We start from the raw sequence: 57671 nt of genomic DNA, 5'->3' as shown, positions 1-57671 counted from the left end.
AGCCGCACCCAGGAGTTCCTCGCCGCGCACCCGCCCGCGAGCACGGACCGCGCCGACTTCCTCAAGGCCCGCTTCGACGCCGGACTCGCCTGGGTGCACTACCCCGAGGGCCTCGGCGGGCTCGGCGCGCCGCGCTCCCTGCAGGCCGTCGTGGACGCCGAGCTGGAGGCCGCGGGCGCGCCCGACAACGACCCGCGCCGCATCGGCATCGGCCTCGGCATGGCCGCGCCGACCGTCCTCGGCTTCGGCACCGAGGAGCAGAAGCGCCGCTTCCTGCGCCCGCTGTGGACCGGCGAGGAGGTGTGGTGCCAGCTCTTCAGCGAGCCGGGGGCGGGCTCCGACCTCGCGGCGCTCGGCACGCGTGCCGAGCGGGACGGCGACGGCTGGATCGTGAACGGGCAGAAGGTCTGGACCTCCAGCGCCCACAACGCCCGCTGGGCCATCCTCATCGCCCGCACCGACCCGGAGCAGCCCAAGCACCGCGGCATCACGTACTTCGTGTGCGACATGACCGACCCGGGCGTCGAGGTGCGGCCGCTGCGCCAGATCACCGGCGAGGCCGAGTTCAACGAGGTCTTCCTCACCGACGTACGCATCCCCGACGCGCACCGCCTCGGCGGGATCGGCGACGGCTGGAAGGTCGCGCAGACCACGCTCATGAACGAGCGCGTCTCCATCGGCGGCATGCGCATCCCGCGCGAGGGCGGCATGATCGGCCCGGTCGCCGCGACCTGGCGCGAGCGCCCCGAGCTGCGCACCCACGACCTCCACCAGCGCCTGGTGAAGCTGTGGGTGGAGGCAGAGGTCGCCCGGCTCACCGGGGAGCGGCTGCGCCAGCAGCTCGTCGCGGGCCAGCCGGGCCCCGAGGGCTCCGGCATGAAGCTCGGCTTCGCCCGCCTCAACCAGGAGATCAGCGGCCTGGAGGTGGAACTCCTCGGTGAGGAGGGCCTGTTGTACGAGGACTGGACGATGCGGCGGCCCGAACTGGTCGACTTCGTGGGCCGCGACGCCGGCTACCGCTATCTGCGGTCCAAGGGCAACAGCATCGAGGGCGGGACCAGCGAGGTCCTGCTGAACATCGTCGCCGAGCGTGTCCTCGGCCTGCCCGCCGAGCCGCGCACCGACAAGGACGTCGCCTGGAAGGACCTCGCGCGATGAGTGACCTGCTCTACTCCGAAGAGGAAGAGGCGCTGCGCTCGGCCGTGCGCGGCCTGCTCGCCGACCGCTGCGGCGCGACCGCCGTCCTCGCGCGCGTCGAGACCGACCAGCCGCACGACCGCGAGCTGTGGAAGGCCCTCGGCGACGGCATGGGACTCGCGGGCCTCCTGGTGCCCGAGGAGCTCGGCGGCCAGGGCGCCACGCACCGCGAAGCGGCCGTCGTCCTGGAGGAGTTGGGCCGGGCCGTGGCGCCCGTGCCCTATCTGACCAGTGCCGTCGTCGCCACGGAGGCGCTGCTCGCCTGCGACCCGGGCAACGGGAGCGAGGCCGCCGAGCTGCTCGGCGCCCTGGCCTCCGGGCGCACGGTCGGCGTGCTCGCGGTCGCCTTCGCGGCCGCCCCCGGCGCCCCGTTCGCATCCGTACGCCATGAAGGCGGCGCCCTGCGCGGGGAGTTGACCGGCATCGCGGACGCGTCCTGCGCCGATGTGCTGCTCGTCCCCGCCGACGGCGCGCTCTACGCGGTCGACACCGCCCAGGACGGCGTCACCGTCACGCCGCGGACCTCCCTCGACCTCACGCGGCCGCTCGCCACGGTCACCTTCGACGCGGCACGCGCGCGTGCGCTCACCCAGGACGCCGACGCGGCCGTGCGGCGCGGGCTGCGCGCCGGTGCCGCACTGCTCGCCTCCGAACAACTCGGCCTCGCCGACTGGTGCCTGACGGAGACCGTCCGCCACACGAAGGAGCGGCACCAGTTCAACCGGCCCGTCGGCTCCTTCCAGGCGCTCAAGCACCGGCTCGCCCAGCTCTGGCTCGAGGTCGTCAACACCCGCGCCGCCGCCAGGAACGCGGCCGACGCCCTCGCCTGCGGGAGCCGGGACGCCGACGTCGCGACCGCCCTCGCGCAGGCCTACGCCTCGTCCGTCGCGGTGCACGCCGCCGAGGAGGCGCTGCAGCTGCACGGCGGCATCGGCATGACCTGGGAGCACCCCGTCCACCTGTATCTGAAGCGCGCCAAGGCCGACTCGATCGGCTGCGGCACGGCAGGCCGGCACCGCGAGGCACTGGCCGGTCTCGTCGACCTCGCGGCCCCCTGAGCCACCGGTTCCCCTTTTCCATGCAGCCCGCACGTACCACGTGCGGGCTGCGCGTTTTACCGCTTCCTTACGTGAGGCATAATTGCGAACCGTTCGCAACAACAGATGATCTCCGGTAGGGATGTGGAGCATGAGGGCCCGATCGATACGGGGCACAGGCGCGCTGGCGGCGGCGGCCGCGATAGCGGTCGCGGCCTCCGCCTGCTCGGCGCCGGGCGACGGCGGCGGCGCGGGCGGCGCGAAGGACTCGGCGGTCGTCGGCATCGCGTACGAGCCCGAGACCCTCAGCCCGCTCCTCGGCTACGGCAAGGACGGCAACTCGAAGATCTTCGACGGGCTGCTCACGCACGACGCCGACATGAAGCTCCGGCCCGCGCTCGCGGCCGAGCTGCCCAAGGTCGCCGACGACGGCAGGACCTACACGTACAAGCTGCGCAAGGGCGTCAAGTTCAGCGACGGCAAGCCCTTCTCGGCCAAGGACGTCGTCTTCACCTACGAGACGATCCTCGACAAGAAGACCAACAACGCCTCGAAGACCGAGCTCGACGCCCTCAAGAGCGTCGAGGCCAAGGGCGAGGACACCGTCGTCTTCCACCTGAAGTACCCGTACGCGCCGTTCGCCGAGCGCACGGTGCTGCCGATCGCCCCCGAGCACGTCGCGGGCAAGCAGGACGTGAACACCGGGGACTTCACCACCAAGCCGATCGGCACGGGCCCCTACGAGCTCGTGAAGTGGTCCAAGGGCGAGAAGCTCACCTTCAAGGCCAACCCCGACTACTGGGGCGGCGCGCCGAAGATCAAGAACTTCACGATGGCGATCATCAAGGACGACGACATCCGCGCCACCCGGCTCGACGCCGGAGAGCTCGACGGCGCGATCCTGCCGCCCAACCTCGCCAAGAAGTACAAGAACGACGGCGACAAGAAGACGTACGCCGCCAAGACCTTCGACTACCGCGTCGTGACGCTGCCGACCGGCAACAAGGTCGCGGGCGACACCGACGTCCGGCGCGCCCTCGACGTCGGCGTGAACCGCAAGGCGATGGTCGACTCGATCCTGTACGGCGAGGGCAAGGAGGCCTACGGGCCCGTCCCGACCGACAGCCCTTGGTTCACCAAGGGCACCGAGCGGGGGTTCGACGCCGGTAAGGCCAAGAAGATCCTCGACGACGCCGGGTGGAAGCCGGGCAAGGACGGCATCCGCGAGAAGGACGGCGTCCGGGCGACGTTCCCGCTCTGGTACCTCTCCGGCGACAAGCTCCGCCAGGACCACGCCCTCGCCTACGCGTCCGACGCCAAGAAGCTCGGCATCAAGGTCGAGGTGCAGTCCGGTACGTGGGAGGTCATCGAGCCCCGCATGCCCAAGGACGCGGTCCTCGCGGGCGGCGGCTCCCCGGCCGACCCGGACTTCGACCAGTACACGCTCCTGAAGTCCTCGCTCGCCGGCGACGGCTTCAACAACATGGCGCACTACGACAACCCCAAGGTCGACAAGGCCCTGGAGGACGCCCGCAAGAGCGGTGACCACGCCAAGCGCCAGGCCGCGTACGACACCATCCAGCGCGAGCTCGTGAAGGACCCCGGCTACACCTTCCTCACGCACATCGACCACCTCTACGTCGTCGACAAGCGCTTCGGCGACCTGTCCACGCAGGTCGAGCCGCACGACCACGGCCTCGCGTCCGGTCCCTGGTGGAACGTCGAGGACTGGCAGCCGAAGAAGTGACACCGGCGATATCGAAGGACCCGGGGAAGGCGACGCGCCGTCGCCTTCCCTGGGGGCCGATGGCACGGCTCGTGGGGCGGCGGGCCCTGTTCGCCGTCCCCGTCATGCTGGTCGTCACCTTCGGCGTCTTCGCCGTCGCCGCGGCCTCGCCCTTCGACCCCGTCAAGGCCTACGCGGGCACGGCGGGGCTCACCGCGTCGCAGGAGAACCTCGACCAGCTGCGCGCCAACCTCGGCGTCGACAAGCCGCTGGCCGGGCAGTGGTGGGACTGGCTGACCTCGGCCCTCACCGGTGACCTCGGGAACTCCAGCACCCTGCGCCAGCCCGTCGCCGACGCCATCGGCGAGCGCATCGGCTGGTCGGTGCTGCTCGCCGCGACCGCGTTCGTCGTCGCGATCCTGCTCGGTACCGCGCTCGGCGTGCTCGCCGCGCGCCGCCCGGGCGGCTGGCTCGACCGCGTCGTGACGTCCCTCGCGTACACGCTCGAGGCGGCGCCGCCCTTCTGGCTCGGCCTGCTCGCCGTGTGGCTGTTCGCGCTGAAGCTCGGCGTGCTGCCCTCGGGCGGCCTCACCGACACCGCGAGCTCGACCGTGACGGCCGGACAGGTCGCGAGCCATCTCGTGCTGCCCGCGGGCGTCCTCGCGATCTCGCAGCTTCCCTGGTTCGTGCTGTACGTGCGCCAGGGCGTCGGGGACGCGCTCGGCGACGACCCCGTGCGCGGGGCACGCGCGCGTGGCCTCGCCGAACGGACCGTCCTGCTCGGGCACGCCCTGCGCTCCGGAATGCTGCCCGTGCTCACGCTCATCGGCTCGCGCGTGCCCGAACTGATCACCGGGGCGCTGCTCGTGGAGACCGTCTTCAGCTGGCCCGGCATCGCGGCGGCCACCGTGCAGGCGGCGACGTCCGTGGACTTCCCGCTGCTCGCCGCGCTGACCGCGCTCGCCACGGTCGCGGTCCTCCTGGGCAACCTCGTGGCCGACCTGTTGTACGGCCTCGCCGATCCGAGGGTGGGATTCGATGGCTGAGACGGTCAAGGCGGTCGCCGGAGCCGGTACGGCTGACCGCGCATGGCGCGCCCAGGGTGGCGTACGCCGCTCCACGCGCGCGTGGCGGGTGCGTTCCTCCGCGGTGATCGTCGCCGCGGTCGTCCTCGCCGTCCTCGTCGTGCCGCCGCTGGCGCACCTCGACGAACAGGCCGTCGACCTGGCGGCCAAACTCCGGCCGCCGTCCTGGGAGCACCCCTTCGGCACCGACGACGTCGGGCGTGACCTGCTGCTGCGCTGTGTCTACGGGCTGCGGGTCTCGCTGCTCGTGGGTGTCGTCGCGGCCGTCGTCGCCACGGTGATCGGCACGGCCGTGGGCGCCCTCGCCGCCGCCTCAGGGGGCTGGGTGGACCGGATCGTGATGCGGCTCGTGGACGTCTTCTCGTCCGTGCCGCACCTGCTGCTCGGCATCTTCATCGTCGCGATGTTCCGCCCCGGGGTGTGGCCGGTCGTCGTCTCCGTCGCGCTCACGCACTGGCTGTCCACCGCCCGCATCGTGCGCGCCGAGGTCCTCTCCCTGCGCTCGCGCCCCTACGTCGACGCGGCCATCTCCGGCGGCGCCTCACGGCTGCGCGTGGCGGTGCGGCATCTGCTGCCCGGCGTCCTGCCGCAGGCCGGACTCGCGGCCGTCCTGATGGTGCCGCACGCCATCTGGCACGAGTCGGCGCTGTCCTTCCTCGGCCTCGGTCTGCCCACCCACCAGGCCAGCCTCGGCACGCTCGTGCAGAGCGCGCGCGGCTCGCTGCTCGCGGGCGACTGGTGGCCGACGCTGTTCCCCGGCCTGTTCATCATCGTGCCCACCCTGGCGATCGCCGGCCTCGCGGGCGCCTGGCGGGAACGGATCAATCCGCGGCGCCGATCGGAGCTCATGCTGTGACGGTCACCGACTCCGCGCCCGTGCTGTCCGTGCAGGGCCTCTCCGTACGTTTCCGCATGCGCGGCGGCAGCCATGTCTCGGCCGTCACCGACGCCACCTTCGACCTCGCGGCGGGGGAGTGCCTCGCCCTGGTCGGCGAGAGCGGCTGCGGCAAGTCCGTGCTCGCCTCCGCGCTGCTCGGCCTGCTCCCGCAGAACGCGGAGACCGCCGGGTCCGCGCTCCTGGGCGGCGCCGGCGGCACGGACCGCCTCGACCTGTTGACGGCCGACGAGGGCACTCTCGCCCGCGCCGTGCGGGGGCGGCGCGTGGGCCTCGTACCGCAGAGTCCCGCCGCGCACCTGACGCCGGTACGGACCGTGCGCTCGCAGCTGGAGGAGACGCTGCGCGAGCTCGTGGGCGTCCGGCGGCCTCAGCTGCGGGCCGCGGCCGTCGAGGCCGCCGAGCGCGCCGCGTTCCCCGTCGGGCACCTCGACCGCTACCCCCACGAGCTGTCCGGCGGCCTCGCCCAGCGCGCCGCCACCGCCCTCGCCCTCGTCGGCGACGCGCCGCTGCTGCTCGCCGACGAGCCGACCACGGGACTCGACCGTGACCTCGTGGACCGCACCGTCGACGAGCTGCGCCGGCACGTCGGCGAGGACCGCGCGCTGCTGATGATCACCCACGACCTGGCCGCCGCGGAGCGGATCGCCGACCGCGTCGCCGTGATGTACGCGAGCCGCGTCGTCGAACTCGCCGACGCCGCCGACTTCTTCGGCGCCCCCGGCCCCCGGCACCCCTACGCCCGAGGGCTCCTGAACGCCCTGCCCGAGCGCGCCTTCACGCCCGTCCCCGGCATGCCGCCCGAACTGTCCGCGCTGCCCGATGGATGTGCGTTCGCGGCGCGCTGCGAGCGGGCCGACGAGGCGTGCGCGGCCGTGCCCGCGCTCACCGGCGGGGCCGCCTGCCACCATCCCCACGCGGACGTGCTGGAGGCGCCCCGTGCTTGAACTGCGCGCCATCACCGCCGGATACGACCGCCGCGCCCCCGTCGTGCGGGACATCGATCTGTCCGTCGCCCCGGGCGAGTCGGTCGGACTTCTCGGCCCCAGCGGCTGCGGCAAGTCGACCCTGGCGCGGGTCGCGGCGCTGCTGCACCGGCCCGACGCCGGGCAGGTCGTCATCGACGGGGCGGCCGCGAAGGGCTGGCGCCACCGCGCGCCCCGCGAGCAGCGGACCGCCTTCGGCGTCGTCTTCCAGCAGCCGCGGCTGTCCGCCGACCCGCGCCTCACCCTCACGGACCTGATCGCGGAGCCGCTGCGGGCCGTGGGGCGGGCCTGCGAAGTCGCCGCCCGCGTCGCGGAGTTGGCGCCGGTCGTCGGGCTCGGCGTCGACCTGATGGGCCGGCGCCCGCACGAGGTCAGCGACGGTCAGCTGCAACGGGCCTGCCTGGCACGGGCGTTGGTGCTGCGGCCGCGGTGGCTCATCTGCGACGAGATGACGGCGATGCTGGATGCGTCGACGACTGCCGCGTTGGTTCATGCCGTGGAGGAGTACCGGGCCCGGTCCGGTGCGGGGTTGCTGGCCGTGGGGCATGACCGCGTTCTTCTTGAGCGGTGGTGTGATCGGACTGTTCGGTGGGAGGAGCTGTCCGAGTAGGGGGCGCCGTGGTCTGTTGGCTTCGGGGTGCGGGTCGTTCGTGGCTGGTCGCGCAGTTCCCCGCGCCCCTTTCAGGGGCGCTGCCCCTCAGGGACGGGGCACGACCCGCACTTCCGTACCGCCCTTGCGGATCGCCCTGATGTCCTCCTGTCCGAGCCCGTCGTCCACCACCAGCAGGTCGAAGTCCGACAGCGGTGCCAGCGCGTAGAGGCCGTCGCGGGTGAACTTCGTGTGGTCGGCCAGCAGGACGCGGCGCGTTGCCGCCGCCATCATCGCCCGCTTGACCTGCACCGTCTCCGGTGACGTGTGATAGCAGCGGCCGCGCGTCACCGCGGTCGTCGACATGAACAGGACGTCCGCGCGGAACGCCTCGACGCTGTCGGCCGTGTGCAGGCCCATGAAGGCGTCGTACGCCGGGAAGTAGCTGCCGCCGAGCGCGATCAGCGAGACGCCGGGCTCCTTGGCGAGCGCCGTGATCGCGGGCAGCGAGTTGGTGATCACCGTCAGCGGCGTGCGCTCGGTCAGGAGCCGCGTCAGGTGCAGACACGTCGTGCTGTCGTCGAGCAGCACCGTCTGCCCCGGCACCAGCTCATGTGCCGCGGCCCGGGCGAGCTGCTGCTTCGTCTGCGCCATCGTCGACATGCGCTCGGCCACGCTGCCGTGGAACTGCGCGGACGGCAGTCCCGTCGCGCCGCCGCGGACCTTGCGCAGCCAGCCCTGCGTCTGCAGGAAGTCCAGGTCGCGGTGGATCGTCATCAGGCTGACGCCGAACGCGTCGGCGAGGTCCGCGGCGCGCACGAAGCCCCCTGCGACCACCGCCTCGCGGATGCGTACGCGCCGCGCCTCGCGCACGTCCGCCCGGTCCGCCGTCGCCATGCCGCTCTCCCCGCTCTCCGGCCTGCCGCACCGTGCTCCGCCTGCCGCACCGTCTGCCGCGCCGTGTGAAGTCTCCGAGTGATGATCTCATGGATTTCACAGGGCGCCCGGGTGGCCACCGGGCCGCCGTGCTGCTGGGAGCCGGGGGACCCAAGTCCTTCTCACACGGCGGAAGTCCTTTGTCACGGGAGATGTCGGCCAGCGATTGACGTGGATTTTCAGCCAGCTGTTAGCTCGTTCCTGCCAGCGCTGATCGCCCACTCGTCGCGCACTCGTCGCCGCCTTTGCCGCAGGGGAGCTTCAATGACGAACACCCCGAGTTCCGTCTTCACACGACTCGGCATTCCGCCCGCCCTCTCCTGGGGATACCTGGGCCTCCTGATCTTCATGACCGGCGTCGGCGTCGAGGCCGGCTACCTCGCGCCGTATCTGGAGGGCCTCGGCATCCCGGCCTCCGACGTCGCGATGGTCTTCACCGTGTACGGCGTCACGGGCGCCGTCGCCGCCTGGTTCGCCGGGGCGCTCTCCGACCTGTGGGGGCCGCGCCGCGTGATGTGGCTCGGTCTCGTCGCCTTCGCCGTCACGCACGTGTTCTTCCTGACCGTGGCGATCCCCGGCAAGGCGTACCCCCTGCTGCTCCTCGGCTACGGACTGCGCGGGCTCGCCTTCCCGCTCTTCGCGTACGCCTTCCTGGTGTGGATCGCGGCGGTCGCTCCGCAGCGGCAGATGGGCAGCGCCATGGGCTGGTTCTGGTCGGCGTTCTCCGCCGGGCTGCCCACGCTCGGCTCGCTCACCGCCAGCCTCCTCATCCCGCACGTCGGGGAGCTCGGCACGCTGTGGGCCGCGCTCGGCGTGGTCGTCGTCGGCGGGCTCGTGCCGCTCCTCCTGATCCGGGAGCCCACCGGGTCCGGGCGGCTCGCCCCGGCGGGGGAGAGCCCGATGGCTGGGCTCGTCGGCAGCCTGACGATCCTCAGCCGCAACCCGAGGGTGGGCGCGGGCGCGGCCGTGCGCATGCTCAACACCGCGTCGCAGTTCGGCTTCCTGGTCATGCTCCCCACCTGGTTCGTCAAGGAGATCGGGCTCTCCGACGCGCAGTGGCTGCGGCTGCTCGCCCTGATGTTCGCCACCAACATCGTCACGAACCTCCTCTTCGGGGTGGTCGGCGACAAGGTCGGCTGGCGCACCACCGTCGCCTGGTTCGGCGGCGTGGGCTGCACGCTCTCCACCCTCGTCCTGTACTACGTCCCGTCCGCGGCCGGTCCGCAGTACGCCCTGTGCGTGCTGGTCGCGGTCCTCTACGGCGCGACCCTCTCCGGGTACGTCCCGCTCTCCGCGCTGATGACCGCCATCGCGCCGACCCACAAGGGCCAGGCCATGGCCGCGCTGAACCTGGGCGCCGGTGCCTCCACCTTCGTAGGACCCCTTGTCGTCGGTCTCTTCCTCGGCCCGCTGGGGGTGGGCGGCGTGGTGTGGATCTTCGCAGGGTTCCACGCGATCAGCGCGCTGCTCACGCTCTTCCTGAGGACCACCGCCCCCGACGCCGCCTCCGGGGCGTCCACCCCCGCGGCCGACTCCGCGGTACGCCTGCCACAGCCGCTTCCCGCCGACGCCCAGGGACTCGTCGGCACACCCGCCCCGAAGGGACTGTGACCATGTCCGTACTCGCCATCGACGTCGGCACCACGATGATCAAGTCGGTCGTCTTCGACGACCAGGGCAAGGAACTCGCCGTCGCGCGGCTCGCCACCGAGGTGGACCGCCGCCACCCGGGCTGGGCCGAGCAGGACATGGACACGGTGTGGAACGCCGTCGTGTACACCGTCCGCAACGCCCTGTCCGACGTCACCGACCCCGTCTGGCTGGTGACGTTCACCGCGCAGGGCGACGGGGCCTGGCTCGTCGACGCCGCCGGGCGCCCCACCGGGCCCGCGATCCTGTGGTCCGACGGGCGCGCGGGGGACATCCTCACCCGCTGGGAGCGCGAGGGCGTCCTCGACGAGGCCTTCCGGCGCAACGGCTCCCTCACCTGCAGCGGCATGCCCAACGCGATCTTCAGCTGGCTCGGCGCCCACGATCCGCGGCGCCTGGCCCGCTCGGCCGCATCGCTGACCGCCGCGGGCTGGCTGTTCCTGCGCCTGACCGGCGTCACGGCCACCGACGAGTCCGACGCCTCCGCGCCCTTCCTCGACCACGCCACGGGCGACTACGACCCGGCGATCGTCGACCTGTTCGGCCTCGCCTCCTGCGCCCGCCTCCTCCCGAAGGTCCTCGGTGAGCAGGAGCGCATCAGCGAGATCACCTCCGAGGCGGCCGCCCAACTCGGCCTGCCCGCGGGGCTTCCCGTCGTCATGGCGCCGTACGACATCGCCTCCACGGCGCGCGGCGCGGGCGTCGTCAACCCCGGCCAGGCGTGCGGCATCCTCGGCACCACCCTGTGCACCGAGATCGTCCGCAAGGACGTCGACACCAGCGGCGAGCCGTCCGGCATCAACATCGCCTACCGCGGCCGCGAGCGGATCCTGCGCGCCTTCCCCACCCTGAACGGCGCCGAGGTCCTCACCTGGGCCGCGCGGACCCTCCACCTCGAAGGGCCGCCGGAGCTCGCCGAGTTGGCCTTCACGTCCGAACCGGGCGCCCGGGGTCTGATGTTCCTGCCCTACCTCTCGCCCGCCGGCGAGCGGGCGCCCTTCCTCGACCCGCGCGCCCGCGGCTCGTTCTGGGGGCTGTCCCTGGAGCACACCCGGGCCGACCTGGCCCGCGCCGTCTTCGACGGACTCTCCCTCGTCCTGCGCGACTCGCTCGCCGCCTCCCGCACCGCGGTCACGGAGCTGCGGCTGTGCGGCGGCGGCGCCAACAGCGCGGAGTGGTGCGCGCTCATCGCGGACGCGACCGGCGTCCCCACGGCCCGCTCCGGCGACACCGAACTCGGCGCCAAGGGGGCCTTCCTCACCGGCCTCGTGCTCAGCGGGGCCGAGTCCAGCATGCACAGTGCCGCCGCCAAGTACGTACGGATGCGCACCAGTTGGGAGCCCGACCCGGAGCGGTCCGCGTACTACGCGGGGCTGTACGAGTCGTTCCTGGGCTGGCGGGGCCTGGCGCGCGAGGCGGGTTGGAGCGCGGCCGCATCCGCCCCTTTCCCCGCCCCGGCCGGCGGTCCCGTCCCTGGGCCTCGTACGGCACACGAATCCCGGACGACGCATGAATCCCGTACTGCACCAGAATCCCGTACGGCTCACGAACAAGGAGCCCCCCGTGCCTGAGCGACCGCCCACGGACGACGCCGTCTGGCTCGGCCTCGACCTCGGCACCCAGAGCGCCCGCTGCGTCGCCGTCGACTCCACGGGGCAGGTGCTCGCCGCCGCGTCCCGGCCGCTCACCAGCCGCCGCGAGGGCAACCGTCACGAGCAGGACCCCGCGCAGTGGTGGGACGCGCTCGCCGGGGCCTGCCGCGAGGCGCTGTCCGGCATCGACACCGGCCGGATCCGCGGCCTCGCGATCGACGGCACCTCCGGCACGATCCTCCTCGCCGACGCGTCCGGCACACCGCTCACGCCGGGCCTGATGTACGACGACGGGCGCGCCGCCGAGCAGGCCGCGCGCGCCAACGAAGCGGGCGCCGACGTCTGGCGGGAGCTCGGCTACCGCACCATGCAGCCGTCCTGGGCGCTGCCCAAGCTGCTCTGGCTCCGGGAGCACGAATCCGCGGCGGCCGGCACGGCGGTCCGGCTGCTTCACCAGCCCGACCTGATCACCTGGCGGCTCGCCGGGCGCCAGGTGCCGAGCGACGCGAGCCACGCCCTGAAGAGCGGGTACCACCTCACCGAGGAGCGCTGGCCGTCGGAGGAGTTCGCCGAACTCGGCGTCCCCGAGAGCCTGTTGCCCGATGTCGTACGCCCCGGAACCGTCCTCGGCACGGTCTGCGCGGACGCCGCCGGGGCGACCGGCATCCCCGAAGGCACCGCGATCGTCGCGGGGATGACCGACGGCTGCGCCGCCCAGATCGGCGCGGGCGCCCTCACGCCCGGCGCCTGGAACTCGGTGCTCGGCACCACCCTCGTCTTCAAGGGCATGAGCCCGCACCTGGTGCGCGACCCGGGCGGCGTCGTCTACTGCCACCGCGGCCCCGGCGACAGCTGGCTGCCGGGCGGCGCCTCCGGCAGCGGAGCGGGCGTCGTCAGCCGCGAGTTCCCCGGGGCCGATCTCGACGAACTCACCGTCCTCGCGGCCGAGTCCGACTCCGACGCGGTGGCGTACCCGCTGGTGTCCACCGGCGGCGAACGCTTCCCCTTCCGCGCCCCGGACGCACGGCCCTTCGTCCTCGGCGAGCCCGCGGACGAAGCCGAACGCTTCCACGCGCACCTGCTCGGCGTCGCCTGTGTCGAGCGGCTCTGCTTCGACTACCTCGACCTGATCGGCGCGCCCGTCGACGGGCCGCTCACCCTCACCGGCGGCGGCGCCCGCAACCGCTACTGGAGCAGGCTCCGCGCCGACGTCCTCGGCCGTCCCGTGTGGATCCCCGAACAGGCCGAGGGCGCCGTCGGCATGGCGGTCCTCGCCGCCACCTCCGACGGGATCTGCGTCCAGGACGCCGCGGCCGCGATGGTCCGGGTCGGCGAGGAGATCCTCCCCGACCCGGCGCGCACGGCCCGCTGGACGCCCGTCTACCTCGCCTTTGTCGACGCGCTGGTCGAACGGGGCTGGCTGGACGGGGCCGTGGCCGCGCACGCGAGGCGGCGTGCCGGTGGCGCTCCCGGCACTCATCACCACGAAAGGGCAGGCCAGTGACCGACTTCATCCTCGTACGCCATGGGGAGACCGTCTGGCACGACGGCAACCGGTACGCGGGGCGCACCGACGTGGACCTCACCTCCCGCGGCCTGCTGCAGGCCGCCGCGCTCGGCGCCTGGGCCGCGGGGGAGCGGATCGACGCCGTGGTCAGCTCCCCGCTGACCCGCGCGCGCCTCACCGCGCAGCCCGCGGCGGAGGCGCTCGGTCTGGTGCCGCGCGTCGAACCCCGGCTTCTGGAGGTCGACTTCGGCCGAGGCGAGGGGCTGACAAGGGACGAGATGCGCGAACGCTTTCCCGAGGAGCTCGCCGCGTTCCTGCGCGACCCGGTCGCCCACCATCTGCCGGGCGGCGAGGACCCGCGGGCCGCGGCCGAGCGGGCGAGCGCGGCCCTCGCCGACCTCGCCGAGGCCTTCCCCGACGGGCGCGTCCTCGTGGTCGCCCACTCCACCCTCGTACGGCTGCTGCTGTGCCGCGAGTTGGGCATTCCGCTCGCCGACTACCGGCGGGTCTTCCCCGCGCTCCACAACGGCGCCCTCACCGAACTGCGGCTGCGCGAGGGCCGGATGTCGCTGTTGCGCCTGAACGCTCCCGCGGCGGCCGCACCCGTCCCCGCCGTCTGATCCGACCCACAAAAGGAAGAACCCCCATGAGCACCACAGTCCTCGCCGCAGGCGACCACTTCGTCCTCCCGCGCCTGCTCACCGAAGAGGTCCGCGCGGCCACCGCGGACGCCGTCGAGGTGCGCGAGCTCACCCTGCCCTGGCCGCACACCCCCTTCGGGCCCGTCGCCGAGGTCATCGAGGCCTCGGGGACCGAGGACGAGCTCATCGAGGCCCTCCAGGGCGTCGAGGTCTGCGTCACGCAGATGGCGCCCCTCACCGAGCGGATTCTCGCCAACTGCCCCGACCTGAAGCTGATGTGCGTCAGCCGGGGCGGCCCCGTCAACGCCAACCTGGCGGCGGCCACGCGGCACGGCGTCGCCGTCTGCTACGCCCCCGGGCGCAACGCCGTCGCCACCGCCGAGCACACCCTCACGCTGCTCCTCGCCGCGGCGCGCGGCGTCGGCGACACGCACACCGACCTGCGCGCGGGCGTGTGGCGGGGCGACTACTACGACTACGACAACTGCGGCATCGAGATCGAGGGCGCCACCGTCGGCCTCATCGGCTACGGCGCGATCGGCAGCCGTGTCGCGAAGGTCCTGCTGGCCATGGGCGCGCACGTCCTGGTCCACGACCCGTACGTGAAGCCGGAGTCGCTCGCGGGCACCGCCGAGCAGGTCTCCCTCGACGAACTGCTCACCCGCTCCCGCATCGTCTCCCTGCACGCACGCGTGACGGACGAGACCAAGGGCATGATCGGCGCCGCTCAGCTCGCACGGATGCCCCGCGGCTCGGTCCTCGTCAACTGCGCCCGCGGCGCCCTCCTGGACTACGAGGCGGTCTGCGACGCCCTGGACGCGGGCCAACTCTCCGGCGCCGCCTTCGACGTCTACCCCCAGGAGCCCGTCCCCACCGCCTCCCGCCTCCTGCGCACCCCAGGCATCGTCATGACCCCCCACATCGCGGGCGCCAGCCAGGAGGTGGCCCACAAGGCGTCCCGAATCGTCGCAGCCGAGGTCGCCCGCTACCTGCGGGGCGAGCCGCTGGCGCACTGCGCCAATCCGGAGGTGTTCGCGGGACGGGAGTGAGGGCGAGCCGTCCGACGAGCCGTCCACGCACCGCCGCAACCGCCCTTATCGGTCGGAGTCACCGCAGTCGGCAGCCCCCGCTGGCTGCATGTCGAAATGGTGTACGATTTCCGCCGTCTCGATCCGGGGGACACTGCGGCCCTTCCTGTCCGGTGACTCCCTGGTACCGCATCCCACTGCACGCTCCCGTACAGGGGCCGAGTGACGGAGGGCCCATGCCCAGCACCGCGTACATCTACGTCCCTCTGCCCTCCCGGGGAAACCTCAAGATCGGTCTCGACCGGGGCCTCTGGGGCTGGCGCGAAAGTGCCCTCAGTCGAGGCGAAGCGCGTCAGCACGTCGAGTCCCTGAAGAAGGGGGACCTCGTCGTCCTCGCCCACAAGGGCCCCAACCCCCGTGTGGCGCCCGGCGGATGGGCCGACGTCGGCCTGGGGCGGGTCATCGTCTGCCAAGTGACCCGCCCGTACTTCACCGCCGCTGATCCGGTCTGGCCCGACGGGGATTTCCCCGAACGAATAGGCATGGACTTCATCACCGAGGCGAGCGATGTCCCCGGCCCGTCACTGGGCGCCGACGCCATGGAGGCCCTCCGCCTCTCCGCGAACAAGCAGGGCGCGCCCGTTCTGCACCCCGGTACCACCGCGGTCGCCCGGCTCGCCGAGGCGCTGCCGCCCGTCGACCGGCCTGCCGGTGACGCCGTCGTCGACCACGATGGGGAGGACAGCGTGGTCGCCCAGGTCCTCGTCCGCCGGGAGCAGGCCAAGATCCGCAAGAAGCTCTTCGGGAACGCGACACAGGACACCTGCGCCCTCTGCGGGCGTCTCCTACCCCTCCGCTTCCTGCGTGCGGCCCACATCAAGCGCCGCTCCGAGGCCACGCGTGAAGAACGCCGCCAGATGGCCAACATCATGCCCGCCTGCGTCCTCGGCTGCGACGAGCTCTTCGAGCACGGGCACATTCACGTCACCGCCGAGGGCACCGTCGCCGTCAGCTCCAAGCCCGACGCGACCCCTCACCTGGCCGAGGCGGCCGACACCCTCGCAGGGAAAGCCGTCGCCGACTGGGGCGACCACCGTGCACCGTTCTACGCCTGGCACCGCGAGAACGTCGCTGGCTGAGGCCGAGGCGCGCGAGGCGGCGTGAACGCCGGGCGTCGATGGTGCCAACTCCCGGGTGAGGTGGGTTTCCTGGCGGGGGTGGGGTCGCATACTCACTGAGGTTCCGTCCGTCGTCGTACTCGGTCCTGTGGCCGAACTCGTCCTCCGGGAGGCAGACATGGTCCTCACCACCCGTCGCAGAGCCCTCACCACCCTCGGTGCCGCACTCGCCGGCAGTGTCGCGATGCCCGCGTACGCGCATGCGAGCGGGCGCGGGCACCACCCCAAGCCCTTGATCCGCGCCCACGCCCACAACGACTACGAACACCGCCGGCCCCTCCTCGACGCGCTCGACCATCGGTTCGGCAGCGTCGAGGCCGACATCTTCCTCGTCGACGGGCAGCTCCTGGTCGCCCATGATCCGGTGGACCTCGACCCCCGCCGTACCCTCGAGTCCCTTTATCTGGAGCCGTTGGCCGCGCGGATACGCGCCAACCACGGCTCCGTGTACCGGGGTTACCACCGCACCCCCTTCCAGCTGCTCATCGACATCAAGACCGAGGGCGCTTCGACGTACGCCGAACTCCATCGCCATCTGCGGCCCTACCGGCACCTGTTCACGTCCTACGCATACGGAAAGGTGCGCCGCGGCGCGGTGACCGCCGTCGTCTCCGGTGACCGCGCGGCGCGTGCCCCGATGGAGGCGCAGCGGGTGCGGCACGCCTTCTACGACGGGCGTCTCGCCGACCTCGGCACCGCGGCGCCCGCCTCGCTCATCCCGCTGATCAGCGACAACTGGTCCCTCAACTTCAGCTGGCAGGGCACGGGTCCGATCCCGGCGGCCGAGCGCGAGAAGCTGCGCGGGATCGTCTCCAGGGCTCACGCGCGCGGGCAGCGGGTGCGCTTCTGGGCGACGCCCGATCTGCCGGGGCCGCAGCGTGACGCGGTCTGGGGCGAGCTCCTCGCCGCCGGTGTCGACCACCTCAACACCGACGACCTCGCCGGACTCGAGGCCTTCCTCGACGCGCACGGCGGCTGACCCCGTCCCGTGCCCTCCGCTGCGCCGCACCGACGGCCGGGAGTCGCGGTGTCGCGTGGCGGAGGAGATCCGGTCGTGATCGTTCTTTGCGTCCTCATGAACAACCGGGCGGCTTCATGAACAACTGACGCTGTTTCATGGACTCTTGAAGAGGGCGGCCCTAGCTTCGGCGCATGTCCAGCAGACTGCGCCGCCTCACCTGCGCCACCGCCGTGGCCCTGACGGTGTCCCTCGCGGGCCCCGCGTACGCCGACGACATCCCCAAGGCCCCCGGCCACCGGCTCGTCGACAGTTACCAGGGCGCGCCCGCCGACGCCCGCCCGCTGCCCGGCACCCCGCCGCCCCAGCACCCCTTCCTCGCCGCCAACGGCCGCAGCGGCATGCACGCCGACGCCGCGGGCAGCGGCACGTACCCCTGGAGCGGGCCGCTCGGGAGGAAGCCCGCGGTCGACAGCGAGAAGATGGCGGCGCTCGGCGGCGAGTGCGCGACCGTCACCTTCGACCGCGACGGACGCATCGTCACCGTGTGCGGAACCTTCACGGGCTTCCTGGTCAAGCTGCTCGACCCGAAGAGCCTCGACACGCTCGCCGAGTACAAGTTGCCGCAGCGGCCCTCGACCGTCGAGGCCATCACACGGCTCGACTTCTCCAAGATCTTCAAGGACACGTCGGGCGGCGCTTATTCCTACCTCGACGATCAGGACCGGCTGGTGCTCGCGGACTCCCGGCAGCACATCGTCCGGCTCGCCCACGAGCGGACCGCGGAGGGAAGTTGGCGCTTCGTCGTCGACAAGGAGTGGGATCTGACCGCGCACGTCCCGCACGACTGCGTCAGCTGGACCAACCTCCATCCGAGCGGCGAGTGCGACCCGGTCACGTCCGTGATGCCCGACTGGGACGGGCGCGTCTGGTGGGTGACACGGCAGGGCCGCATCGGCACCGTCGACCCGGAGTCCGGTGACATCCGCTCCATCCGGTTGAAGGGCGAGGAGATCCAGAATTCCTTCTCCGTCGCCGAGGACGGCGTCTCGATCGTCTCCGACCACGCGCTGTACAGCTTCCGCGCCGCCGCCGACGGCACCCCGAAGGCCGTCTGGCGCCAGACCTACGACCGCGGCACCGGACCAAGCCCGGCTCGGTGAACCAGGGTTCGGGCACCACGCCCGACCTCTTCGGCGAGCGCGACGCCTACGTGGCGATCACCGACAACGCCGACGACCGCATGAACGTCCTCGTCTACCGGCGCGGCGCCGACGTGCCGGACGACGAGCGCCTCGTGTGCAAGGTCCCCGTCTTCGGCTCCGGCGCGTCCACCACCGACAACTCCCTGATCACCTGGGGCGACAGCATCGTCGTCGAGAACAACTACGGCTACGAGAACATCACGTCGCTCACCTTCGGCCGCAGCGTCGTCGGCGGCGTCAGCAGGATCGACGTACGCGAGGACGGCAGCGGCTGCGACACGGTGTGGGAGAGCGACGAACGCGCCCCCTCCACCGTGCCCAAACTCTCCACCGCGAACGGCCTGTTGTACTTCTACACGAAGGAGCCCAACCGCCTCGGCATCGACGCCTGGTACCTCACCGCGGTCGACTTCCGTACCGGCGACACCAAGTGGAAGCGGCTCGCCGGTACGGGCATCGCGTACGACAACAACTGGGCGCCCGTGACGCTCGGCCCCGACGGGACGGCCTATGTCGGCGTCTTCAACGGGCTCGTGGCGGTGCGCGACACGGAGTGAGGGATCAGGGCCAGGAGAACACGCCGATGCCGTTCGGTACCGGGCGCTCCGCCCCGCCACTGGGGTTGTTGCGCACGGTCACGGCATCGGCGCCCGGCGCCCGCGCCACCAGCGTGGCCGTGGCGGAGACCAGGGTCGAGGAGCCGCCGCCGTCCAGGCTGAAGCCGTCACGGGCCCCCAGCCCCCGCAGCGTCTCGGCGACTTCGGCGATCGTCAGGCCCGTGCGGAACTCCGGGGAGCCGTCGAGCGAGAGCAGCAGCAGACGGCGGCCGTCGTCGGATATCCCGGCCGCCGTCCGCACCGCCGCGACGGTGGGGTCGAGGCCGGGCAGCGGCACGCCGCCCCGCAGCACGGGGTAGCCGCCGAGCGCGAAGCGGAACGGGATGCGTGAATCGGCCGCCACCAGACGGTGCCTGACCTGCACCCGGTCGCCCGACGACAGCTTCCGCAGCTCCTGCGCGCCCGCCTCACGCCCGACCAGGACCGTGGTGCCGCGGGCTATCGGACCGGCGCCGGGCGTGTCGGCCGTGGCCACGACGCGCCCGTGGCGGACCGTCACCTCGGCGGTGTCCGTGCTGCACGGCGCGCCCCGGTTGGTGTCGGTGCCGCAGGTCGCGCGCACCCGCGAGACGGAACCCCAGTCGTCGGTGAACGCGCCGACGGAACCCACCGGCAGCGCGTACTGGTTGAGACCGCCCAGCGGAAGCCGGGAGTCCGGGGTGCGTATCCGCCCGTCCAGGGCGATGTCGTCCAGGCGCGCCCTGCGGTCGTAGCCGACGCCGAGCACCGCCTGTGTGGTCACGCCCGGCGGCATCGCGGGCCCGAAGCGCTGACCGTCGGGAACGGCGGCCTTGAGCGCGTGGCCGCTCGCTATCGCCGGGCCGACGGCCGCGCCGGTCGCTGCGACGCCGGGATGCTGGGTCTCGGTGATGTTGAAGAAGTCGCCGTTGATCCCGCCGACGGCACCGACCCCGTCCGCCAGCGCGGAGACGGGGGCGCGCGCCGCGACCTTGCCGGGATACAGCAGGTCCACACTGGTGCGCGGATCACGCAGGTCCACGTCGAGGACGTGGGCGCGGGCCGTGCCGCGCGAGGCGGGTATGTCGAAGTAGCGGTACTCCACGCCGGGCGCGATCTCGGTGACCGCCGACCGCTCGGCGTCCCCGACAGCGCCGCTGGCCGGCACCGCTCCCACAAGAGCGGCACCGGCCAGCGTGCCGAGCGCGGTGACGAGCGTGCAGGCCGCTCTGAACCGTCCACCGCGTTGCTTGTGCCGTGTCACAGATCCCCCCTGGGGTCGGCTTGGCCACCCAACTGTCCCAGTGGCCAAGGGAGTTCACCAGGGGCTGGTGGCTATGTCCCGACCACCCGGGAACGGATGAGGAAACGTACGCCTTCGGGTGCCTCCAGCGAGAAGCCGCTGCCCCGCCCCGGCACGACGTCCACGATCAGCCGGGTGTGGCTCCACACCTCGTACTGGCTCCTCGACATCCAGAACGCGACGGGCTCCGCCACCCCCTCGACCGTCAGCGACGCGAGGCGCACGTCGGAGTCGCCGGTGCGGAACTCGCCGTCCGGATAGCACATGGGCGCGCTGCCGTCGCAGCAGCCGCCGGACTGGTGGAACATGAGCGGCCCGTGCGCCTCGCGAAGCCGCCGTACGAGCTCGGCGGCGGCGGGCGTCAGCTCCACGCGCGCGGTGTCGTCGTTCGTCTCAGGGCGGTCCATGCGCCGACTCTTGCGCCCGGCACGTTGCAACAGGGTTGCGAGACGGCGGCAGGGCCGCGCGTGGACCAATCGTGGGATTGTCGGGTCGTGTCGCCGGGTGCCGGAGTGCCCAGGGGCGAAGCTGGGGCGATGCGCTGGCTCATCACGTCGATCGCCGTCCTGTCCCTGACCGTTCCGTCGTCGCAGGCGACGGCGGCCCCCGGACCGGCCGGAACCGCCGAACCACCGTGCAGGGCGGGTACCGCCCCCTACCAACGCGAGCTGGAGCGCGAGCTGCGCCTCCCGGTCGACGGGCGGCAGTCCGCCGCCGACTGCGTCGCGATCCGGCGGCTGCAGCAGCGGCTCCGCATCCGCCCCGCCGACGGCAGGGCGACCCTGCGCACCTACCGACTCGTCGTCGCGGACCACGTCCGGCGTGATCCCGGTGCCCGGCGCGGCTGCCCGGCGAAGTCCCACCGGGTCACGTGCGTGGACCTGACCCGGCAGATCCTGTGGGTGCAGCAGGGGCGCAGGCTGGTCTTCGACCCCGTGCCGATCCGCACGGGCCGGGACGGTCTGGAGACCCGGCGCGGCTGGCAGCGGATCTACTGGAAGAACCGCGACCACTTCTCCACGATCTACCGCGTCCCCATGCCGTACGCGCAGTTCTTCAACGGGGGCCAGGCCCTGCACGGCACGCGCCACGACCTGTTCTCCTCGGGCTCGGGAGGGTGCGTCAATCTCGCCGTGGGGGACGCCAAGCGGCTCTACGCCCTGCTGAAGAAGGGCGACCGCCTCTACATCTGGGGAACGAAGCCGGGCACGGGCGGCTGACGCCGACCCGTGCCCGGAGGAGTGGGGGAGGTGGTTACTTGCCCTTCTTGCCTCCGCCGCGCTGGTTGGTCAGCTTCACCGTGACGCCCTTGCCGGCGTTGCCCGCGGTGACCTTGTGCGGGCCGCTCACGGTGTTCTTCGGCAGGACGTATCCGTCGGGAACGGCCGTCTCCTTGAGGTAGTACGAGCCGAGCTCCAGCTTGCGGAACTCGCACCGGCCCCGGCTGTCCGTGGCGCAGCCCGGGTCGACGAGGGCGTCGCGACGGGCACCGGACGTCTGCAGGCCCGGTGTTCCGTTGTTGTCCCACCACAGCTGGAAGACGGCCCCGGCCAGCGGCTTGCCCGTCTTCTTGTCCCTCTTGTCGACCGTGAGCTCACCCGTGACGCCCGGGTTGCGGTGGATCGTGTTGCGCGCCTCGACGGAGACGCCCTTCGAGGCGTTCGCCGCGGTCAGTTCGAGGGGCCCGAAGACGGGCTGCAGGGGAAGGTCGTAGCCGTTCGGGGCCTTGGTCTCGACCCAGTAGTACGTGCCGGTCTCGACGTTCCTGCGGCAGGTGCCGGTGGCGGTTGTGGTGCAGGGCTGTCCTGCGGCCGTGTCGGGGTCGGGTCCGTCCTGTTGGAGTCCGTCGACGCCGTTGGTCTCGCGCCAGAGTTGGAAGACGGCGCCGGGCAGGGGGGCTCCGGTGTCCTTGTCCTTCTTGACGACGGTGACGTCGCCCTTGATGACGACGGGCTTCTTCTTGTTGGTGGCGGTCACCGAGACGCCCTTGTCGGCGTCGGCCTCGGTCAGTTCGAGGGGGCCGAAGACCGCCGGGTCGGGCAGGTCGTAGCCGTCGGGGGCCTTGGTCTCGCGCCAGTAGTACGTGCCGAGCGGCACGGTCTGCACGCACTCGCCGGGCCGGTCGGTCGTGCAGGGGCTGCCGGTCTTCGTGTCCGGGTCCGCGCCGTCGGTCTGCAGGCCGTCGACGCCGTTGGTCTCGTGCCACAGTTCGAACTCGGCGCCCGCCAGCGGCTTGCCGCCGTCCGCGTCGGTCTTGACGACCTTGACCTCGCCCTCGGTGGGCGCGATGGCGCAGTCGGGCAGGTCCCCCTCGAAGGGGTAGTTGTGGAACTCCTGGCCGCCGCCGCCCGACGCCGAGCTGGTGTGGGTGAGCGAACCGGTCGTGAAGAAGCGGCCGTTCATGCCGGGCACGCTGACCGTGGCCATCGAGCCCTGGTTGCCGATCAGGACGCTGCCCTGGAACTGGCCCGTGCCCTTGATCTCGACGGACGTGGCGTCGGGGAAGTTCCACAGCAGGCGGCTGCGCATCTTGTTGAGCTGGCTGCTGTCGTCGATGGTGCCGCTGTAGGTGTTGATGGTGCGGTTGGTGCCGAGGATGTTGACCAGGACCGTGGCGTCGTCGGGGATGTTCTCGAAGCGGATGCCCTCCTGGCCGCCGGAGCCGCCCATCAGGTCGAAGTCCACGTTGAAGACCTGGATCTTGGACGTGCCGTCACCGGTGAACAGGGTCTCGCCGCCCGCGTGGACGGCGGTGCCGGTCGACGGGCGCGTGCTGGAGCCGCCCGTCGGGTGGGCGTAGCACTGGCTGGCCTCGGTCAGCTGGTCGCGCAGGGGGACGTAGGGGGTTGCGGCGTTGTCGTCCTGGGTGACGGTACCGACGATCGTGCCGGACGTGGTACCGGCGTGGCGGACCACGCCCTTCTCGGCGAGCAGCCGCTCGCCGGTGCCGATCGTGACGTTGCCGCCGGTGGTGAGCCAGTCCGTGCCCTCGTCGGGGGTGACCCGCGAGCCCACACCGGCCTCGCCCACGTTGTAGATGCCGCTGACGCCGTCGACCTTGTCCTGGTCGAAGTCGCCGAGGACGACGACGCGGCCCTCGGTCTCCGCGGCCTTCTCGCGGACGAGGAAGTCCTGGCCCACGTAGACGTTGATGGCGTTGTCGCGGTACTGGATCGAACCGTTGTTGATGGGTGGGTAGCCACCGCTCGGGCAGTTGCCGGGCACACACGGGCCGAGCCCGCCGGGCAGCGGCTTCGCGGCGGCAGCGGCGGCGGGCTTGCCCGGGGCCGGGCCCGGCCCCGGGGAGGTGTGCGCGAGGGCGGGGGCGGCGGACAGCCCTGTGCCGGCCACCATCCCGAGGAGACAGAGGTACCTCATCCCGGAATGGACGAGGGAGGGGAAGGTCACGTGCACATCAGCTCCTCACATGGTCAAAGAGACGTGGAGGAGGCTCGCACGAATGGCGCCCGGATCCTTTCAACCGATCCGAGCTTCATAGGAAGAGCACTGCAAAGGATGAGTTCCGGGGCATGGGGGACACGCCCGGGACAGGTGCGGGTGCCTTGGGGCTTGAGAGGGCGATGTCCGCTCATGATCTTCGAATCATTGGCGCCACCTGAATAACATCTGTCATGTGAAGGAGTGTGGGCGAGTTCACAAGGTAACGAAAGGATTCCAGGTGGCGGAGTGTATGTCCCGCTTCGTCCGCAACAATTCCCGCCGTTGTTGCCGCTTCATGAACAATTCCCGCCCCCGCGAAAGGCTCCTGAAACGTACCGAACACGTTCGCCGTGAACGCCGTCAGCGCCTGTGGCAGGGCGGCTTTCGGCGGTGTTGTAATTCTCCGCAACCCGGCGCGGACCACCCTTTCCGCGACGCCGGAACGCATTCCAAGGCCCGCATCCGTGACCCGGAGCGGGCACGAGCACCAGGAGCACGGCAGCCCATGGCCGACCTACAGACGCAGGAACCGCGTGGCCGGACGCAGGCCTCGCGTGGCCCGTTCGCCGTGGCCTTCGAGGCGTTCCGCAGGGACCGGCTCGGCCTCGCCTCCCTCGGCGTCGTCCTCCTCTTCGCCGTGCTCGCGCTCGCCGCGCCGCTGGTCGCCGCCCTCTACGGCAAGAACCCCACCGAGCACTACGGCCAGAACGAGCCGGGGCTGCTCAGCGAGGAGGGCCTTCCTGTGCTGCCCAACGGCGGGATCTCCGGAGACTTCTGGTTCGGCATCGAGCCCGGGCTCGGCCGCGACGTGCTGACCCAACTGCTGTACGGGATACGCACCTCGCTGCTCGTCGCGCTCGCGTCGATCGTGCTCATCGCCGTCGTCGGCGTCGTCCTCGGGGTGACCGTCGGCTATCTGAGCGGGCTCGCCGACCGGGCCTTCACCTTCGTCTGCAACGTCCTGCTCGCCTTTCCCGCGCTCCTGCTGTTCCTCGCGCTGAGCCCGATCATCCAGACCCGTTTCGTCTCCCCCGGCGAGAACGAACCCGCGTGGATGCAGTTCACCGTGCTCGTCCTGGTCTTCGCCGCCTTCGGCTGGGTGCCGCTCGCGATGATGCTGCGCACGACCGTACGGTCCCTGCGGGAGCGGGAGTTCGTCGACGCCGCGCGGGCCGTGGGCGCGAGCCGCAGGCACATCGTCTTCCGTGAACTGCTGCCCAACGTCTGGGCGCCCGTCCTGGTGCACATCACCATCGCCCTGCCGGGCATCGTCACCGCCGAGGCCGCGCTCTCCTTCCTCGGCGTGGGCATCAGCGAGCCCATCCCCGACTGGGGGCGCATGATCGCCCGCGGGGCCGAGGTCTTCTACGACGACCCGACGTACATGTTCTTCCCAGGCGTCACCATCCTCGTCTTCGTCGTCGCCTTCAATCTGCTCGGCGACTCGGTGCGGGACGCGCTCGACCCTCGTACGCGCCGCTGAGTCACGCCCCACGCCTTCTCCTCTCTCATCAACTCACCACCCTCCCAAGGGAGTTCGCCATGCCCAGAATCAGCCCGCGCAGCACAGCCCTGCCGGCCGTCGCCGCCGTCTCCGCCATGCTCGTGCTCTGCTCGTGCTCGTCGGGCGCCGGGGCGAAGGGCGACGACGCCCCGTCGGTGAGCGAGGAGGCGAACCTCACCGCGGGCATCGGCACCGCGCAGGACAGCGCGGGCCCCGCGCCCGCCGTGAAGGACGCGAAGCGCGGCGGCACCCTCCACGTGGCGAACCTCAGGGACTACTCGCACCTGGACCCGCAGAAGATCTACGCGGGCGAGGCGTACAACACCTCGCTCCTGTGGGGCCGCCAGCTGACCCAGTACCAAGTCGTGGACGGCAAGCCCAAGCTGGTCGGCGACCTCGCCACCGACACCGGAAAGTCCTCGAACGGCAGCCGCACCTGGACGTACGAGCTGAAGGACGGCATCGCCTGGGAGGACGGCAGGCCGATCACCTCGAAGCACGTCAAGTACGGCATCGAGCGCACCTTCGCGCCCGGCTTCGAGCTCGGCCCGCCCTACTGGCCGCAGTGGCTCACCGGCAAGCAGGACCTCGCCCAGGCCCGCAAGGTCTACGGCGGCCCCGAGAAGGACGGCGACTTCAAGGGCATCGAGACGCCGGACGACAAGACCATCGTCTTCCACTTCAAGAAGCCCCAGTCCGACGTGCCGTTCATGGCCGCGCAGTCGTCCTCCTCGCCCGTGCGCCCGGACAAGGACACCGGCGCGAAGTACGACCTCAAGCCCTTCGCGACCGGCCCGTACCGCATCGTCGAGCACAGGCAGAACCAGAGCATGACCCTGGAGCGGAACCCGCACTGGAAGGCGGAGACCGACCCGATCCGCCACCAGTACGCCGAAAGGTTCGAGTTCACCTTCGAGAAGAAGGAGCTCAACACCGCCCAGGAGATCCTCAACGGGCGCGGCGACGGCGCGAACACCGTCACCACCAAGAACGAACTGCCGCCCGAGCTGTACGGCGAGGCCACCCGCGACCCGAAGAAGAAGGACCTCGTCGTCGACGGGCGGCGCGGCGCCTTCACGTACCACCTGGTGGCCAGGAACGACCGGGTCTCCGACCCCGAGGTCCGCAAGGCGATCCACTACCTCTTCCCGCGGCAGCAGGCCCGGCAGGCGCTCGGCGGCCCGCGCATGGGCGACATCGCCACCACGTACTCCTCGCCCGCGATCGTCGGCTACGAGAAGTACGACAACTACCCCGTCGCCCCGACCGGCGACATCAAGAAGGCCAAGGAGCACCTCGCCAGGGCCAAGAAGCCGGTCAAGAGCCTGAGTTACGCCTACGAGGCGACCGCCGCCAACGACCGCATGGCGCAGGTCCTCGTCGAGGCCTTCGGCAAGGCGGGCATCACCCTGGTCACCAAGCCGATGCCGCTGCCCGCGTTCACCAACGAGGTCGCGCGCAACGCCGACCCGAAGTACGACCTGTGGATGTCCGGCAGCTCGGTCGACTGGCCGACCCCGGCCACCGGCGTGCCCTACCGCTTCGACAGCCGCCGCGACAGCCTCGACAACGACCCGCGCTACAAGAACCCGGCCGTCGACAAGGAACTCGACCGCATCGCCAAGATCGGCGACGCGACACAGAAGGCCGAGGCCCTCGTCGCGCTGGAGAAGAACGTCATCATGAAGGACGTGCCGCTCGTGCCGTTCCTGCACCAGCGCGTCCAGCAGGCCCGCGGCGAGAACGTCGGCGGCGCCTTCATCCACCCCATCTACGGCACCATCAGCCCCGCCTGGCTGTACCTGAAGAAGTCCTGACCCATGCTCATCTACCTGACGAGGCGCGGCCTTCAGGCGGTGGTGGTGCTGTTCGCCATCTCCGCCACCGCCTTCGCCCTCTTCTACGCGGCACCGTCCGACCCGGCGACGATCGCCTGCGGGCCCAAGTGCGACGCCACGCAGATCGCCGCGGTGCGCCACAGCATGGGCCTGGACCAGCCGATCCTCACCCAGTACGCCGACTATCTGCGCGGCCTCGTCGTGGGCCGCACCATCAGCGACGTCGACGGCAGCGCCATCGCCTGCGGCGCGCCCTGCCTCGGCTACTCGTACACCCTGCACGAGCCGGTGCTCTCCGCGATCACCAGCCGCTTCCCGGTCACGCTGTCGCTGGCCGGCGGCGCGCTCGTCGTGATCCTCGTGGCGGGCATCGGGGCGGGCTTCGTCTCCGCGCTGCGCCGCGGCAGCCTCGGCGACCGGTTCCTGTCCGGCTTCACCCTGATCGGCGCCAGCGTGCAGATCTATTTCCTCGGCTACGCCCTGCAGTACCTCCTCGTGTACTCCACGGGCTGGCTGCCGCTGCCCGGCTACACCCCGCCGGGCGAGGACCCCGCGGCCTGGCTCTCCGGACTGCTGCTGCCCTGCCTGGTGCTCGGCTTCGTCAACGCGGCCGTGTTCGCCCGTCTCTCCCGCGCCCAGCTCCTGGAAGTGATGCACGAGGGGTACGTGCGCACGGCCCGCGGCAAGGGGCTCGGTGTCCTGCGCACCCATCTGAAGTACACGGCGCGCGGGGCCGCCGCGCCGATCGTGCAGCTCCTCGGCCTGGAGGTCGGGGCGCTGCTGGGCGGCGCGTTCATCACCGAGACGGTCTTCGGGCTCAGCGGGGTCGGCAAGCTCGCCGTCGACGCGGTCACCCAGAACGACCTGCCGACCGTCGTCGGCACCGTACTGATCGCCGCGTTCTTCGTGGTGGTGTTCGTGGCCGTCGCCGACCTGGTCGTGGCCTGGCTCGATCCGAGGGTGAGGCTGGCATGACGCGGCGAGAAGACGTGCTGGACGCGACACGGCGGGAGGGTCCGCTCGGCGCGACGCGGCGGGAAGTCGTCCTGGACGTACGCGATCTGACCGTGTCCTTCACCGGACCGCGCGGCACCGTCACCGCCGCCGAGGGCGTCTCCTTCGACCTGGCGCGGGGCGAAGTCCTCGGCCTGGTGGGGGAGTCGGGGTCGGGGAAGTCCACCGTGGGGCTCGCCGCGATGGGGCTGCACGATCCCGCGCGTACGACGGTCGGGGGCGCCGTCGAGGTCGGCGGCACCGATGTCGTCGGCGCGGGCGAGGCCGAGCTGAAGGCGCTGCGCGGCGGGCGCATCGCGATGGTGTTCCAGGACGCCCTCGCCTCGCTCTCGCCCTTCCACACCGTGGGCGACCAGCTCGCCGAGGCGTACCGGCTGCACCACGGGGAGGCGGGCCGGGGGCAGGCGCGGGCCAGGGCCGTGGAGATGCTGGAGCGGGTCGGCATCGCGGCCGCCCGCACCCGTGACTACCCGCACCAGTTCTCCGGCGGGATGCGCCAGCGCGTGATGATCGCCATGTCGTTGATCAACCACCCCGACGTGCTGATCGCCGACGAGCCGACCACCGCGCTCGATGCCCGTGTGCAGCGCCAAGTCCTCGACCTGCTCGCGGAGTTGCAGCGCGAGTTCGGTACCGCCGTGGTGCTGGTGACGCACGACGTCGACATGGTCGCCGCCGCCACCGACCGCATGCTGGTCATGCGCCACGGCCGCGTGGTGGAGAGCGGCCCCACCGGCCGCCTGCTCACCGCGGCCGAGCATCCGTACACGCGCGCCCTGATCGGCGCGGCCCCGTCCCTGGACACGGTGCCCGGCACACGGCTCCCGACGGTGGACGCCCCGGAGCCGGAGGCTCGTGGCAACGCGCGGGTGTGGGGGCGCTCGGGCACAACCGGTGGGGGCGCGGGCGGAAGCGGTGGGGTGGCGGGCGGAAGCGGTGGGGTGGCGGGCGGAACCGGTGGGGCCCCTGCCGTGTCCGATGCGGCTCCCGGCGTGCGTGGCGCGTCGGGCCGCGGGGCGCTCGCCGAAATCAGCGGGCTGCACGTCGAGTTCGGGTCCGGGCGCAGCCTGCTCGGGCGGCGGCGCCCCGGCACCCACGCCGTGCGGGGGGTGAGTCTGAGCGTCGCGGAGGGGGAGACGCTCGGGCTCGTCGGGGAGTCGGGGTCCGGGAAGTCCACCACCGCCCGCGTCCTCGCCGGACTGCAGAGGCCGACCGGCGGCACCGTCCGCTTCGACGGGCGGGACATCTCGCGTGCCGCCGAGGACACCGCCCTGCGCCGCACGCTCAGCCGCGAGGTCCAACTGGTCTTCCAGGACCCGTACGCCTCGCTCAACCCGCGCCGCACCGTGGAGGAGATCGTCACCACGCCCCTGCGCGTACACACCGACATGAGTCGCGCCGAGCGCCGCGAGCGGGCCGCCGAGCTCCTTGAACAGGTCGGCCTGGCAACCGCCCATCTGCCGTGCTACCCGCACGAGTTCTCCGGCGGCCAGCGCCAGCGCATCGGCATCGCACGGGCCCTCGCGCCCCGCCCGCGCCTGATCATCGCCGACGAACCGGTCTCCGCCCTCGACGTCTCGGTGCAGGCACAGGTCCTCAACCTCCTGATGGAGCTGAGGGGCGAGCTCGGGCTCTCGCTCCTGTTCGTCTCGCACGACCTCGCCGTCGTACGCCATCTGTGCGACCGCGTCGCGGTGATGCGCCACGGCGAGATCGTCGAGACCGGCACCCGGGACGAGGTCTTCGACAACCCCCAAGAGCCGTACACCAAGGAGCTGTTGGCCGCGAGGCTGTAGCGGACGCACCGGGCGGCGGACTGCCCCGGGGCCTGGCGGGGCGCCGCGCGCTCCACGAGGATGACCCCTTCCTGCGGGGCGTCCTCGTGGAGCGGAGGCAGCGCGATGGGATCACACGCGGCTACGGGGCGGCGGCGCGGACGCCCGGTCGTGTTCGGGGCACTCGGGGCGACGCTGTTCGCCGCCCTGCTGTGCATCCCGAGCGCGGGAGGAGCGCCGGTCTCGGCGGATGCCTGCCGGGACGCGGGCGCCGACCTGCCGCGGGGTGACTGCGGGCCGTTCTGGCAGGTCCTCGCCGAGGACTTCAACGGCGACCGGGTGCCGCTGGGCGCGTTCAGCGACTGCGACCACCACGCCGACACCTCCGCCGCGTACTGCGCGGGCCTCGACGGTGCCTACCGCGACAACTGGTGGGCGTACCCCACGGGTTGGCGTGACACGGCCAACGACCGCGACCGCGACGTGGTCGGCGTCTACCACCCCGAGGACACCGTGAGCGTCGGCCCTGCGGCCAACGGCGACGGCCGCATGCGCATCCGCATGTGGCGGCCCGACGACGGAGGACCCGTCCACGCCGCGGCGGTCGTACCACGTGCCGTCATGCAGATGAAGTACGGCAAGTACAGCGCCCGTATCAAGGTGACCAAGCAGGCGCCGGGCTACAAGTCGGCCTGGCTGCACTACGGCGGCGGCTGCGAGATGGACCACCCCGAAGGCGAGTGGACGGGCCCGCTCAGCGCCTTCCACCACCCCTGCGGCGGCGGCGAACAGGGCTCGTTCCGTGGCGCCGACGACTGGACGGAATGGCACACCGTGTCCACCGAGTGGACCCCGGGCCACGTGCGCTTCTTCGTCGACGGACGTGAGACGGGACACGACACGCGGGGTGTGCCGGACCAGCCGCTGTCCTGGGTCCTGCAGAACGAGAGCGCCCTGGAGGGACCGGGCGCGGAGCCCGGCAGCAGCGCACAGCTGGAGGTCACCTGGGTCGCGGCGTACGCGTACGGCTGGAAGTGACGCTCGGCGCCCGCGAGTTCGCGCCCCCGCACCTGTCGGTGAACCCCGTACCCGCCGATTGGTGAACCCCGTACAACCCTCGCGCCTCATCCTGTGTCGAACAGGGCGCCGGACAAGGAACGGGCCCTTTCCGGACACCCCCCGCGCTGCCCGGCCACCTTTCCTTCACAGGAGCCGCTCGTGCGCAAGAACCGTTCGGCCGCCCTCGCCGCGGCATCGTTCCTCCTGCTGACCGGGGCCGGTATCGCCGCCGCCCCCTCCGCCTACGCCGGCACCCCTGGGGGGACCCATGCCGACGACCGCAACAGCGACTTCAACGGCGACGGATACGAAGACGTCCTGGTCGGCGCCCCCGGCGCGACGGTCAGCGGCAAGAAGGGCGCGGGACTCGTCACGGTCCAGTACGGGTCCACCAGAGGCATCGGCACCAGCAACGTCGCCAGATTCAGCCAGTCGACGGCGGGTGTCGCGGGCGCCGCCGAGGCGGGCGACGGCTTCGGCAAGGCCGTCGCCACCGGCGACCTCGACGGCGACGGCTACGACGACGCGATCGTCGGCATTCCCGGCGAGGACCTCGACGCCGGGGCGGACGCCGGTGGCGTCGCCGTTCTCTGGGGCTCGAAGACGGGACTCACCGGAGCCGCCAGCAGCTGGCTGCAGAGCGAACAGGCCGCCGCGGGCCAGCGGTTCGGCCTCAGCCTCGCCGCGGCGCACTTCACCGCGGACACGCCAGGCGACCTCCTCGCCGTGCTCGACCGGGACAACGTCGAGCTCTTCGTGTACGACCCCGCGCCGCAGGCCCGCGGCGAGGCGCCGCTGCGCCGGCAGGCCACCGAGCGGCTCGGCAGGTCGGCCGACGCCAGCCAGATCGTGTCCAAGTCGCTGACCACCGGCGACTACGACGACAACGGCTACGCGGACCTCGTCGCCTCCGGTGTGACGGAGGGGGACGAGCCGGGTCACGGCTGGTCCGTGCAGTTCGCGGGCGGTGCCGACGGCCTCACGTACAAGAACGACCTGCGCGGCGGCCCCGCGGCGGCCTCCGGGGACATCAACAACGACGGCTACGACGACCTGGTGACCGGCGAGCCCGCCTCCCCGGACGACGGCGGCGAGACGATGACCGGCGGTCTGGTCGGTGTGCGCTACGGCACCGCGGACGGCCTCGTCGACGAGGCCAAGTGGTGGACGCAGGACTCCGCGGGCGTGCCCGGCACCGCCGAGCGCGGCGACGGATGGGGCGCCGACCTGTCCGTCGCGGACACCGACGGCGACGGCTACGCGGACGTCGCGATCGGCGCGCCGGGCGAGGACATCGGCACGGTCGTCGACGCGGGCGCCGTCTGGGTGCTGCGCGGCGGGGAGTACGGCGTGACGGCGTCCGGCGCGAAATCCTTCGACCAGGACTCCACGGGCATCCCCGGCGTGGCCGAGAAGGGCGACAAGTGGGGCGCGCAGGTGCGGCTCTCGGACCCGAACCGCGACGGCCGCTTCGGCCTCCTCGCCGCCGCGCCCGGCGAGAACGCCGGGGACGGCGTGGTGTGGGTCCTCTCCGCGGGATCGGGCGGTGTGACGGGGTCGGGCGCCTGGACCTACGGCGCCGCGTCGCTCGGGGCACCGGGCACGGGAGCGGCGTTCGGCGAGGCGATCGACGAGTAGCCGCACTCGGGTGAGGCGAGGGTGGGCGCCCTCGTGTGTAGCGAGGCGCCGCCCTCGTGTGGGGCGAGTGGCCGCACCCTTGTCCGGTGCGGTGTTGCCTTCGCGTGAGATGTGGTGCCGCCCTTGCGTGGGACGCGGTGCCGCCCTCGTGGGAGGCGCGTGGTCGTGCTCGCTCGGCACGTGGTGCCGCACCCGCCCGGCAGGGCTCCGAACGCGGTCGTGAGCAGGCCGCTCCGTATGATCGCGGCATGTGCTCACGACCGCGTTCGGAGGCTGATCAGACATGACAGAGAGCCGAGTCGTCATCGTCACGGGCGGCGGAACCGGCATCGGTGCCGCGACCGCGCGGCAGTTGCGCGCGGCGGGTCACCACGTGGTGATCTCCGGCCGCCGCCCCGAGCCACTGCGTGAACTCGCCGAGGAGACAGGGGCGTTGGCCCACCCCGCGGACGCGGGCGACCCCGAGGCGGTCGCCGGTCTCGTCGCCGCGGCCGTCGAGGCGTACGGCCGCGTCGACGGCCTGGTGCTCAACGCCGGGGTCGGGCGCAGCGGCGCCGTGGGCGACCTCTCCGACGAGGACTGGGACACGGTCCTGCGCACCAACCTCACCGGGCCCTTCCTGCTGCTGCGCGCCGCGCTCCCGCACCTGTTGAGGACCCGCGGCTCGATCGTCGCGGTCGCCTCGGTCGCCGCGCTGCGCAACGGCGTCGCCAACGCCGCGTACGCGACGTCCAAGGCGGCGCTCCTCCAACTGTGCCGCTCCGTCGCCGTGGACTACGGCAAGGACGGGCTGCGCGCCAACACCGTCTGCCCGAGCTGGGTGCGCACGGAGATGGCCGACCGCAGGATGACCCGCTTCGCCGAGGAGGCCGGACTCGGCGACGGCGACGGCGGCGCCGACGCGGCGTACGACGAGGCGACGCGGCTGATCCCGACGGGCCGCCCGGGGCAGCCGGAGGAGGTCGCCGAGGCGATCACCTGGCTGCTCTCGCCCGCCGCGTCGTTCGTCAACGGCGCGGCGCTGACCGTCGACGGCGGTGTCACGGCGGTCGACCCGGGAACGGTCGCGTTCGACTTCGACATCGCGCCGCGCGGCGGGACCGAGCGCTAGCCGAACCGCTCCACGCGGAGGTGGGCCGGTGGGTACGGCGAGAAGGAGGTCGTGCCCACCGACCAGCAGCCGCCGGTCCCCGGAATCCGGGTGATGGCCTCCGGCATGTAGGCGTCCGGGGTCTCGGGGCCCCGCTCGCCGACCCAGGCGGTGCCGTTCCAGCGCAGGTAGTGGGCGCGCTTCTGGTCCCAGAAGTCCCAGCCGGAGATCACGTCGGGCCGCCCCTGGTCGTCGCCCACGATGCCGCTCAACAGGCCGACGCCGAACGGCGCTCCGGGGCTGGTCCACCGAGTGCCGTCCCAGTGTTCGAGCCTGATGCCCGGCGGCTTGCCGGGCGGGCCTCCCACGCCGTAGGCGAAGCCGGTCAGCCAGATGTCGTCGTGCGCGACCGGCAGCAGTCCCGTCACCGAGGCGCGGATGCCGACGGCACGCGGCACCACCGTCCAGGCCCCGTCCCAGCGGGCGATGACGTCGCCGAACACCCACACTTCGCCGCCGGGCGTCACCGTGACACCGGACGGCGTCGGCGCGGTGGTGTCCGGCAGCGGCCTGCACCAGCGCCAGGCGGAGCCGCCGCCGCGCAGCAGCCCGGCACGGTCGCCGTGCCGCCCCGACACCCAGAACGCGCCGTCGGGCCCCGCCGCGACGTCCGTGAGCCGCGTCCCCGGCTCGCCGCGCCCGGGGAAGGCGGCCTCGCGCCAGGTCGCGCCGTCCCACGCGAGGAGCTGGTCGTGCCCGGCGGTGTCGGTGCCGAGAGCCCAGGCCGCGGAGCCCGCGGGGGCGACGGCGACCGCGCGTAAGGCGCCCTTGTAGGCGAGGTGGGACAGGTCGTCCCGGGTCCAGACGGTGCCGTTCCAGCTCAGGGAGATGGGGGTGCCGTCGGTGCCGCCGTAGCGGTTGTGCTCGCCCACGGCCCAGGCGAGGTCGGGGCCCGCGGCGGCCACGGAGACCAGATGGGAGGCAGGCTGCCCGACGGGCGCGGGAACCTCCTGCCAGGACCCGGCGGTGGACGACGGCCGCGCGGCGGCGGTGCCGGCGAGCGGGAGGGGCAGGGCCAACCCGGCGCCTGCGGCGGCCAGTCCACGGACGAAGGCGCGTCTTCGCAGGGGAGACGCCGTGGGCGAAGTCATGGGAGATGCCATGGAGGGGCCTTTCCTCAGGAGGGTCGGTTCAGGGTGCGCAACACCCTGAACCGAGCCCCGTGAGGCGTCAATGCACGCGGGTGCTAGTTCTGCCCGAGCGTCCTGAGGACCGTCGCCGCCTGGTGATCGGCGCCGAGTTCGTTCGGGTGCAGGGGGACCGCGAGGCCGGGCGGGTTGGTGGTCAGCGGGACGAAGCCCTCCACCCACTTGGTGCCGGGCAGTTGGCACACGTCGTGCCCCACGCTGCCGCTGTAGGTGTCCACCAGGCGTACGTCGAAGTCCTTGATGTCGGCCTTGGCGCGCCGCACGGCCTCGGCCAGCGCTCCGTTGATCTCCTTGAGCTTCTCGCCGAGCCACATCAGGTCGCCGTCGTTGACCTGGACGTAGGGGTAGCAGCCGCGGTCGAGGGGCACCCCGGCGAGATAGTCGACGACGAGGACGGTGGCGTCGGGGGAGAGCGCGTGGGTGCGCCTCAGGGCCTCGTGGACCTTGTCGTCGACGGTGGAGATCCGCTGTGACATCCGGTCGACGCCGCGGTCGACCCAGCCCTTCTTGCACTGGCCGCCGAAGGGAGCGGGCAGGGCGAGGCCGGGCACCAGCTCCAGGGACGGCAGCAGGTTGAAGCAGGAGGCGGCGGCGCTCGCGAGGCCCGCGTCGTTGCCGCCGATGCCGATCGTGACCAGGTCCGTGGTGGGGGAGAGGCGGTCGAACTGGCGGGGGTTGGTGCCCCGGATCACCCCCAGGTGGTTGATGTCCTGGGCCTTGTCGAAGTCCTCGGTCGTCGCGCTGCCGCACGTGGCGTCGCGGAGCGTCTTCACGCCGAGCGCCCCGGCGACCTTCTTCGGGTAGTTCCACGTGGACTGGAAGCAGGCGTACGGGGTGTGCTCGGTGGAGACGTTGGTCAGGAGGGCGACGTCCGCGGACCAGGAGTCGCCGAGCGCCACGTACTCCTCGTACGCCTTCTCGGGCTTTGCGGGCTTCGCGGGGGCGGGGAGCGGTGCGGCAGCGGCGGGCAGGGCGGTGGCGAGCGCGGCGCCCGCGGCGACGGCGACGGTGGCGGCGCGCAGGCGGCGTCCGGTGGGGGAGGGCAGGCGGCGTCCGGTGGGGGAGGGCATGACAGCCATCCAGCCACCGACGCGGCTCCGTGTTCGGGATTCGCGGATCGGGTTCACCCGTGCGCGTCACGGAGGTCGCCCGACGGTGCGATGTGCCCGTTCGGCCTGACCCGGACGGGCCATGCGCGGTGTCCGAGCGGTCAGGGGTGGTGCCCGAGCGGTCGGACCCGGCGGCCGTACCGATCAATGGTCTGGACCAACTAGCGTCGGTCGGGCGGCAGTTGCCCCTGTGGATTCTTTGCGTGGGCATGGCGTGACGGGGGAGTGAACTGGGCGTAAATATCGCCATTTTGGCTATGAAGGCGCCCAATTCAATTGTTGACAGCTGGAGTTGGTCTAGTCCATTTTGGTGGTACGCAAGTTCGACTGGGGGCGGGCGCGACACGCGCTGCCCCGGCGGACCTGAAGTGGTCCCGGCCAACCACGGCGTGGAGACCTGCCGCCGGAAGAGAGAACCCGACCTTGGAGCACCACATGGCAGCGAGCGACCGCTACCTCCACCGAGCCCCCTCGGACGTCCCGTACTTCAGCGCGGACGCCGACACGTACCTGGCGCAGACACAGCTGAGGGACCTGAAGAAGACGCGCCCGCTCAGGGTCCTGTCCGAAGAGGACTTCGCCCACTGGCAGACGTACGGCTACGTCGTCGTGAAGCAGGCCATCTCGTCCGAGGCCGCCAAGGACCTCCTCGACTTCGCCTGGGAGTTCCAGGGCCTGGACCGCGGCCGCCCCGACACCTGGTACGAGGACCGCGAGTTCCGCTCGGACCTCGACCGCGAACTGCACGTCTACGGCTTCGTCGAGGCCTACCACCACCAGCTCATCTGGGACAGCCGCCAGACCCAGCGGGTGTACGACGCGTTCGTCGACGTGTGGGACTGCGAAGAGCTCTGGGTGACCCTGGACCGGCTCAACCTCAACCCGCCCAACGTCAGGAACCGCTCGCGCTCCCTGATCGCGCCCACCGAGCGCGGCTTCGACATCAACCTCCACTGGGACGTCGACACCACCCTCGGCGTGCTGCCCCAGCGCGTCCAGGGGATCATCGCCCTGGACGACACCCGGCAGGAGCACGGCGGCTTCCAGTGCTGCCCCGAGCTGTTCCGGCAGTTCGACCGGTGGAAGGCCCTCCAGCCCGACGACCGCGACCCCATACGCCCCGCGATCGACCGCGACGAGATGCCCGTGGTCCGCCCGGAGCTGGCAGCCGGTGACCTGCTGATCTGGAACGGCCTGCTCGCCCACGGTGTCGCGCCCAACACCTCGAAGGACGGCGTCCGCGCGGTCCAGTACCTCTCGATGATGCCCGCCCTGGAGTCCCACGAGACGCTGCGCCGCTCCCGCGTCGACTCCTGGAGCAACCTGAGCACCCCGGAGTGGAACGCCACGCTCCTCGGGGACGCCCACAAGCACGAGTCCCTGCGGTACGGCACCGCGGCACTCAACGACCTGGGGGCCAAGCTGCTCGGCCTCAAGTCCTGGAACGGGGAAGCCGCATGCGACGCATCTGCCTGACACTCCCCACCAACAGGGCCTGCCCCGACACGATCGCGGCGATCGGCGAGGAAGCCGCGTACGCGGCCGCGCACTTCGACGTCGAGGTGCACCTGCTGGTCCTGGACTCCTCCGACGCCGCCACGTTCGCCGGGCACGCCCGCGCGGCACGCGCCCTTCCGGCCGTGCCCGGCGTCGTCGTGCACCACCTCGACGAACCGACGCAGCGCGACTTCCTGCGCAGGACGATCGCCGCGGCCGGCGTCGCCAAGCCCGACCTGGTCCTCGACCTGATGCTCCCCGACGGCCTCTCCTACGGCGCCTGCACCAACCGCGCCTTCCTCATCGCCGCCGCCCTCGGCTGCGAGTCCGTCCACCGCAGGGACTCCGACAGCCGCTACCAGAGCGTCGACGGCGAGCCCGTCTTCCCCGTCCACCACGAACTGATGTCGCTCGGCAGGCCCGCGGCGGAGGCGGCGCGCGGCGTCACCGAGACCGTCCTCGACGACCGCCACGCGCACAAGCGCGTGGCGATGGTGGGCAGCTCCTTCGTGGGCGAACTCTCCGTCGACATCGGCGAGATCCAGCGCATCGACCCGGACGTCTACCACGACGTGGTCAGCCTCTGGGCGCCCACCGACTGGAGCGCCGAACAGAAGCGCGAGCTCGTCGAGGAGTCCTTCCGCGGAGCGGGCACCGAGCCCTTCGCCCGCGACCACGCCACGCTCACCCTGGTCGACCCGATGCGCGTCGACATGTGCAACATCAGCTTCCACGGCGTGCACGAACGCGTTCCGCTGCCGCCCGCGACCGACACCATCGGCAGCGACTACTTCCTCATCCACCTGGTCCACGACGCCGCGCTGCCCGGCGTCCTGCACAACCGCAACATCGTCAACTTCTACACCGCGGAACGCAGGACTGACGCCGGTTTCCTCGCGTACCAAACGCGTTTCGCCAAGTTCTTCCTCTCGATGCTCTACTTCAACCACGTCTACGACCGGATGACCGCGGCCGGCGAGGCACTCCTCGACGAGAACGGGCACGTCCGCGCGCCCGTCGTCGCCGGGTTCGCCCGGGAGAGCGCCCTGCTCGACCAGTCCGAGAACATCGACCGCCTGGACCGCCTCGACACGTCCTACCGCCGACTCGGCGGCAGGTACGCCGAGTTCGCCGACCACCTCGCGGCGCGCCGCGAACGCCTCCTCGACGAGGCGCGCGGCGACATCGAGGACTTCGCCCTGCTGGTCGAGGCGTGGGAACCCCTGGTGCGCGCGAGCAGGGACACGGGACCGCTCCCCACGGTGGAGCACTCCGGATGAGCGCGACGACGGCCCGCGGGCCGCGGGAGGTCCACGGCTCGTTGGCCGAGTACGACGCCGCGCCGCTCCTCGACGCCCTGGCGGCCGCCCAAGAGGACCAGATCGTCTTCGACCTGACGGGCATCGAGGAACGCTACGAAGCGCTGCGCCGCGAACTCCCGGGAGTCGCCGTCCGCTTCGCCATGAAGGCGTGCCCGGTGGACGAGGTGCTCGCCCGTCTGGCGCTGCGCGGCTGCGGAGTGGACGCGGCGAGCCCCCGCGAGGTGGAGCAGGCGCTGGCCGCCGGTGTGCCGATCGACCGGATGCACTACGGCAACACGGTCAAGTCGGACCGGAACATCGCCGACGCGTTCCGGCTCGGCATCAGGGACTTCGCCACCGACAGCCTGGAGGACGTGCGGGCCGTGGCGGAACACGCCCCGGGCAGCCGGGTGTTCTGCCGGCTCGCGACGAGCGGCGAGGGAGCGCTCTGGGGACTCAGCAACAAGTACGGATGCTCGCCCGACGACGCCGTGAAGGTGCTGGAGACGGCGCGCGACCTGGGCCTCGTGCCCGCCGGTCTCTCCGTGCACGTCGGCTCCCAGCAGATGACGGCCGAGGCCTGGCGCGGCGCCTTCGACCTCATCGCGGAGGTCCTCGACGCCCTCGCCCCGCGCGGGATCGCCCTGGACCACGTCAACCTCGGCGGCGGGCTGCCCGCGCGCGGGTACCGCGACAAGCACGGCACGCCGCTCGACCCCCCGATGGACAAGATCTTCGCCGTCATCCGCGAGGGCATGGCCCGCCTCGGCGGGATCCCCGGCCACCGCCTCGACTTCGTCGTCGAGCCGGGGCGCCATCTCGTGGCCGACCACGGGGCGATCCGCGCGCACGTCTCGCGTCTGTCCGCGCGGCGCGGGCCCGACGGCGAGCGCCGGTACTGGCTCTACCTGAGCTGCGGGAAGTTCAACGGCCTCTACGAGATGGACCAGTTGCAGTACCGGCTGGTCTTCCCCTCGCACCACGACGCCGAGTCCGTCCCCGCCGTGGTGGCGGGCCCCACCTGCGACAGCGACGACGCCTACTCCCACGAGCACGGACTGATCCCGGTGCCCAAGGAGCTGGCGTCGGGCGACCCCGTGTGGGTGCTCTCCAGCGGCGCGTACGCGACGAGCTACATGACGCAGGGCTTCAACGGCTTCAGCCCGCTTCCGTACACCTGGATCGAGGGCGAGAGCGCATGATCGACGACATACGCGTACGTCCCATCGCCGACGGCGACTGGGACGGCATCGCGGCGCTGGAGTCCCGCGCCTACAGCCCCCTCGGCCTCTCCGAGGGCCGGGCCGAGCTGGAGTCCCGGATGCGCGCGTCGCCCTCCACGTGCTTCGCGCTCGACCTGGGACGGCAGTTCGCGGGCTATGTGCTGGCCCTGCCCTACCCGGAGTCCGAGTACCCGGACCTGCGCGGGACCGAGGGGGGAGCGGCGCTTCCCTCGCGCAATCTGCACCTGCACGACATGGTCGTCGCGGAGCACGTGCGGCACAGGGGGCTCGGGCGCCATCTCCTCGGGCACCTCACCACGACGGCCCTGGCGCAGGGGTACGAGCGGATCTCCCTGATCGCCGTCGGCGGCAGCGAGACGTTCTGGTCGGCCCGCGGCTTCACCGCCCGGGAGGGCGCCGCCCCCACCGGTTACGGCCCGACCGCCGTGTATATGTCCAAGACGGTGACGGCCGGTGTGCCGTCGCCGGGAGAAACGGAAATGTGGGCTGATGCGGGTGCTTCGCGTGCGTGATCCCTTCCACCGCGGCCAGTTGGCGATCGCGGCCCTGTTCTGCTCGCTCGGCTTCCAGTACGCGACCTGGGCGTCGCGGATCCCCGCCATCAAGACGGACCTCGACCTGACCGCGGCGGAGGTCGGCGTGCTCCTGATGGCCGCCGGGGTCGGCGCGGCCGTGTCGTTCCCCGTGGTGGCGGTGCTGATGAGGCGCCTGGGCTCGCAGCGCCTGGCGCTGGTCTCCGCGCTCCTCCTCGCCCTGATCCTCCTGGCGCTCGCCGCGGCGCCCAACTACCCCGTGGCGCTCCTGGTGATGTGCGTCGACGGCGTCCTCGTGGGCTGTCTGAACGTGGCCATGAACGCGCAGGGCGCCGCGCTGGAGAGCCGGTACGAGCGCAACGCCATGGCCCGGCTGCACGCGACGTTCAGCGGCGGCTCCCTGCTCGCCGCGCTGGTCGCCTCCGGCATGAACGCGGTGACCTCGACGGTGGCCGTGCACTTCGGCGCGGCCGCGCTGCTGATGCTGCTGCTGGTGGGCTTCGCGCGCACCGGCCTTCTGACGGACGATCGGTCCGCGGGGGCGCGGACCGGGGAGGCGGCGGAGGGGGAGCAGGAGCAGGCGGCGAAGAAGAAGTCCCGCAAGTGGACCATGCCGACCCGCGTGACGCTGTGGATGTGCGTGGCCATGGCGTTCGGCACCGTCACCGAGGGCTCCATGAACGACTGGTCGGCCCTCTATCTCAAGGACGTCGTCGACGCCTCGCCCGAACTGGCGCCCCTGGGCATCGCCGTCGTCTCCGGAATGATGGTCGTCGCCCGCCTCTTCGCCGACGGCTGGCGCAGCCGCTGGGGCGACGGCCGCATCGTCCTGTCCGGCAGCGCGCTGGCCGGCGTGGGTCTGGCCCTCGCCCTGCTCAGCGGTGGCCTCGTGCCGGCCCTGCTCGGCTTCGCCTGTGTCGGACTCGGCATCGCGGCCGTCACCCCGTGCGTCTATGTGGCCGCGGCCGGACAGGGCTCGGACTCGCTGACCCTGGTCGCCGCCATGGGGACGACGGGCCTGCTGGCCGGGCCGCCGCTCATCGGGTTCATCGCGAACGCGAGCAGCCTGGTGTGGGGCCTGGCGGCCGTCGCCGCGTCCGCGCTGATCGTGTCGGCGTGCAGTACGCGGATCACGTGGCCGGCCCCGGGCAAGCGGGCCGCCGAGACCGTCCCGGAGTCGGCCCTGTCCGAATGAGCCCCACCGGAGGTCCGTTCAATCTCGTACTTACCCGAGGGTAGGCGCGCCCGACCCCGTTGTTATACGTTCTGTCTAACAACGGGGTCGCGGCCTGCCGTGCGACGAGGTGCCGTGCCCGCTGCCCGGACGTCTGAGTCAAGGAGCCGCAGCATGGCAAACAGCACTGTTCGGCCGAGTGCCAAGGGCCACTCCCTGCAGGACGAGGCCTCCCCGGAGGGCGACGTCGCCCGGCGGCTGCTCGACTCGGCCGCCGTGCTGGCGTACGACCCGGCGACCGAGGTCGACTGGGAGACGCCGCTGGACCGCGACTGCCACGGCGCGAGCCCGGAGTGGAGCACGCTCTACGGCACCGCCTACTGGCGCGAGATGACCGACGAGCAGCGCAAGGAACTGACCCGGCAGGAAGCCGCGTCGGTGGCCAGCACGGGCATCTGGTTCGAGATGATCCTGCAGCAGATGGTGCTGCGCGACGTCTACGCCAAGGACCCGACCAGCGCCGAGGTCCAGTGGGCGCTCACCGAGATCGCCGAGGAGTGCCGCCACTCCATCATGTTCGCCCGCGGCGCCCAGAAGCTCGGCGCCCCCGCCTACCGCCCGCACCGGTTCGCCACCGAACTGGGCAGGGTCTTCAAGTCCGTTGCCTTCGGCGAGGCCGCCTACGCGGCGATCCTGGTGGCCGAGGAAGTGCTCGACGTCATGCAGCGCGACTGGATGCGCGACGAGCGGGTCGTGCCGTTCGTGCGCACCATCAACAACATCCATGTCGTCGAGGAGTCGCGGCACATGAAGTTCGCCCGCGACCAGACGCGCAGGCGACTGGCGGGCGCGGGCCGGGCACGCCGCCAGATCAACGCCCTGATCATCGCCATCGCGTCGTACGTCATCGTCACCAGCATGGTGAACCGGAAGGTCTACGCGAACGCGGGGCTCGACGAGGAACGCGCGGTCGCCGAGGCGAAGGCCAACGAGCACCACAAGTCCATGATGCGCTCCAGCTGTTCGGGCCTCATGGAGTTCCTGGCGTCGTGCGGTCTGCTGACCAAGCCGGCCCTGGTCTTCTACAAGCGCGCCCACCTGATCTGAGCCGAGCCGGGACGACGGACATGACCTACGCCATCACCCAGACCTGCTGCAGCGACGCCACCTGCGTGGCCGTGTGCCCGGTCAACTGCATCCACCCCACCCCCGAGGAACGGGCGTTCGGCAGCACGGAGATGCTGCACATCGACCCGAAGACCTGCATCGCCTGCGGGGCCTGCGCCGACGCCTGCCCCGTCGACGCGATCTTCCCGGTGGACAGCCTGCCGCTGGCGCAGCAGGAGTACGCCGACATCAACGCGGCCTACTTCGAGGGCGACCCGGCGGACGAGGCGCTCCGACAGGAACCCACGGGCCCGAACTTCCACGCCTGGGGCGAGCCGTCCTTCCCGCGCGTCCTGCCCGCCGACTTCGCGCCGCTGAAGGTCGCCGTCGTGGGCACCGGACCCGCCGGCATGTACGCCGCCCAGGACCTGCTCCTTCACACCAGCGCCGAGGTCACGCTCATCGACCGGCTGCCGGTGGCGGGCGGGCTGGTGCGCTACGGCGTGGCGCCGGACCACCCCGCGACCAAGAAGGTCGGCGAGACCTTCGCCCGCTTCCACGCGCACCCGAGGGTGCGGATGCACCTGGGCCTCGACGTGGGCACCGATGTGACCCCGGAGGAGATCGCGGCCCACCACGACGCGGTGATCTACGCCGTCGGGGCGTCCGCCGACCGCCGTCTGGGGATCCGCGGCGAGGAGCTGTCCGGCAGTATCTCCGCGAGCGCGTTCGTCGCCTGGTACAACGCCCACCCGGACGCGGCGCCGGACGCGATCGACCTGTCCGCGGAGCGCGTGGTCGTCGTCGGCAACGGCAACGTCGCCCTGGACGTGGCGAGGATCCTGCTCGCCGACCCCGACAGCCTCGCCCGCACCGACATCGCCGACCACGCGCTGCGGGCCCTGCGCGGGAGCAGGGTGCGCGAAGTGGTCCTGCTCGCCCGGCGCGGCCCGGAGGACGCCGCGTACACCAGGTCCGAACTCCTTGCCCTCAAGCACCTGCCGGACGTGGACCTGGTCGTCGACGACCGCGACCCCCGCGTCGCGCCCGCCGTCGAAGCGGCCGGTGCCAAGGACAAGGCGGCGGTCCTGAGGGGCGTCACGCGCGCTCGCCCCGACTGGGACGCGCCGCCGGAGCCGGGCCGCAGGATCGTGCTGCGCTTCCACTGCGAACCCGCCGAGGTGATCGGCGCGGACCGGGTGGAGGGCGTGCGCGTGGCGGCGGACGCGGGGGAGCGGACGATACGGGCGGGCCTGATGCTGCGTGCGATCGGCTACCGCGGCCTCCCCGTCGCAGGGCTGCCCTTCGACGAGGCCACCGGTACCGTGCCGCACGAGGGCGGCCGGGTCGCGGGCCTGCCGGGCACCTATGTGGTGGGCTGGATCAAGCGGGGCCCCAGCGGCGGCATCGGGGCCAACCGCACCTGCGCGGCCGAGACCGTCTCCACGCTCCTGGCCGACGCGGTCGCGGGCGCGCTCCCCGCCCCGCGGCACGCGCCGAGGGCGTTCCACCGCCTGGCGCGGCGCCGCAACCGCCACGTCGTCGACGCCAAGGGCCTCGCCCTGATCGAACGGGCCGAGGTGACGCGCGGCCGCGACGCGGGCCGCCCCAGGGTCAAGCTGGCCACGGTGGCGGAGCTCGTCTCCACGGCACGGGCGGGACGCGCCGGGTTGCTGCGCTGACAGGGGACGACCCCCTGCCGCTCGGGGCGGCCGGGGGCGGGAAGGAGTATGCAGGCGCGGCCGCGCCCGGTTCCCCCCTTTGGCGCGGCCGACCCGCCTCAACTATCGCCTCGATGCGCGGGAGTTCACCGAGGACGACAGGAGCATCCGGTCGATGGCGCCCACGTAGGGGCCCTTGTCGAAAGTGCCTCCCCCCACGACTACCCCTGGCACGAGTCCCACACCGATTGAAGTCCGGAGCACCACTCGTGGCCCTCGCGTGGACACCGGTAGCCCGGTGGTTCAGCCGACCGGGGAGGTCTCTTCGGCCGCGTACGCCTCCGGGCCAGGCGCCGCGAGGAGGATGGCGCCGTGAGGGGACCGGCGTCGTCGCACGCCGCACTGTGGCCGGACCGGAGTATGCGCGAGGCCCCGGATTCCTGGTGGAATCCGGGGCCTCGCGTCGCGAGCGCTGGGCAGGCCTTGCACCTGCATTTCCCCGCAGGAAGCGGGGCGTCTTTCCTTGGACGACCAACGCCGGGCCCGCTGCCGTGAGTTCGGCGGCGAGCTCGGGAACGACCGTACCCCAGGGACGGGGCCGCGGGGAAATCGGCCGCTACTGGATGCTGTGGCGGTGCGGATGTCCCGGGTCGGCCGGGCAGGCGAAGACGTTGAGTTCGCCCGCGCGCCCCATGGAGGCGACCTCGGGCATCTCTTGTCCCATGGCTTCCATCGGCCCCAGGGGGCTGTCGCGTCACAGAGGGCGAGACGCCACACCGACGGTTTTGCGCCACCCTGGCCGGAGCGACAGCGTCCGCGATTCTGTCCGCCCTACGATCGCGTGCATGCTGCTGCGTCGGAAGTTGCGGATGGTCATGGCCCTCGTCGTGGCGCTCGCCGCCGCCCTCGTCTGGGCGGTCGGGGGCAGCGCCCGGGCGGCACCGGCCGAGGACGAGAAGCCCTCTCCCGAACGGCAGTTGCTGTTCTACAACCACGCCTATGGCGTGGTCGACCGTGAGACCGCCGACGCCATCGAGCACTCCGCCTATCTGCGGGACTTCGCGAACTTCCAGGTCCGCACCACCACCGGGTCCGACGGGCGGACATGGAAAGGCCGCTATCTGATGGGCCGCGAGACCTACTTCGAACTCTTCGGAGTAGGAGACCTGGCGGGCAAGGACGGCGCCTTCGGCTCCACGGGGATGGGGCTCTCGGTCGAGCGCGCGGGCGACCTGGAGACGGTGGAACAACGCGTACGCGACCTGGGGATCACCCCGAGCGAGTTCCTCCAGACGCGCGACTTCGGCGACGGCGTCCCCGTGCCGTGGTTCGACGGCTTCTTCTCCTTCCCCGCCAACGAGTACGACTCCTTCGGGGCCTGGACCATGGAGTACCGGCCGGAGTACTTCGCCGACCCGCGCGGCAGGACCGAGCCGCCCAACTACCCCGGTGACGTGGGCCGCGAGCGCTACCTGCCCGACGAGTACCGCGACCACCGGATGCGCGACGTGACCTCCGTCCACCTGGCGATGTCCCGGCGCGACGTCGCCAGCACGGTGCCGTTGCTGCGGGCCGGCGGGTTCGTCGTGCGGGACGTACCGGGTGGCGGCGCCGTCGCGGTGCGGGGCGGCACCACGATCCGGCTCGACGCGACGACCCGCGACCAGGCCGGCCTGAAGAAGATCACGTTCTCGCTGAACGAGCCCGCGAAGAAGCGGCACACGGAGCGGATCGGCCGGTCGACGCTGGTCGAGGGCCCCGCAGCCACCGCCGTGTGGACGTTCGACGCCCCCGAGCAGCGGTATGTCCAGTAGCGGTACCCCGAGTGGCGGACACCTGAATCGGCGGGCGCCCGAGCGGACGAAATCCCCCTGAGCGGGAAGCGGTTCGTCCGGTTCGTCACCGATTGCCCTTTGGCCGGAAAGCGCCGTGGCCGCGTCACCACAGCGATGTCAGCATCGACCAACGCCGTTCCGCTCTGCCTTGGGGGAGGCTGATGCCGGTGGAGGACCGTCTCGCGACCGACGGCACGGGCGGGCGCGACGCGCTCGGCATGACGACCGACTACGTCGCGCCCCGTACGCCCACCGAGCACAGACTCGCCGCGCTCTGGAACGCCGGTCTTGCGATCGCGCCCATCGGCGTCGAGGACGACTTCTTCGAACTCGGCGGCGACTCCCTGCTCGCCGCCGAGCTCCAGCTCGCCATCGACCGGGAGTTCGGCGTCGAGGTGCCCGCCGCCGCGCTGTTCCTGACACCCACCATCGCCGCCCTCGCGCAGGCCGTGGAAGCGGCGGCGAGGAACGGCGCGCACCCGGAGCCGACCCGGTGAGCACCGGGCTCCCCGAGGTGAACCTCGCCGATCCGGACCTGTACGCCTACGGAGACCCGCACGCGGCCTGGCGCACGTTGCGCGAGCGCGCGCCCGTCCACTGGCAGCAGGTCACGGACACCCTCGGCTTCTGGTCCGTGACCCGGTACGCGGACGTCGAACGGGTCCTGGAGGACCACGCGGACTTCACCTCCGAACAGGGCACCCTGCTCAGCCTCCTGGGCCGCGACGACCCGGCGGCGGGCCGCCAGATGGCGGTCACCGACCCGCCCCGCCACGACAGGATGCGGGCGCCGCTGCACCGCGCCCTGCGCCTGCGCTCGGCCGAGGCGCACGCCGACCTGATCCGGGCGGGCGTCCGCGCACTCCTGCCCGCGGTCCCGCCCGGCGAGGAGTTCACCTTCGACCTCTCCGCGGCCTGCGCCCAGCTTCCGCTGGTGGTGCTCGGGCCGCTGCTCGGCCTGCCCGCCGCCGACCGGCCCCGCCTGGTGCGCCTGGCGATGATGTGCGCGGCCGAGGACGACCCCGAGCACCAGCTGCCCGGCGGCCCGGCGGCGACCCTGGAGCGCGGACACCGCGAACTGTTCGCGTACTTCGCCGACGTGGTGCGCGCCCGGCGCCGCGGAGGAAAGCCGGCGGACGGCCACGGCGACCTCGTCGACGTCCTCCTCTCCATGGAGGTCGACGGGGAGCGCCTCACCCCCGGCGAGGTCCTGTCCAACTGCTACAGCCTGCTCCTCGGCGCGAGCGTGACCCTCGCCCACGTCCCGCCCGCCACCGTCCTCGAACTGTCCCGCACCGGCCGGTACGCCCACTGGGCCACGCGCCCCGAACTCCTGGACGGCTGCGTCGAGGAGGCGCTGCGCTGGGCCTCGCCCGCCAGCCACTTCATGCGGCACGCGCGCCGCCCGCTCGACCTCGCGGGCGTGCCCGTCGCGCGGGGCGACGCGGTCGTCGCGTGGCTCGGCTCCGCCAACCACGACGCCGCGGTCTTCGCGCACCCCGAAGTCCTCGACCCGTCCCGGCGCCCCAACCGCCATCTGGCGTTCGGCGCGGGCCCGCACTACTGCGCGGGCGCGAGCATCGCCCGGGTCACCCTGCGGCTGTTCTTCGCGGAACTGTTCGCCCGGTACGAGGAGATCGAGGTGACGGGCGCGCCGCGGCGGGCGCGCTCCACGTTCCTCTGCGGCATCACACACCTGCCCGTACGCGTTCGGCCGAGGCGGAAGGAGGTGGCGCGGTGATGGCAGCCACGCCCCGCGGGACAGACGACGGGACAGGCCACGGGACAGCCGGCGCGGAAGGCCGCGCGACCCAGGGGATGTTCGAAGCGACGTACGCCCAGGACCTGTTGGACCTGGTCGAGACGTTGCTTCCGGGGTCCGTCCTGCAGCCGGGCTTCCTGGTCCGCGCCGCCTACCGGGTGGCCGCAGCGGTCGACGAACAGGTGCTGCGGCAGGCACTCGACGACGTGGTCGCCCGCCACGGCGCGCTGCGCACCCTGCTCCTGCGCGACCGCGACGGCGTCCTTCGCCAGCGCGTCATGCCGCCCATGCCCGCCCGCCTCACCGTCGACCGCCTCGCCCCGGAGCAGTCGGACGACGACTGGATCGGCGCGGTCACCACCCGGCCGCACCCGTGCGACGAACCCCCGCTGCTCTGGGCCCACCTGGGCCGCCGCGAGGGCGGTGACGGAACGGCGCTGCTCGTGCTCGTCGCACACCACATCGCGGCCGATGCCTGGTCGCAGGACGTCATCGCCCGCGATCTCGCCGCCGCCTACACCGCCCGGCTGAACGGCGAAGGGCCCCTGCCCGTCGACATCATGCAGTACGCCGACATCGCCGCCGAGGACCGCAGCGACAAGTGGCAGGCCCGGATCGGCGAGGCGCTGCCGTACTGGCGCGACCGGCTCGCCGGTGCCGAAGGCCTCGGCCTGCCCGCCGAGCGGCCGAACGCGCCGCAGGGGCCGACCGCGGTGCACCCCTTCCGGATCGACGACGGGCTGCGCGACGCCGTGCGGTCCGCCGCCCGCCGCGGGCGCACCACGCCGTTCACGCTGCTCCTGACCGCCTTCGTCGGCGCGCTGCTGCCGCCGGGCGACGCGATGGTCCCCGTGATCACCGCGGGGCGCATCCCGTCCGAGTGGGACACCGTCGGCTTCCTGCTCAACGTCCTGCAGATCCGCGTCGACAACCCGGGCCCCGGCGGCCTGGCCGAACTGTGTCCGCGCGTGGACCGGCGGTGCCGCGAGGCGTACGCGAACGACATCCCGCTCGTTCCCGTCCTGCGCCAGAGCCCGCAGCTCCTGGAGCGGATGACCGCGCGGGACCGCGTCGCCCCGGCGTTCCAGATGATCGTGCGCCCGCCGACCCGCGCGTCGGACCGGCCGCCCGCCCTCACGCTCGACCGCGTGCCGCTGGACGCCCAGCCTCCGCTGCCCGTCCCGCTGACCTTCCTGTGGACCATGCGCTGGGACGAGGAGCCGGGCGGGTACGTCACCTACGACGCGAACCTGTTCGGCGCGGCGTGGATGGAGCGGGCGGTGGAGACCTATCTGAACGCCCTGACCGAACTGGTCCGTTGAGGTGGGACGGCCGCCCGTCGGCGAAGAACGCCCCTCCACGGGAAGGTGGTTGAGGGGGCCGTCGTTCGTGGGCAGCCCGCCGCACATCCTGGACCTCGTCGAACCACGGCTCGGCGCCGCCGCGGACGCCGTCGCCGACAGCGAGGGCGTCCTCAGCTACCGCGCCCTCGACGCGGCGTCCCGTGCGGTGGCCCGCCTGCTGCTCGCCCGCGGTGTGCGGCGCGACGAGCCGGTCCTCGTGCACGCGACCGCCTCCCGCTGGACGGTCGCCACGATGCTCGGCGTGCTGCGCGCGGGCAGCCGCTATGTGCCCGTCGACGCGGGCTTCCCCGAGGGCCGCCAGCGCGACATGGCGCGGCGGAGCGGCGCCCGCGTCGCGCTCGTACCGGACGTGCCGGGGGAGTCCGGTGCACAGCAGTCCCGCTTGGGCGAGGACGGTCCCGAGTGCGTCCCCTGCGGCCCCGCGGACCTCGACTCCGCGGCCGACGACACGTTCACCGGGCGGCGCGGCACTCGCGCGTACACGTGCTTCACCAGCGGCTCGACCGGCCTGCCCGAGCCCGTCACGGTGCCCGCGACCGCCCTGGGCTGGTCCACCGCCGCGCGCCTGAGCCACTATGCGGACCCGGTCGGCGTGTTCCTGCTCTGCTCGTCGATCTCCTTCGACAGCTCCATGGCGGGCATCTGGTGGACCCTCGCCACCGGCGGGCTGCTCGTCGTTCCCGCGGGGCGTCCGGGGGACCTCCTTGCCACGGCCCGCGCGGCCGAACGCCACGGCGCCACACACCTGTTGATGGTCCCCTCGCTGTACGGGGCGGCGCTGCGCGGCGGGCTCGCGCCCCGCCTGCGGACGCTCACCACCGTGATCGTGGCCGGTGAGAGCTGCCCGCCCGCCCTCGTGGCCCGGCACCTGGCCGAACTCCCGCACGCGAGGCTCCACAACGAGTACGGGCCGACCGAGTGCACGGTGTGGGCGACCGTCCACACCTGCACCGCCGCCGACGCACGCGCCCGCACGGTCCCCATCGGGCGGCCCGTCGCGGGAGTCTCCGCCCACCTCGATCCGGGCGCGGACGGCGGCCCGGGGGAGCTGTGCCTCGCGGGCCCGGGCCTGGCCGACATCGGCACGGACCGCGCGCGGACCCGCTTCGTCACCCGCGACGGCACCCGCTGCTTCCGCACCGGGGACCTGGTGACGGTCGGGGACAGCGGCGAACTCCTCTTCCACGGACGCTCCGACCACCAGCTCAAACTCGGCGGCCTGCGCGTCGAGCGCGGCGAGATCGAACAGGCCCTCACCGCGTGCGACGGCGTCGTCGAGGCGGGCGTCGGCGTCACTACGACGGGGCGGCCGCGCCCGGTCGGCTTCGTCGTCACCGCCGCCGACGAGGCGCTCGACGTACAGCGGATCCGCACCCAGCTCCTGCGGACCCTGCCCACGACCGCGCTGCCCGCCCGCGTCATCGCCGTGCCCGCGCTGCCTCGCCTGCCCAACGGCAAGATCGACCACGGCACGCTGGACCACTGGGCGGCCACCGGAAAGTGACCGCGGCCCCGCGATGAACCCTGCGCGTCGGGCGATGAACCCCTGGTGAACAAGCGGCGCCCTCGCGCAACGGACTCCGGAGGGACGCGTCTGACCTGGGTGAGGTGGGAACGCCACCGGCGGCACACGCAGTGCCGTACGCGCCACTGAACTCCCTGGAGACACCGGCATGTTCGCTCGTTCGTCACGGACCCACGGCCTCCGCCCGCTCGGCGTCGCCGCCGCGCTGGCCTGTACGGCCGCGGTCCTCGGATTCACCGGCCCGCAGGCGCGGGCCGCCGACGCCACGACCGCGACGGTGGAGGCCGTCTCCGGCTCGCGCCTGAGCTACACCGCGGCCCCGGGCCAGGTCAACGACGTGACCGTGACCACCAAGTACCGCGCGATCGACGAGTGGGAGGGCGTCTACGACGTCACCATCGACGACCGCGTGGCCATCACCGTGACGGGGGGCGCCGAGTGCGCCTACCCGAACGCGGCCGACCGCACCACCGTGAAGTGCACCATCGCGGACCCCGGCGACAGGGCGTCCGACCTCATCACCCTCGGCAGCTACCTCGGGGACAAGGACGACAGGCTGACCGTCGCCGCGGGCAACCACGCCTACCTCCAGACCCACGGCGGCACCGGGAACGACGTCCTCAAGGGGGACGGCAGCACCTCCCAGTACGGCGAGGACGGCGCCGACCGTCTGGAGGGCGGCGGTGGCGTCTATGGAGAGGGCTCCTTCGGCGGCGCGGGCGACGACACGCTGACCCGCTGCCGCTACGACTGCGACGGCGGCGCGGGCAACGACACCCTGACGGGCGTCTCGGGCGGCCAGGACCACACCCTGACCGGCGGCGACGGGAACGACACGGTTCGCGGCAGCAAGGACGGCGAGAAGATCCTCGGCGGCCGCGGCAACGACAAGCTGTACGGAGAGGCGGGCGACGACGTCATCTACGGCAACAGTGGCGACGACCTGCTGCACGGCGGTCCGGGCAACGACACCCTCTCGGGCGGCCCCGGCACGGACAAGGTGTACCAGGACTAGATACCAGGACCGGTTACCAGGACGAGGCCCGTCAGGACCGGTCGCTCGCGGCGGCCACCGCGGCCAGTTGGGACCTGAGGGTTCCGGCGCGGGGCCGCAGGGAGCCGTCGAAGGCGGCGGAGCCGATCGTGAAGGCGTCGGCTCCGGCCGCCGCGAGTTCGCGTATCCGATCGGTGCCGGTGATGGAACCGGCGACGACGAGACGGCCCGTGGTCGCGGCGCGGGCGGCGCGGACCAGGGCGAGCGGTTCGGCGTCGACGGCACGGTACGCGAGCAGGTCGACGCCCGCGCAGCCCGCCGCCTCGGCCCGCCGGCAGTCGTCGGCGACGCGCGCCGGATCACCTGCCAGGCGCGTGGGATGGCCCAGTGGCTCTCCGGCGAAGGGCAGGTACCGGACGGACGTGCCCTCCAGGAGGGCGAGGGTCTCCTCGATCCAGGTGCCGCCCATGAGCCAGTCGACGCCGAGTTCGACGGCGGTGCGCACCGAGGCGAGGGCCTGCTCGCGGTCGGTGCTGACGACTTCGAGGTAGGTCGTCGCCCCCAACTTCCTGAGTGAGGCGTGCAGGCGGGACAGCGTCCCGCGGTCGACCCCGACGTCCTTGAACCCGATGTGGGTGATGTCGAGGCCCCGCACGGCGTCGAGCACGTCGAGGCAGTCGGTGACGGTGCGGTCGTCGCGGGTGAGCATGAAGATGAAGTCCACGGTGGTCCTCCGGCTCGGACGGTTCAGACGGCGGTGAGGCGGGCGGCGTGCCGCAGGGCGGTGAGCAGGCTGGTGGGGTCGGCCCTGCCCAGGCCCGCGATGTCGAAGGCCGTGCCGTGGTCCACGCTGGTGCGGACGAAGGGCAGCCCGACGGTGACGTTCACGCCGTGCTCGAGGCCGAGGTACTTGACCGGGATGAGGCCCTGGTCGTGGTACTGGGCGACCACGGCGTCGAACTCCCCGGCGCGGGCGCGCATGAAGACGGTGTCGGCCGGCCACGGGCCGCTGGCCAGGATCCCCTCGCCCTGTGCCGCGCGGACCGCGGGGGCGATGACGTCCAGGTCCTCGCGGCCGAACAGGCCGTTCTCGCCCGCGTGCGGGTTCAGGCCCGCGACCGCGATGCGCGGCGCGGACAGGCCGCCGCGCACCAGCGTGCGATGCGTGAGCCGGATGACGCCGAGTTCCCGCTCGGTGTCGATCGCGTCGATCGCGGTGCGCAGGGACTGGTGCACGGTCACGAGCACCACCCGCAGGTCGTCGTTGACCATCATCATCGCGTAGTCGCGGGTGCCGGACAGGTCCGCGAGGATCTCGGTGTGCCCGGGGTGGGGGACACCCCCCAGGCGCAGCGCCTCCTTGTTGATCGGCGCGGTCACCAGGGCGCGCACCGCGCCGTCCAGGGCGAGTTCGACGCCGCGGCGGACGTACGCGAAGGACGCGGCGCCCGCCCGCGCGTCGACGGCGCCCCACGGCAGGTCGGCGGGCAGGTCGCTCCCGGCGATGACGTCCACCGTGCCCGGTGCGTACGTCGCCTGTGCCACGGAGGCGACGGGGCGCGGGGTGAGGCCGGTGCCGGCGAACGCGTCGGCGCGGGCGAGGACGTGGGGGTCGCCGATGACGACGACGGGCACGGTCCGCCGGGGGTCGGCGCACGCCTTGAGCGTGATCTCGGGGCCGATGCCGCAGGGGTCCCCCATGGTGAGGGCGATCGGGGTCACGCGTGCTCTCCTCGCGGTCGCGGGGGTGGGGCGGCGGGGTGCCGGACGAGGTGGCACAGCCGCAGGAGCAGGTCGTCGTCGCCGAAGCCGCCCGCCTTGACGAGCACGGGCAGGCCGGGCCGTTCGAGCGGGGTGCCGCGGGCGACGCCGGGCTCGGGCTCGTCGGTCAGGTCGATGCCGGTGATGCCGAGGGCGCCGAGCGCGGTCGCGGCGGTCTCGCCGCCGGTGACGACGAGCGCGTCGACGCGGCGCTCGTCGGCCAGGGCGCGGACGTGTCGCGCGAGCGAGCGGCCGAGGGCCCGCGCGACGGGCGCGGGGCGGCGTGCGTCGGGCGTCTGAAGGGTGAGGACCGGAGCCGTCAGGGACCGCAGCGCCCGGGCCTCCGCGGCCGGGTCGCCGCCGACGGTGATGCCCTGGACCTCCGCGCGGGCGCGGAGCGCCGCCAACTGCCGTCTGGTCGCGGGGTTGGCGCTGCCGACGGCGACGAGCGGCCGCCGGGCGGGCGGGGGCGTCGCGACCGCGCCGCCGTCCGTACGCGCGCACCGCCGGGCCAGGGCGGCCGCGAGCCCGGGCGAGCCGACCCAGAGCACGTCGGCGACGTCGGGCACCGCCGCCACCAGGCGGTCGAGGTCGGCGTCGGTGCGGGCGGAGCAGACGATCAGGGCGCCCCTGTCGATGAGTCGGGGCAGCTCCGCCACGCCGTCGGGCTCGGCGGGCACGGCTTCGGGGAACACCGCCGCGAGGTCCGAGCACCGCACGGGGTGCGCCGGATCGCGGGCGTACGCGCTCTCGTGGACCGGCACACCGCGTACGTACTGGACCCCCGCCACCGTCTCCCTGCCCTCGGCGGGGAAGGCCGGGGCGAGGACGACGGCGCGGCGCCGCGAACCCGCCCACGCCGCACGGACCTCCGCGGCGACATGCCCGCGCAGGGTGGAGTCGACGGTCTTGAGGAGGAGCCGGGAACCGGCGCACAGGCGCGCCGCCCGCTCGGCGCGCGCCGCGGCCGCCGTCTCGCCCAGGAGCCGGGTTCCGAGGTCCACCGCGGTCACGCCCGGACCGCCCGGGAGCGGTGCCGCCGGAGCGGAGAACAGGATGCGTGCGGTGTGGCCGACCCGGCGGAAGGGCGCGGCGCCGTCCCCGGCGCTGGTGAGATCGTCCGCGAGGACGGCGATGCCGCCGTGCCGGGGACCGTCGAGCGCTGTCATGCCCCATCTCTCCGTCGTCGGACGACTGTGACGGAATCAAGGGTCGTGCAGCCAAAAGGCCTGGACAAACGATTCATTGTCACAGGAGCCGTGACTAGAGTTCACGGATGCGCTGGCCGGCCCTGCCCCCTGTGAACACCCTGCTGCCCTTCGAGGCGACCGTCCGCCACGCGAGCATGACCGCGGCGGCGCGGGAACTGCACGTGACGCACGGCGCGGTGAGCCGTCAGATACAGAACCTGGAGAGGGCTCTCGGCGTGTCGCTCTTCGTGCGAGGGGCACGCACCCTGCGGCCGACCCCGCAGGCGCGTCAACTGGCCGCGGTCGTCAGGGACGCGCTCGACCAGATCGACGGGACCGCCCGGCAGATCTCGCGGCGTACGCCCAAAGGGCCGCTCACCCTCTCGTGCGAGCCCACGCTCCTGATGCGCTGGCTGATCCCGCGGCTGCCGGATCTGACCCAGAGCGTGCCGGAGGTCACCGTCCATCTGTCGGCGGGCGGCGGCCCCGTCTTCTTCGAGCGCGACGGCATCGATCTCGCGATCCGCAGGGACGACTTCCCGCTGCCCGAAGAGGCAAGCCGCACACGGCTGTTCGGGGAGCGGATCGGGCCCGTCTGCCGTCCCGATCTGGCCCCGCGCCTGACCTCCGGCGCCGGGGTGACGGGTGCCGTCCTGCTGCACACCGGAACGCGGCCGCGGGCCTGGGACGACTGGCGCGGCATCACCGGTCTGAGCGCGGAGCCCGGCTCCGAGCAGACCCTCGAACACTTCTATCTGACGCTCCAGGCCGCCACGGCGGGCGTCGGCGTCGCGATCGCCCCGTACGCCGTCGTCCACGACGACCTGGCGCGGGGGCAACTCGTCGCCCCCTTCGGCTTCGTGCCCGACGGAACCAGCTACCACCTGCTCAGCCGCCGCCCGCCCGAGCAGGACGAGAGGGTCGGGCGGCTGACGTCGTGGCTGCTCGCCAGGGCGGCCGGGCTGGAGGGCGCCGCCGGTTCGGGCGGGTCAGCCCTCTGATCCTCCGGCTCCCTCGGCGTGGGCCGCGATCTCCGCCAGGGACAGGCCCAGTTCGTCGTGGAGGAACCGGACGACGGTCCAGTGCGGCAGCGCGTCCTCGTCGAAGGGCCCGAACGCGGCGGTGTACAGGGGGATCCAGCGCAGCGCCTCCTCCGCGGCCGTCGCGCGCCCCGGCGCCTCCTGGTAGGCGTCGTACGAGATGCTGCGGTGGTGGATGAAGTGGCCGCCGGGGAGCCGCTGTTCGCACAGTTCGCGGTACTCGCGGGTCTGCAGGATGAGGTAGTGCCAGATCTCGTCGATGTCCTGCTCGACGGGGAGGAACAGGCCGCCGAGCCGGTCGGGGTGGCGGGAGACCAGGTAGAGGTAGCGGAGGCACTCGCGGACCTGGTGGGTGACGTACGGGATGCTGGGGGCGACGGGCTTCGTCGCGAAGTGCCGTACCACTTCCTCGTGGAGCTCGGCGCCGAGCAGCTCCTCGGCGGTGGGGGCCGCGGCGGCGGTGGTGTCGGCGGGCGGTGCGGTCGTGTGCATGGGGGATTCCTGTCGGTCGTCGCTAGGGCGTGGTCAGCCAGGCGTACTTGCCGGAGCGTCCGATCGGTATGTGCGTGCGGTGCTCGACGCGGCAGCGGCGGCCGGTCAACTCCCCGGCCGAGGCGGCCAGTTCGGCTTCCTCGCCGGGGGTGAGCGGTGCGCCGTCGAAGGTCGTGCACCACAGGCGGGCGTGGTCCTCGCCGGTCAGGTGCAGCTGGTGCAGGAAGACGCGGGACGAGACGGCGGCGACGCGTGTGTCGAGATCGGCCTGGGCGACCGGTCCGGCGGGCGTGGGCAGCAGCTCCTTCTCGCGGCCGCAGAAGGAGGCGATCTTCTCCGGGTCGGTGCCGCCGTCGTGGGTGCGGACGCAGTCGCCGGAGCGGTAGCGCACCAGGGGCATGTACGGGTTGCGCACGCTGGTGACGATCAGGCTGTGGATGCCGCTGCCCTGCTCCACCGGGATCAACTCCACGCTCATGTCGTGCAGATAGGGCCGGTAGCGGCCGTCCGCCTCGCTGTAGAAGAGGTAGCCCAGCTCCGTGCTGCCGAAGAGGTCGACGACGGGGCAGTCGAAGTGGTCGCGCAGATACGCGCGGACGTTCAGCGGCGTGTACTCGTACGCGTGGATGATGCCGGACGGCCGGGGGAAGGCGTCCCACAGGTCCCACTCGGCGACCTTCCCGACCAGGTGCGCCAGGTGGTAGCCGGAGCAGTCGAGGAGGTACGCGCCCCGGGGGTGCGCGGCGGCCGCCTCCCGGATCTCCTTGAGGATGCGCTCGACCTCGGGACGCTCCCAACCGGCCGGGTCCAGACGGCGGTTGAGGTACAGCGTGCGGTCGTCGAGCCAGCGCTCGCCCGGCGTCGTGCCCGGCTTGGCGGCGTTGACGCGGGCGACGTGTTCGGTGGCGAGCACGGTGGTCAGGGAGACTCGGCGGGCACCCTCGTGCCAGAGGGCGCCGAGGTCGGGGTGCTCGCTCCACAGGCGGTAGTAGGAGCGGAGCAGGAAGTACGGCGGCCGGATGAGCTGCATGCGGGCGTGGTTGGTCCCGGTGGACAGGACGAACTCGGCCTCGCCCGTCTCCAGGGCGCGGGACAGCTCGGGGGTCATCCAGTTGGCGGGGAAGTCCCGGGCGATCTCCGGCTTCTCCAGGATCGGGAAGTCGCCGCGCTCGACGGACGCGCGGTAGAGGGGGATGTCGCGGATCCGGTCCAGGACATCGGTGCTCGGCAGGGGGTTCGAGCCGGGCAGGCGGTTCGAGCCGGGCAGGCGGTTCAAGAGGGCTCCGGTGGGGGCGGGGGGGGAAGGAGGGGCGGGGCGGGGCCCCCGGGGGGGCCCCCCCCCCCCGGCCGGCCCGGGGTAGGTGGATCCGCCCCGCGGGTCGGGGGGGGGGCCTGCCCCCCGGCTGGGGGGGGCCCCGCGAACACCC

The 57671-nt window shown here is 72.5% G+C and carries 47 protein-coding genes and 1 pseudogene (1 of these 48 cut by a window edge); 37 read left to right on the top strand and 11 right to left on the bottom strand.

What is annotated here, in order from left to right; translation table 11 throughout:
- From ACZ4D5_RS15300 to ACZ4D5_RS15270, 7 genes are all read left to right on the top strand, one after another.
- A protein-coding gene (locus ACZ4D5_RS15300; protein ID WP_467772833.1) for an acyl-CoA dehydrogenase family protein crosses the window boundary here: on the top strand, positions 1–1158 show its 3' portion. 24 nt of this gene lie to the left of the window's left edge; 1158 of the gene's 1182 nt are visible here — the last part of the coding sequence; the start codon falls outside the window, past its left edge; its stop codon occupies positions 1156–1158.
- Positions 1155–2255, top strand: coding sequence for an acyl-CoA dehydrogenase family protein (locus tag ACZ4D5_RS15295; RefSeq protein WP_467772832.1), 1101 nt, complete (start codon positions 1155–1157; stop codon positions 2253–2255). The genes ACZ4D5_RS15300 and ACZ4D5_RS15295 overlap by 4 nt, the downstream gene beginning before the upstream one ends.
- Positions 2256–2385: 130 nt before the next feature.
- Positions 2386–3981, top strand: a complete 1596-nt coding sequence (locus tag ACZ4D5_RS15290; RefSeq protein ID WP_467772831.1) for an ABC transporter substrate-binding protein — start codon at positions 2386–2388, stop codon at positions 3979–3981.
- 59 nt (positions 3982–4040) lie between these two features.
- A complete protein-coding gene (locus tag ACZ4D5_RS15285; RefSeq protein ID WP_467772830.1) occupies positions 4041–5006 on the top strand; it encodes an ABC transporter permease in 966 nt (321 codons plus the stop codon).
- Complete coding sequence (locus tag ACZ4D5_RS15280) at positions 4999–5901, top strand: ABC transporter permease (protein ID WP_467772829.1); 903 nt, start codon at positions 4999–5001, stop codon at positions 5899–5901. Before ACZ4D5_RS15285 ends, ACZ4D5_RS15280 begins: the two co-directional genes overlap by 8 nt.
- Before the next feature lie 56 nt (positions 5902–5957).
- Entirely contained in the window at positions 5958–6887 is a 930-nt protein-coding gene (locus ACZ4D5_RS15275) for an ABC transporter ATP-binding protein (RefSeq protein ID WP_467773031.1), read from the top strand.
- Positions 6880–7536 (top strand): ABC transporter ATP-binding protein, encoded by a 657-nt coding sequence (locus ACZ4D5_RS15270; RefSeq protein ID WP_467772828.1) that lies wholly within the window; start codon positions 6880–6882, stop codon positions 7534–7536. Before ACZ4D5_RS15275 ends, ACZ4D5_RS15270 begins: the two co-directional genes overlap by 8 nt.
- 87 nt (positions 7537–7623) lie before the next feature.
- Here ACZ4D5_RS15270 and ACZ4D5_RS15265 read toward each other — a convergent pair whose 3' ends face one another.
- A complete protein-coding gene (locus ACZ4D5_RS15265) occupies positions 7624–8412 on the bottom strand; it encodes a DeoR/GlpR family DNA-binding transcription regulator (RefSeq protein ID WP_467772827.1) in 789 nt (262 codons plus the stop codon).
- Between the two features lie 303 nt (positions 8413–8715).
- On the opposite strand from ACZ4D5_RS15265, the gene ACZ4D5_RS15260 reads away from it, so the two are divergent.
- From ACZ4D5_RS15260 to ACZ4D5_RS15225, 8 genes and pseudogenes are all read left to right on the top strand, one after another.
- On the top strand, positions 8716–10062 hold the full coding sequence (locus tag ACZ4D5_RS15260; RefSeq protein ID WP_467772826.1) for an MFS transporter: 1347 nt from the start codon (positions 8716–8718) through the stop codon (positions 10060–10062).
- Between the two features lie 2 nt (positions 10063–10064).
- Positions 10065–11672, top strand: coding sequence for an FGGY family carbohydrate kinase (locus ACZ4D5_RS15255; RefSeq protein ID WP_467772825.1), 1608 nt, complete (start codon positions 10065–10067; stop codon positions 11670–11672).
- Positions 11665–13197: an FGGY-family carbohydrate kinase gene (locus ACZ4D5_RS15250; RefSeq protein ID WP_467772824.1), complete on the top strand. Its 1533-nt coding sequence runs from the start codon at positions 11665–11667 to the stop codon at positions 13195–13197. The genes ACZ4D5_RS15255 and ACZ4D5_RS15250 overlap by 8 nt, the downstream gene beginning before the upstream one ends.
- Positions 13194–13820, top strand: a complete 627-nt coding sequence (locus ACZ4D5_RS15245; protein WP_467772823.1) for a histidine phosphatase family protein — start codon at positions 13194–13196, stop codon at positions 13818–13820. Before ACZ4D5_RS15250 ends, ACZ4D5_RS15245 begins: the two co-directional genes overlap by 4 nt.
- Positions 13821–13846: 26 nt before the next feature.
- Positions 13847–14890 carry a 2-hydroxyacid dehydrogenase gene (locus ACZ4D5_RS15240; RefSeq protein ID WP_467772822.1) on the top strand — a complete coding sequence of 348 codons (1044 nt, stop codon included), beginning with the start codon at positions 13847–13849 and terminating at the stop codon, positions 14888–14890.
- Between the two features lie 215 nt (positions 14891–15105).
- Positions 15106–16008: a hypothetical protein gene (locus ACZ4D5_RS15235; RefSeq protein WP_467772821.1), complete on the top strand. Its 903-nt coding sequence runs from the start codon at positions 15106–15108 to the stop codon at positions 16006–16008.
- Between the two features lie 157 nt (positions 16009–16165).
- Complete coding sequence (locus tag ACZ4D5_RS15230) at positions 16166–17026, top strand: phosphatidylinositol-specific phospholipase C/glycerophosphodiester phosphodiesterase family protein (RefSeq protein ID WP_467772820.1); 861 nt, start codon at positions 16166–16168, stop codon at positions 17024–17026.
- 173 nt (positions 17027–17199) lie between these two features.
- Positions 17200–18767: pseudogene (locus ACZ4D5_RS15225) on the top strand (hypothetical protein).
- 4 nt (positions 18768–18771) lie between these two features.
- Here the strand turns inward: ACZ4D5_RS15225 and ACZ4D5_RS15220 are convergent.
- Both ACZ4D5_RS15220 and ACZ4D5_RS15215 read right to left on the bottom strand, forming a co-directional pair.
- Positions 18772–20049, bottom strand: coding sequence for a phosphodiester glycosidase family protein (locus ACZ4D5_RS15220; RefSeq protein WP_467772819.1), 1278 nt, complete (start codon positions 20047–20049; stop codon positions 18772–18774).
- A 71-nt stretch (positions 20050–20120) separates the two neighbouring features.
- Complete coding sequence (locus ACZ4D5_RS15215) at positions 20121–20495, bottom strand: DUF779 domain-containing protein (RefSeq protein ID WP_467772818.1); 375 nt, start codon at positions 20493–20495, stop codon at positions 20121–20123.
- A 129-nt stretch (positions 20496–20624) separates the two neighbouring features.
- Between ACZ4D5_RS15215 and ACZ4D5_RS15210 the strand changes: the two genes are divergently transcribed.
- Positions 20625–21308, top strand: a complete 684-nt coding sequence (locus ACZ4D5_RS15210; protein WP_467772817.1) for a L,D-transpeptidase — start codon at positions 20625–20627, stop codon at positions 21306–21308.
- 34 nt (positions 21309–21342) lie between these two features.
- Here ACZ4D5_RS15210 and ACZ4D5_RS15205 read toward each other — a convergent pair whose 3' ends face one another.
- Entirely contained in the window at positions 21343–23496 is a 2154-nt protein-coding gene (locus tag ACZ4D5_RS15205; RefSeq protein WP_467772816.1) for a choice-of-anchor A family protein, read from the bottom strand.
- A 538-nt stretch (positions 23497–24034) separates the two neighbouring features.
- Here ACZ4D5_RS15205 and ACZ4D5_RS15200 point away from each other — a divergent pair.
- The 7 genes from ACZ4D5_RS15200 to ACZ4D5_RS15170 all read left to right on the top strand — a co-directional run bounded on the left by ACZ4D5_RS15200 (position 24035) and on the right by ACZ4D5_RS15170 (position 33468).
- Positions 24035–25012, top strand: coding sequence for an ABC transporter permease (locus tag ACZ4D5_RS15200; RefSeq protein ID WP_467772815.1), 978 nt, complete (start codon positions 24035–24037; stop codon positions 25010–25012).
- A gap of 59 nt (positions 25013–25071) precedes the next feature.
- Positions 25072–26850, top strand: coding sequence for an ABC transporter substrate-binding protein (locus ACZ4D5_RS15195; protein WP_467772814.1), 1779 nt, complete (start codon positions 25072–25074; stop codon positions 26848–26850).
- A gap of 3 nt (positions 26851–26853) precedes the next feature.
- Entirely contained in the window at positions 26854–27846 is a 993-nt protein-coding gene (locus tag ACZ4D5_RS15190) for an ABC transporter permease (RefSeq protein ID WP_467772813.1), read from the top strand.
- Entirely contained in the window at positions 27843–29681 is a 1839-nt protein-coding gene (locus ACZ4D5_RS15185) for a dipeptide ABC transporter ATP-binding protein (protein ID WP_467772812.1), read from the top strand. Before ACZ4D5_RS15190 ends, ACZ4D5_RS15185 begins: the two co-directional genes overlap by 4 nt.
- A 105-nt stretch (positions 29682–29786) precedes the next feature.
- The gene (locus ACZ4D5_RS15180) at positions 29787–30698 is read left to right on the top strand and encodes a glycoside hydrolase family 16 protein (RefSeq protein WP_467772811.1); all 912 of its coding nucleotides are present in this window, start codon (positions 29787–29789) and stop codon (positions 30696–30698) included.
- Positions 30699–30878: 180 nt separating this feature from the next.
- Entirely contained in the window at positions 30879–32357 is a 1479-nt protein-coding gene (locus tag ACZ4D5_RS15175; protein WP_467772810.1) for an esterase, read from the top strand.
- A gap of 283 nt (positions 32358–32640) precedes the next feature.
- Entirely contained in the window at positions 32641–33468 is an 828-nt protein-coding gene (locus tag ACZ4D5_RS15170) for an SDR family NAD(P)-dependent oxidoreductase (RefSeq protein ID WP_467772809.1), read from the top strand.
- Here ACZ4D5_RS15170 and ACZ4D5_RS15165 read toward each other — a convergent pair.
- Positions 33465–34598, bottom strand: coding sequence for an NHL repeat-containing protein (locus ACZ4D5_RS15165; RefSeq protein ID WP_467772808.1), 1134 nt, complete (start codon positions 34596–34598; stop codon positions 33465–33467). The two genes, ACZ4D5_RS15170 and ACZ4D5_RS15165, sit on opposite strands and share 4 nt — an antisense overlap.
- 95 nt (positions 34599–34693) lie before the next feature.
- Positions 34694–35725, bottom strand: coding sequence for an SGNH/GDSL hydrolase family protein (locus ACZ4D5_RS15160; RefSeq protein WP_467772807.1), 1032 nt, complete (start codon positions 35723–35725; stop codon positions 34694–34696).
- Between the two features lie 474 nt (positions 35726–36199).
- Between ACZ4D5_RS15160 and ACZ4D5_RS15155 the strand changes: the two genes are divergently transcribed.
- The 13 genes from ACZ4D5_RS15155 (at position 36200) to ACZ4D5_RS15095 (ending at position 51782) form a co-directional block, all read left to right on the top strand.
- Entirely contained in the window at positions 36200–37240 is a 1041-nt protein-coding gene (locus ACZ4D5_RS15155; RefSeq protein WP_467772806.1) for a phytanoyl-CoA dioxygenase family protein, read from the top strand.
- Positions 37222–38541 (top strand): DUF6271 family protein, encoded by a 1320-nt coding sequence (locus ACZ4D5_RS15150; RefSeq protein WP_467772805.1) that lies wholly within the window; start codon positions 37222–37224, stop codon positions 38539–38541. Before ACZ4D5_RS15155 ends, ACZ4D5_RS15150 begins: the two co-directional genes overlap by 19 nt.
- The gene (locus ACZ4D5_RS15145) at positions 38538–39764 is read left to right on the top strand and encodes a type III PLP-dependent enzyme (RefSeq protein WP_467772804.1); all 1227 of its coding nucleotides are present in this window, start codon (positions 38538–38540) and stop codon (positions 39762–39764) included. Before ACZ4D5_RS15150 ends, ACZ4D5_RS15145 begins: the two co-directional genes overlap by 4 nt.
- The gene (locus tag ACZ4D5_RS15140) at positions 39761–40318 is read left to right on the top strand and encodes a GNAT family N-acetyltransferase (protein ID WP_467772803.1); all 558 of its coding nucleotides are present in this window, start codon (positions 39761–39763) and stop codon (positions 40316–40318) included. The genes ACZ4D5_RS15145 and ACZ4D5_RS15140 overlap by 4 nt, the downstream gene beginning before the upstream one ends.
- Entirely contained in the window at positions 40296–41534 is a 1239-nt protein-coding gene (locus tag ACZ4D5_RS15135) for an MFS transporter (protein ID WP_467772802.1), read from the top strand. Before ACZ4D5_RS15140 ends, ACZ4D5_RS15135 begins: the two co-directional genes overlap by 23 nt.
- A gap of 153 nt (positions 41535–41687) precedes the next feature.
- Positions 41688–42620: an AurF N-oxygenase family protein gene (locus ACZ4D5_RS15130; protein ID WP_467772801.1), complete on the top strand. Its 933-nt coding sequence runs from the start codon at positions 41688–41690 to the stop codon at positions 42618–42620.
- Positions 42621–42640: 20 nt separating this feature from the next.
- Positions 42641–44302 (top strand): FAD-dependent oxidoreductase, encoded by a 1662-nt coding sequence (locus ACZ4D5_RS15125; RefSeq protein ID WP_467772800.1) that lies wholly within the window; start codon positions 42641–42643, stop codon positions 44300–44302.
- 824 nt (positions 44303–45126) lie between these two features.
- Positions 45127–46095 carry a DUF5829 family protein gene (locus ACZ4D5_RS15120; RefSeq protein WP_467772799.1) on the top strand — a complete coding sequence of 323 codons (969 nt, stop codon included), beginning with the start codon at positions 45127–45129 and terminating at the stop codon, positions 46093–46095.
- Positions 46096–46277: 182 nt separating this feature from the next.
- On the top strand, positions 46278–46613 hold the full coding sequence (locus ACZ4D5_RS15115) for a phosphopantetheine-binding protein (protein WP_467772798.1): 336 nt from the start codon (positions 46278–46280) through the stop codon (positions 46611–46613).
- Positions 46610–47857, top strand: a complete 1248-nt coding sequence (locus tag ACZ4D5_RS15110) for a cytochrome P450 (protein ID WP_467772797.1) — start codon at positions 46610–46612, stop codon at positions 47855–47857. The genes ACZ4D5_RS15115 and ACZ4D5_RS15110 overlap by 4 nt, the downstream gene beginning before the upstream one ends.
- Entirely contained in the window at positions 47857–49200 is a 1344-nt protein-coding gene (locus tag ACZ4D5_RS15105; protein WP_467772796.1) for a condensation domain-containing protein, read from the top strand. The genes ACZ4D5_RS15110 and ACZ4D5_RS15105 overlap by 1 nt, the downstream gene beginning before the upstream one ends.
- 67 nt (positions 49201–49267) lie before the next feature.
- Positions 49268–50746 carry an amino acid adenylation domain-containing protein gene (locus ACZ4D5_RS15100; RefSeq protein ID WP_467772795.1) on the top strand — a complete coding sequence of 493 codons (1479 nt, stop codon included), beginning with the start codon at positions 49268–49270 and terminating at the stop codon, positions 50744–50746.
- Positions 50747–50915: 169 nt separating this feature from the next.
- The gene (locus ACZ4D5_RS15095; RefSeq protein WP_467772794.1) at positions 50916–51782 is read left to right on the top strand and encodes a calcium-binding protein; all 867 of its coding nucleotides are present in this window, start codon (positions 50916–50918) and stop codon (positions 51780–51782) included.
- 31 nt (positions 51783–51813) lie between these two features.
- On the opposite strand, the gene ACZ4D5_RS15090 is transcribed toward ACZ4D5_RS15095, so the two are convergent.
- Genes ACZ4D5_RS15090 through ACZ4D5_RS15080 form a run of 3 tightly spaced genes read right to left on the bottom strand, consistent with a single transcriptional unit; the run spans position 51814 to position 54691 of the window.
- The gene (locus ACZ4D5_RS15090) at positions 51814–52485 is read right to left on the bottom strand and encodes a HisA/HisF-related TIM barrel protein (RefSeq protein WP_467772793.1); all 672 of its coding nucleotides are present in this window, start codon (positions 52483–52485) and stop codon (positions 51814–51816) included.
- Positions 52486–52508: 23 nt separating this feature from the next.
- Positions 52509–53483, bottom strand: coding sequence for a 4-hydroxythreonine-4-phosphate dehydrogenase PdxA (pdxA, locus tag ACZ4D5_RS15085; protein WP_467772792.1), 975 nt, complete (start codon positions 53481–53483; stop codon positions 52509–52511).
- Entirely contained in the window at positions 53480–54691 is a 1212-nt protein-coding gene (locus ACZ4D5_RS15080; RefSeq protein ID WP_467772791.1) for a four-carbon acid sugar kinase family protein, read from the bottom strand. The genes pdxA and ACZ4D5_RS15080 overlap by 4 nt, the downstream gene beginning before the upstream one ends.
- A gap of 107 nt (positions 54692–54798) precedes the next feature.
- Here ACZ4D5_RS15080 and ACZ4D5_RS15075 point away from each other — a divergent pair, with 107 nt between their 5' ends.
- Entirely contained in the window at positions 54799–55713 is a 915-nt protein-coding gene (locus ACZ4D5_RS15075) for a LysR family transcriptional regulator (RefSeq protein WP_467772790.1), read from the top strand.
- Here ACZ4D5_RS15075 and ACZ4D5_RS15070 read toward each other — a convergent pair.
- A complete protein-coding gene (locus ACZ4D5_RS15070; RefSeq protein ID WP_467772789.1) occupies positions 55702–56244 on the bottom strand; it encodes a glycine-rich domain-containing protein in 543 nt (180 codons plus the stop codon). The genes ACZ4D5_RS15075 and ACZ4D5_RS15070 overlap by 12 nt on opposite strands.
- A 22-nt stretch (positions 56245–56266) precedes the next feature.
- Entirely contained in the window at positions 56267–57520 is a 1254-nt protein-coding gene (locus ACZ4D5_RS15065) for a hypothetical protein (RefSeq protein ID WP_467772788.1), read from the bottom strand.
- Between the last annotated feature and the right edge of the window lie 151 nt (positions 57521–57671).

Source organism: Streptomyces sp. NPDC025651, assembly GCF_055558735.1.
The sequence above is the reverse complement of the archived record's forward strand: the minus strand, read 5'-3'. Positions and strand labels throughout refer to the sequence as shown.

Bases quoted from the DNA above. Each gene is read 5' to 3' on its own strand.
- ACZ4D5_RS15295 (WP_467772832.1), top strand. From the start codon at position 1,155: ATGAGTGACCTGCTCTACTCCGAAGAGGAAGAGGCGCTGCGCTCGGCC.
- ACZ4D5_RS15290 (WP_467772831.1), top strand. From the start codon at position 2,386: ATGAGGGCCCGATCGATACGGGGCACAGGCGCGCTGGCGGCGGCGGCC.
- ACZ4D5_RS15285 (WP_467772830.1), top strand. From the start codon at position 4,041: ATGGCACGGCTCGTGGGGCGGCGGGCCCTGTTCGCCGTCCCCGTCATG.
- ACZ4D5_RS15280 (WP_467772829.1), top strand. From the start codon at position 4,999: ATGGCTGAGACGGTCAAGGCGGTCGCCGGAGCCGGTACGGCTGACCGC.
- ACZ4D5_RS15275 (WP_467773031.1), top strand. From the start codon at position 5,958: ATGCGCGGCGGCAGCCATGTCTCGGCCGTCACCGACGCCACCTTCGAC.
- ACZ4D5_RS15265 (WP_467772827.1), bottom strand. From the start codon at position 8,412: ATGGCGACGGCGGACCGGGCGGACGTGCGCGAGGCGCGGCGCGTACGC.
- ACZ4D5_RS15260 (WP_467772826.1), top strand. From the start codon at position 8,716: ATGACGAACACCCCGAGTTCCGTCTTCACACGACTCGGCATTCCGCCC.
- ACZ4D5_RS15255 (WP_467772825.1), top strand. From the start codon at position 10,065: ATGTCCGTACTCGCCATCGACGTCGGCACCACGATGATCAAGTCGGTC.
- ACZ4D5_RS15240 (WP_467772822.1), top strand. From the start codon at position 13,847: ATGAGCACCACAGTCCTCGCCGCAGGCGACCACTTCGTCCTCCCGCGC.
- ACZ4D5_RS15235 (WP_467772821.1), top strand. From the start codon at position 15,106: ATGCCCAGCACCGCGTACATCTACGTCCCTCTGCCCTCCCGGGGAAAC.
- ACZ4D5_RS15230 (WP_467772820.1), top strand. From the start codon at position 16,166: ATGGTCCTCACCACCCGTCGCAGAGCCCTCACCACCCTCGGTGCCGCA.
- ACZ4D5_RS15215 (WP_467772818.1), bottom strand. From the start codon at position 20,495: ATGGACCGCCCTGAGACGAACGACGACACCGCGCGCGTGGAGCTGACG.
- ACZ4D5_RS15210 (WP_467772817.1), top strand. From the start codon at position 20,625: ATGCGCTGGCTCATCACGTCGATCGCCGTCCTGTCCCTGACCGTTCCG.
- ACZ4D5_RS15200 (WP_467772815.1), top strand. From the start codon at position 24,035: ATGGCCGACCTACAGACGCAGGAACCGCGTGGCCGGACGCAGGCCTCG.
- ACZ4D5_RS15195 (WP_467772814.1), top strand. From the start codon at position 25,072: ATGCCCAGAATCAGCCCGCGCAGCACAGCCCTGCCGGCCGTCGCCGCC.
- ACZ4D5_RS15190 (WP_467772813.1), top strand. From the start codon at position 26,854: ATGCTCATCTACCTGACGAGGCGCGGCCTTCAGGCGGTGGTGGTGCTG.
- ACZ4D5_RS15185 (WP_467772812.1), top strand. From the start codon at position 27,843: ATGACGCGGCGAGAAGACGTGCTGGACGCGACACGGCGGGAGGGTCCG.
- ACZ4D5_RS15180 (WP_467772811.1), top strand. From the start codon at position 29,787: ATGGGATCACACGCGGCTACGGGGCGGCGGCGCGGACGCCCGGTCGTG.
- ACZ4D5_RS15170 (WP_467772809.1), top strand. From the start codon at position 32,641: ATGACAGAGAGCCGAGTCGTCATCGTCACGGGCGGCGGAACCGGCATC.
- ACZ4D5_RS15165 (WP_467772808.1), bottom strand. From the start codon at position 34,598: ATGACTTCGCCCACGGCGTCTCCCCTGCGAAGACGCGCCTTCGTCCGT.
- ACZ4D5_RS15160 (WP_467772807.1), bottom strand. From the start codon at position 35,725: ATGCCCTCCCCCACCGGACGCCGCCTGCCCTCCCCCACCGGACGCCGC.
- ACZ4D5_RS15155 (WP_467772806.1), top strand. From the start codon at position 36,200: ATGGCAGCGAGCGACCGCTACCTCCACCGAGCCCCCTCGGACGTCCCG.
- ACZ4D5_RS15150 (WP_467772805.1), top strand. From the start codon at position 37,222: ATGCGACGCATCTGCCTGACACTCCCCACCAACAGGGCCTGCCCCGAC.
- ACZ4D5_RS15145 (WP_467772804.1), top strand. From the start codon at position 38,538: ATGAGCGCGACGACGGCCCGCGGGCCGCGGGAGGTCCACGGCTCGTTG.
- ACZ4D5_RS15140 (WP_467772803.1), top strand. From the start codon at position 39,761: ATGATCGACGACATACGCGTACGTCCCATCGCCGACGGCGACTGGGAC.
- ACZ4D5_RS15135 (WP_467772802.1), top strand. From the start codon at position 40,296: ATGCGGGTGCTTCGCGTGCGTGATCCCTTCCACCGCGGCCAGTTGGCG.
- ACZ4D5_RS15130 (WP_467772801.1), top strand. From the start codon at position 41,688: ATGGCAAACAGCACTGTTCGGCCGAGTGCCAAGGGCCACTCCCTGCAG.
- ACZ4D5_RS15125 (WP_467772800.1), top strand. From the start codon at position 42,641: ATGACCTACGCCATCACCCAGACCTGCTGCAGCGACGCCACCTGCGTG.
- ACZ4D5_RS15120 (WP_467772799.1), top strand. From the start codon at position 45,127: ATGCTGCTGCGTCGGAAGTTGCGGATGGTCATGGCCCTCGTCGTGGCG.
- ACZ4D5_RS15115 (WP_467772798.1), top strand. From the start codon at position 46,278: ATGCCGGTGGAGGACCGTCTCGCGACCGACGGCACGGGCGGGCGCGAC.
- ACZ4D5_RS15105 (WP_467772796.1), top strand. From the start codon at position 47,857: ATGGCAGCCACGCCCCGCGGGACAGACGACGGGACAGGCCACGGGACA.
- ACZ4D5_RS15095 (WP_467772794.1), top strand. From the start codon at position 50,916: ATGTTCGCTCGTTCGTCACGGACCCACGGCCTCCGCCCGCTCGGCGTC.
- ACZ4D5_RS15080 (WP_467772791.1), bottom strand. From the start codon at position 54,691: ATGACAGCGCTCGACGGTCCCCGGCACGGCGGCATCGCCGTCCTCGCG.
- ACZ4D5_RS15075 (WP_467772790.1), top strand. From the start codon at position 54,799: ATGCGCTGGCCGGCCCTGCCCCCTGTGAACACCCTGCTGCCCTTCGAG.
- ACZ4D5_RS15070 (WP_467772789.1), bottom strand. From the start codon at position 56,244: ATGCACACGACCGCACCGCCCGCCGACACCACCGCCGCCGCGGCCCCC.